Origin of the sequence: Rhodococcus sp. NPDC057529 (genome assembly GCF_042802055.1) — a bacterium.
Lineage (GTDB): Bacteria > Actinomycetota > Actinomycetes > Mycobacteriales > Mycobacteriaceae > Rhodococcus_F.
The window spans coordinates 1-44,304 of the sequence record NZ_JBHVEY010000038.1 but is presented as its reverse complement, the minus strand read 5'-3'; the positions used below and the strand labels follow the sequence as shown (position 1 = coordinate 44,304).

Annotated in this window: 40 protein-coding genes and 1 pseudogene; 22 read left to right on the top strand and 19 right to left on the bottom strand. The window is 65.2% G+C overall.

What is annotated here, in order from left to right:
- Window positions 1-634: 634 nt before the first annotated feature.
- From ACFU5V_RS40515 to ACFU5V_RS40500, 4 genes are all read right to left on the bottom strand, one after another.
- Window positions 635-1,687 carry a DUF932 domain-containing protein gene (locus tag ACFU5V_RS40515; RefSeq protein ID WP_378706728.1) on the bottom strand — a complete coding sequence of 351 codons (1,053 nt, stop codon included), beginning with the start codon at window positions 1,685-1,687 and terminating at the stop codon, window positions 635-637.
- Between the two features lie 329 nt (window positions 1,688-2,016).
- A complete protein-coding gene (locus ACFU5V_RS40510; protein ID WP_378706726.1) occupies window positions 2,017-2,238 on the bottom strand; it encodes a hypothetical protein in 222 nt (73 codons plus the stop codon).
- Window positions 2,239-2,371: 133 nt separating this feature from the next.
- Window positions 2,372-2,740 carry a DUF3846 domain-containing protein gene (locus tag ACFU5V_RS40505; protein WP_378706724.1) on the bottom strand — a complete coding sequence of 123 codons (369 nt, stop codon included), beginning with the start codon at window positions 2,738-2,740 and terminating at the stop codon, window positions 2,372-2,374.
- Window positions 2,741-2,744: 4 nt separating this feature from the next.
- Window positions 2,745-3,446, bottom strand: coding sequence for a hypothetical protein (locus ACFU5V_RS40500; RefSeq protein WP_378706722.1), 702 nt, complete (start codon window positions 3,444-3,446; stop codon window positions 2,745-2,747).
- Between the two features lie 402 nt (window positions 3,447-3,848).
- Between ACFU5V_RS40500 and ACFU5V_RS40495 the strand changes: the two genes are divergently transcribed.
- A complete protein-coding gene (locus tag ACFU5V_RS40495) occupies window positions 3,849-4,820 on the top strand; it encodes an IS481 family transposase (RefSeq protein ID WP_378706720.1) in 972 nt (323 codons plus the stop codon).
- Between the two features lie 569 nt (window positions 4,821-5,389).
- On the opposite strand, the gene ACFU5V_RS40490 is transcribed toward ACFU5V_RS40495, so the two are convergent.
- Window positions 5,390-5,581 (bottom strand): hypothetical protein, encoded by a 192-nt coding sequence (locus ACFU5V_RS40490; protein ID WP_378706718.1) that lies wholly within the window; start codon window positions 5,579-5,581, stop codon window positions 5,390-5,392.
- 152 nt (window positions 5,582-5,733) lie between these two features.
- Between ACFU5V_RS40490 and ACFU5V_RS40485 the strand changes: the two genes are divergently transcribed.
- Window positions 5,734-5,982, top strand: coding sequence for a transcriptional regulator (locus ACFU5V_RS40485; RefSeq protein ID WP_378706716.1), 249 nt, complete (start codon window positions 5,734-5,736; stop codon window positions 5,980-5,982).
- A 502-nt stretch (window positions 5,983-6,484) separates the two neighbouring features.
- Here the strand turns inward: ACFU5V_RS40485 and ACFU5V_RS40480 are convergent.
- The 8 genes from ACFU5V_RS40480 to ACFU5V_RS40445 all read right to left on the bottom strand — a co-directional run bounded on the left by ACFU5V_RS40480 (window position 6,485) and on the right by ACFU5V_RS40445 (window position 14,086).
- A complete protein-coding gene (locus tag ACFU5V_RS40480; protein WP_378706714.1) occupies window positions 6,485-6,781 on the bottom strand; it encodes a WhiB family transcriptional regulator in 297 nt (98 codons plus the stop codon).
- Between the two features lie 97 nt (window positions 6,782-6,878).
- Window positions 6,879-7,502 (bottom strand): hypothetical protein, encoded by a 624-nt coding sequence (locus ACFU5V_RS40475; protein WP_378706712.1) that lies wholly within the window; start codon window positions 7,500-7,502, stop codon window positions 6,879-6,881.
- 346 nt (window positions 7,503-7,848) lie between these two features.
- Window positions 7,849-8,562 (bottom strand): hypothetical protein, encoded by a 714-nt coding sequence (locus ACFU5V_RS40470; RefSeq protein WP_378706710.1) that lies wholly within the window; start codon window positions 8,560-8,562, stop codon window positions 7,849-7,851.
- Window positions 8,563-8,586: 24 nt separating this feature from the next.
- On the bottom strand, window positions 8,587-9,810 hold the full coding sequence (locus ACFU5V_RS40465) for an insoluble domain protein (RefSeq protein ID WP_378706708.1): 1,224 nt from the start codon (window positions 9,808-9,810) through the stop codon (window positions 8,587-8,589).
- A 59-nt stretch (window positions 9,811-9,869) separates the two neighbouring features.
- Window positions 9,870-11,261 carry a ParA family protein gene (locus tag ACFU5V_RS40460; RefSeq protein WP_378706706.1) on the bottom strand — a complete coding sequence of 464 codons (1,392 nt, stop codon included), beginning with the start codon at window positions 11,259-11,261 and terminating at the stop codon, window positions 9,870-9,872.
- Window positions 11,261-11,617, bottom strand: a complete 357-nt coding sequence (locus tag ACFU5V_RS40455) for a hypothetical protein (RefSeq protein WP_276142869.1) — start codon at window positions 11,615-11,617, stop codon at window positions 11,261-11,263. Before ACFU5V_RS40455 ends, ACFU5V_RS40460 begins: the two co-directional genes overlap by 1 nt.
- Before the next feature lie 58 nt (window positions 11,618-11,675).
- Window positions 11,676-13,421 (bottom strand): FtsK/SpoIIIE domain-containing protein, encoded by a 1,746-nt coding sequence (locus ACFU5V_RS40450; RefSeq protein ID WP_378706703.1) that lies wholly within the window; start codon window positions 13,419-13,421, stop codon window positions 11,676-11,678.
- Window positions 13,418-14,086 carry a hypothetical protein gene (locus ACFU5V_RS40445; protein ID WP_378706702.1) on the bottom strand — a complete coding sequence of 223 codons (669 nt, stop codon included), beginning with the start codon at window positions 14,084-14,086 and terminating at the stop codon, window positions 13,418-13,420. Before ACFU5V_RS40445 ends, ACFU5V_RS40450 begins: the two co-directional genes overlap by 4 nt.
- 547 nt (window positions 14,087-14,633) lie before the next feature.
- Between ACFU5V_RS40445 and ACFU5V_RS40440 the strand changes: the two genes are divergently transcribed.
- The 8 genes from ACFU5V_RS40440 (at window position 14,634) to ACFU5V_RS40405 (ending at window position 24,565) form a co-directional block, all read left to right on the top strand.
- Entirely contained in the window at window positions 14,634-14,978 is a 345-nt protein-coding gene (locus tag ACFU5V_RS40440; protein WP_378706700.1) for a hypothetical protein, read from the top strand.
- Between the two features lie 151 nt (window positions 14,979-15,129).
- Entirely contained in the window at window positions 15,130-15,555 is a 426-nt protein-coding gene (locus ACFU5V_RS40435) for a hypothetical protein (RefSeq protein ID WP_378706698.1), read from the top strand.
- Between the two features lie 3 nt (window positions 15,556-15,558).
- Window positions 15,559-18,669: a hypothetical protein gene (locus tag ACFU5V_RS40430; RefSeq protein WP_378706696.1), complete on the top strand. Its 3,111-nt coding sequence runs from the start codon at window positions 15,559-15,561 to the stop codon at window positions 18,667-18,669.
- A gap of 24 nt (window positions 18,670-18,693) precedes the next feature.
- Entirely contained in the window at window positions 18,694-20,868 is a 2,175-nt protein-coding gene (locus ACFU5V_RS40425) for a hypothetical protein (protein WP_378706694.1), read from the top strand.
- The gene (locus ACFU5V_RS40420; RefSeq protein ID WP_378706692.1) at window positions 20,865-21,677 is read left to right on the top strand and encodes a hypothetical protein; all 813 of its coding nucleotides are present in this window, start codon (window positions 20,865-20,867) and stop codon (window positions 21,675-21,677) included. The genes ACFU5V_RS40425 and ACFU5V_RS40420 overlap by 4 nt, the downstream gene beginning before the upstream one ends.
- Before the next feature lie 119 nt (window positions 21,678-21,796).
- On the top strand, window positions 21,797-23,335 hold the full coding sequence (locus ACFU5V_RS40415; protein ID WP_378706732.1) for a peptidoglycan DD-metalloendopeptidase family protein: 1,539 nt from the start codon (window positions 21,797-21,799) through the stop codon (window positions 23,333-23,335).
- A gap of 60 nt (window positions 23,336-23,395) precedes the next feature.
- Complete coding sequence (locus ACFU5V_RS40410; protein ID WP_378430840.1) at window positions 23,396-23,932, top strand: hypothetical protein; 537 nt, start codon at window positions 23,396-23,398, stop codon at window positions 23,930-23,932.
- A 27-nt stretch (window positions 23,933-23,959) separates the two neighbouring features.
- Window positions 23,960-24,565 carry a hypothetical protein gene (locus ACFU5V_RS40405; protein ID WP_378706690.1) on the top strand — a complete coding sequence of 202 codons (606 nt, stop codon included), beginning with the start codon at window positions 23,960-23,962 and terminating at the stop codon, window positions 24,563-24,565.
- On the opposite strand, the gene ACFU5V_RS40400 is transcribed toward ACFU5V_RS40405, so the two are convergent.
- Window positions 24,562-25,617 carry a DUF3068 domain-containing protein gene (locus ACFU5V_RS40400; RefSeq protein WP_378706688.1) on the bottom strand — a complete coding sequence of 352 codons (1,056 nt, stop codon included), beginning with the start codon at window positions 25,615-25,617 and terminating at the stop codon, window positions 24,562-24,564. The two genes, ACFU5V_RS40405 and ACFU5V_RS40400, sit on opposite strands and share 4 nt — an antisense overlap.
- A gap of 139 nt (window positions 25,618-25,756) precedes the next feature.
- Here ACFU5V_RS40400 and ACFU5V_RS40395 point away from each other — a divergent pair, with 139 nt between their 5' ends.
- The 3 genes from ACFU5V_RS40395 to ACFU5V_RS40385 are packed head-to-tail and all read left to right on the top strand — an operon-like array spanning window position 25,757 to window position 28,592.
- Window positions 25,757-26,875 carry a cytochrome P450 gene (locus tag ACFU5V_RS40395; RefSeq protein WP_378706686.1) on the top strand — a complete coding sequence of 373 codons (1,119 nt, stop codon included), beginning with the start codon at window positions 25,757-25,759 and terminating at the stop codon, window positions 26,873-26,875.
- Window positions 26,876-26,914: 39 nt separating this feature from the next.
- A complete protein-coding gene (locus tag ACFU5V_RS40390) occupies window positions 26,915-28,000 on the top strand; it encodes a GAF domain-containing protein (RefSeq protein WP_378706684.1) in 1,086 nt (361 codons plus the stop codon).
- 28 nt (window positions 28,001-28,028) lie between these two features.
- Window positions 28,029-28,592, top strand: coding sequence for an inner membrane-spanning protein YciB (locus ACFU5V_RS40385; RefSeq protein ID WP_378430847.1), 564 nt, complete (start codon window positions 28,029-28,031; stop codon window positions 28,590-28,592).
- A 271-nt stretch (window positions 28,593-28,863) separates the two neighbouring features.
- Here ACFU5V_RS40385 and ACFU5V_RS40380 read toward each other — a convergent pair whose 3' ends face one another.
- Complete coding sequence (locus ACFU5V_RS40380; protein ID WP_378430848.1) at window positions 28,864-29,310, bottom strand: helix-turn-helix domain-containing protein; 447 nt, start codon at window positions 29,308-29,310, stop codon at window positions 28,864-28,866.
- Window positions 29,311-30,124: 814 nt separating this feature from the next.
- On the opposite strand from ACFU5V_RS40380, the gene ACFU5V_RS40375 reads away from it, so the two are divergent.
- From ACFU5V_RS40375 to ACFU5V_RS40340, 8 genes are all read left to right on the top strand, one after another.
- Window positions 30,125-30,400 carry a hypothetical protein gene (locus tag ACFU5V_RS40375; protein WP_378430849.1) on the top strand — a complete coding sequence of 92 codons (276 nt, stop codon included), beginning with the start codon at window positions 30,125-30,127 and terminating at the stop codon, window positions 30,398-30,400.
- Window positions 30,401-30,766: 366 nt separating this feature from the next.
- Window positions 30,767-31,024, top strand: a complete 258-nt coding sequence (locus tag ACFU5V_RS40370; protein WP_378430850.1) for a hypothetical protein — start codon at window positions 30,767-30,769, stop codon at window positions 31,022-31,024.
- 2,043 nt (window positions 31,025-33,067) lie between these two features.
- Window positions 33,068-33,652 (top strand): hypothetical protein, encoded by a 585-nt coding sequence (locus ACFU5V_RS40365; protein WP_378706682.1) that lies wholly within the window; start codon window positions 33,068-33,070, stop codon window positions 33,650-33,652.
- A 408-nt stretch (window positions 33,653-34,060) separates the two neighbouring features.
- Window positions 34,061-35,296 carry a hypothetical protein gene (locus tag ACFU5V_RS40360; RefSeq protein ID WP_378706680.1) on the top strand — a complete coding sequence of 412 codons (1,236 nt, stop codon included), beginning with the start codon at window positions 34,061-34,063 and terminating at the stop codon, window positions 35,294-35,296.
- A gap of 1,277 nt (window positions 35,297-36,573) precedes the next feature.
- Complete coding sequence (locus ACFU5V_RS40355) at window positions 36,574-37,356, top strand: ParA family protein (RefSeq protein ID WP_011600537.1); 783 nt, start codon at window positions 36,574-36,576, stop codon at window positions 37,354-37,356.
- A complete protein-coding gene (locus ACFU5V_RS40350) occupies window positions 37,353-37,724 on the top strand; it encodes a hypothetical protein (protein ID WP_378706678.1) in 372 nt (123 codons plus the stop codon). The genes ACFU5V_RS40355 and ACFU5V_RS40350 overlap by 4 nt, the downstream gene beginning before the upstream one ends.
- A gap of 157 nt (window positions 37,725-37,881) precedes the next feature.
- Window positions 37,882-39,198, top strand: a complete 1,317-nt coding sequence (locus ACFU5V_RS40345; protein WP_378706676.1) for a DUF2637 domain-containing protein — start codon at window positions 37,882-37,884, stop codon at window positions 39,196-39,198.
- Between the two features lie 406 nt (window positions 39,199-39,604).
- A complete protein-coding gene (locus tag ACFU5V_RS40340) occupies window positions 39,605-39,964 on the top strand; it encodes a hypothetical protein (protein WP_378706674.1) in 360 nt (119 codons plus the stop codon).
- 453 nt (window positions 39,965-40,417) lie between these two features.
- Here ACFU5V_RS40340 and ACFU5V_RS40335 read toward each other — a convergent pair whose 3' ends face one another.
- Both ACFU5V_RS40335 and ACFU5V_RS40330 read right to left on the bottom strand, forming a co-directional pair.
- Entirely contained in the window at window positions 40,418-41,098 is a 681-nt protein-coding gene (locus tag ACFU5V_RS40335; protein ID WP_378706672.1) for a hypothetical protein, read from the bottom strand.
- Between the two features lie 245 nt (window positions 41,099-41,343).
- The gene (locus ACFU5V_RS40330) at window positions 41,344-41,868 is read right to left on the bottom strand and encodes a pyridoxamine 5'-phosphate oxidase family protein (protein ID WP_378706670.1); all 525 of its coding nucleotides are present in this window, start codon (window positions 41,866-41,868) and stop codon (window positions 41,344-41,346) included.
- 298 nt (window positions 41,869-42,166) lie between these two features.
- Here ACFU5V_RS40330 and ACFU5V_RS40325 point away from each other — a divergent pair, with 298 nt between their 5' ends.
- Complete coding sequence (locus ACFU5V_RS40325; RefSeq protein ID WP_378706730.1) at window positions 42,167-43,273, top strand: site-specific integrase; 1,107 nt, start codon at window positions 42,167-42,169, stop codon at window positions 43,271-43,273.
- A 245-nt stretch (window positions 43,274-43,518) separates the two neighbouring features.
- On the opposite strand, the gene ACFU5V_RS40320 is transcribed toward ACFU5V_RS40325, so the two are convergent.
- On the bottom strand, window positions 43,519-43,857 hold the full coding sequence (locus tag ACFU5V_RS40320) for a hypothetical protein (protein WP_378706668.1): 339 nt from the start codon (window positions 43,855-43,857) through the stop codon (window positions 43,519-43,521).
- Window positions 43,858-44,128: 271 nt separating this feature from the next.
- Window positions 44,129-44,304, bottom strand: a pseudogene (locus tag ACFU5V_RS40315) (IS30 family transposase); the annotation flags it as partial.

Genomic DNA, 44,304 nt, shown 5'->3' with positions numbered 1-44,304 from the left:
TCCCGGTGGTCCGCACCGGGGGGAGGGAGCGAGTCGCTTCGCTCCCCGCCAGGGAGCCGCTGCGCGGCTCTCAGTAGTCCATTCCCGTTGCCGTTCGATCGAGTCGCTTCGCTCCTCTGAGTTTCCGAGATTAGGTTCTCACCTGCATTTTTGATCGCCTCGTTTGATCCGGTCCCCCACACCCCAACGAAGCTGGGGAGGCCGGGGGTGCGCCCGACCAGCCGCCCACTCACCTTCCCATGCCGCTCCATGGTCATACCCGCAGCATATCACCGGATCTCAGCGCAACCCAAAACAGTCGAAAAACTCGAAACACCAAATATGTTTCTCTACAACAGATTACGAATCTAACAAGATCACACTTGTGCATAATTCACGTAAATACTTACTCATCAATTGATTACCCAAACATATTGACAATCAACAACTTTCACAACGCCTTCAAAACGGGCGAAACAGACACCCGCGCGCCCCGCCGACAACCCCACAACCCGATGCCGGCACTCCCCCACCAGATCGCCGGCACCCCCACATCACAAACCGGGAACATGCCATCACACCAGGTCACAGCCCCATCACGCACCACCGGCCCGCACCCCGGAAGTCGAGTGCGGGCCGGTAGAGGTGAGCAGGATCAGCTGGTGAGGACCTTCTCGAGGGTGCTCACGACGGAGGCGTCGAGCTTGTCGAAGCGGCCCGAGATCGCGCCTTCCTGGTTCCGCTCGGCACGCGAAGCACCCTTCACCGGCTGCTTGTGGTGCGCCCAGGTGTTCACCGCCTGGACCACCCCGAACGCGGTTCCCTGCCAGGTGCTCGCGCGCACGTCGTGCCGGTACATCTCCACCAACTCCTCCCGCACCCGGGTCGCGATCGTGCGCGCACGGCCCGCCTCCTCCGGCATCGGGTGCCAGGCGTCCAGGAACGCGAACCACTGCCGATCCGTCACCGTCGTCGACGACAGGTGCCGCAGCGTGTCGGTGAACTCGTCAGCGGTCTCCTCCACCAGGCTCAGCGCCTGCCGGGCCTGCTCGATCCGCAACCCCGAGTACCGGCTGTGCCGGATCTTCACCTGCTGACCCCGCGCCTGCCCGAGCGCGATCGCCATCGTGTTATCGCACACCGTCGCGGTAACGGTGCGCCCGTACGTCGTCGCCAGACTGCCGTCCAGCGACGTCGCCGCCAACAGATTGGGCCGGTAGCTGAACCCCGTGCACCCGTCGTGCAGGGTCTCGGGAACAGAGACCTCAACCCACGCCTGCCCACCATGCCGCAGCAAACCCGCCGAGGTCACCACCAAGGTGTCACCGAGGATGTTCGACACCGCCCCCAAAAGCCACTCACGGTACTGATGCGGCTCGTAACCGTCGGAGAACACCTTGAACACCTGCCGGGTGTCACTGCGCGCCACAGCGACCATTCCGGGCATCTGCTGCGCCATCACCGGGCGCCCCTCCGCGTCGAGCCCGGTCATCGACTCGACATCCGCAGGAAACTGCGCGAGCACCGGAACCTTGATCGCGTCCCAAAAGAACAACCGCTCCGCGACATCACCGACCGGAATCGCACCCGGGTAATGGTTGGACTGTGCACCCTGCTCCTGCGCGCGGTAATGCCACGCCCGACCCCGCTCCGAGGTCATCCCGATCAGGGTCTGCGTGTTGAGCCACGTAAGAGTTTCAGCCGACATAACGGCACCGATCCTTTTCTACTTTGGGCCCACGGGATGGTCAGTCCCGCGGGCCTCATCAACTAAGGCGGTTACGAACATAACCAACACCACCGACAAGATCAACATCCGAAATCAACTGAAATACAAGCATTTACGGGCAACTTCGATCCGCGAAGACGGGCCAAAGTCAAGGGCTCAGAGACAAAAAAAGTCACCTACCCATCCCGTGCCGGGGCACCGGATGGGTAGGTGTTCCGAATATGACCGTCCGGCCTCGGGTTCGATCACGCAAGACGGCGGCCCGCACTCTCGAGGAGACGTGCGGGCCGCCGTGTGAAGGGATGGAGTCAGCGCTTGGTGAGGGTGTACCCGAGCGAGTCCGCGAGCAGATGCATCAGATCCGTCGCAGTGGGCAGAGCGGCCCGGTCCATCCTGTCCCGGATCGCGTTGCACTCGGCCTGGTCCTCGCACATGCACTCGCGGTTGCGGGCACCGTCCTCGACGCCGGAATCCAACCCGTACCCGTCCACCGTCACCGGATCGAGCACGGTGCCGTCCCAGTCACGCATCAGATAGACCCAGACCGATTCCTCGATGTAGTGGCTGCCGCTGTCGAGCGCGCTCTGCCTGCGACATGTACACCTGCCGAACCGGAATGCTGATCGTGCTGGTCTCGTTCCTCATCGCGGGGTCCTTCCTCGTTCATCGGATCACCGTCGGCCGGTGGAACACGCCCGTCAGCAGGGAATCCTTCACGCCCTCAGAAAGCCCCACAGTCGTGCCATCCCCGTCGTGGGCCGTGAACACCGCCACCCCATAGAACGGCTGCCAGACCGCCCCGTAAGCGCGCGCAATCGTCGTCGCTATGACATTGACCTGCGCATCGGCCAGCGTGGCGCCCTCGTCGTCGACCCACATGTCCAGGGCCGGCCCCAGTCGCACCACGTCGAACCAGCGGCACCCGATCGCTGATCGGATCGCCGCACCCGTACTTGTCGCTGCCGACAGGTCGATTACCTCAGCGCGCCCGTCCAGATCGATCCGCACCGCCGCCACCATGTGCTTGCTCATCTGCTCAGTCCTCCGATGCGCTCTCGACAGTGAAGTCGTCGATGGTGAACTCCTCGCACGAGCCGAACCGGCTGCGCAACGCCTCCTCCACGTCGTACTTGTCGACCCGTTCCTCCGCATCGGACTCCCCCGTCGCCGAAATCGTCAGCGTCACCGACAGCGATAGGCTCACCGACACATCCACCGTGAAATCCCGGGAGCGGCCCGCCAGTCCGTGCTCCTCCATGAACCGGTCGAACTGCCCGCACAGGCTGTTGTCGTCCGCCCACTCCCGAGCATCCGAGGCCAGCGATTCGATCCACTTCATGTGCCCGGTCTGCGTCGTCGTCAACTCCTCGCGCAACGCCCGCGTCTGACGGCGCTCCGCCAACACCTGGACCAGCGGTCCTGCCACCCGGTCCCACCACACCGGCAGTGGACGCTGCAACGACGCCACCACCACCTGGTCCGGACGTACCCGCCCAAACCACGGCGGCGCATCCGGCGATACCGGCACCAACGCCACCGACACCCACCGCTCCACCGCAGCATCAGCGGCGCGCGTGACCGACAGCGCCGCGACCTCCGTAGGGTCCGCGACCAGCCACCCCGCCGTCCACGCCGCGCCCTCGCGCACCTCGACGAACACCCCATCCACCGGGAACACCCCACCGGTAGACGGCGCACCACTCGACATGTTTCCGGCAACCGCAACATCCATAGACATGCACCACTCCAAACCCCCGGAGAACACCCCCGGGAAACGGGCAGAACGGAAGTGGTCAGCTCCCGCCCCGCACTGACTAAGGCACCAAGAACATAACCCACTCCACCGACACCTAGCAACCCGAAAAATGCACTACAACAACACAATTCGATGCGGAATACACCCACAGAACCACCTCGAAAGCAAGCGTTTCAGAGCACCAAAACGCCACCCACCCATCCCGTGCCGGGGCACGGGATGGGTGGCTTGCGAGCCAACAAGGAGCGGGGCACATCACGGCTCGTGCGGCACGCGCTAGCTGTAGTTCCCAGGCAGGTTGTGAACGGCGTGGCGAACAGGAATAGGTGAGGACCTCCGGTATCGGTGTGGTTACCACACACACGCCGCTACCGAGAGGCCCTCATGACACACCGTAATGCCTTCCTGACTCCACGGGGACGTTCCACACTCGCGCGACTGGTCCTCGAAGACGGCTGGTCGCTACGCCGGGTAGCGGAGCGGTTCCAGTGCTCGCCGGCGACGGTCAAGAAATGGGTCGACCGCTACCGCGACGGCGGCGAGGCCGCAATGGACGATCACTCGAGTCGACCACGTCACTGCCCACACCAGACCCCGACCCACACCGAACGACGGATCATCAAGGTGCGATTCACCCGCCGCTGGGGACCACACCGCATCGCCCACCACCTGCGCGTGGCCCGCTCGACCGTCGAGGCGGTCCTGCGCCGATACCGGATGCCGAAGCTGGCTCACCTCGACCAGGCCACCGGTCTGCCGGTCCGCCGGCCGCCGGCGCACCGCTACGAGCACGACGCACCGGGCGACCTGGTCCACGTCGACATCAAGAAGCTCGGCCGCATCCCCGATGGCGGTGGCCACCGCAAACTCGGCCGCGCCGCCGGACGTCGCAACCGCTCCGGGGTGGGCTACTCGTATCTGCATCACGCCGTCGACGATCATTCGCGGCTCGTGTACTCGGAAATTCTGTGCGATGAGAGGAAGGAGACCGCTTCCGGGTTCTGGTCCCGAGCGAACGACTTCTTCGCGGCCCACCACATCACCGTCACACGGGTGTTGACCGACAATGGATCCTGTTACCGTTCAAACGCTTTCGCTGATGCACTCGGCCCGGACATTGCGCACAAGCGAACCCGGCCGTACCGACCCCAGACCAACGGCAAAGTCGAACGATTCAACCGGACCCTCGCCGCGGAGTGGGCGTACGCAGAGACCTACCTCAGCGACGAGGCCCGCTCATCGACCTACCAAGCCTGGCTGCATGACTACAATCACCACCGACCCCATACCGGGATCGGCGGCAACTCACCCATCGACCGCGTCGGCGTTCACAACGTCCCCAGGAATTACAGCTAGCGAGGGGCTGCGCTTAACGGACGGGGGATTGATCGTGCGTGGCGTCCAGAGGGTCCTCCAGTGTGCGACTTCCCGCGTGCTGCTGCGCCACGCCCGAGTCGGAATTCGTACGGTCGACATAAGCCACGGGGTCCGTTGCCTCAACCGCGAGGCAGTCGAGGAATACATCCAGAAACGCTCCGCCTGACCACGACGGAGGTATCGGACTTCTCCCGACGCTGCCGCAACTCAACGGGGCTTCTAATTGGAAGGGTCGGGTAGCGGGTACCGGCTTCCCACTCGTCGATGTGCGGTTCGACGGCCCCGCAGGCGAGGTCAACCTCGGGGCCGAACAGCTCCGCGACGTCGAGGGCTTCGGCAGTGCGGGCCGGCCACTAGCTCGCCTCGCATCCACAACAGCTGGGTTTGAGCACGGTCCGCCCGTGGTCGATCAGGACTCGAGTTGTTCGCGGAGGCTGTCAGCCAGCCACATCTGCGCGAAGGCCACCATGCCCCAGGCCTCGAGTGCCACGACTCCGATCCTCTTCACGATGTACCCCCCACTCAGGCTGCGACCACGGACTATCTCGTCATGCGGCATTGGAGACCAGCGGGATGGGCACGGTCAGTGTGATGTCCTGCGCGGCTGCCTCGACCCGGGCCCCGCTGGCGAGTTGAACGTGCGCGTAGACCGCACCGCCGGGGCCGGGAAAGTAGTCGAGAACCTCATCGATGGCGGCAAACGATGCGTTCGGATCGATCAGGTAAGCGTTGCGGTACATGGTTTCTCGTCCCTTCCGTTGACGAATGATTCTTCCCAAGAATTACAGCGTTACGCTGTAATATTAAGAGGGTTGCGACCAGCGTTTTCCAGCGACTACGCCCTGACGGCGCAGGACGATCTATTACAGCGGAGAGCTGTAAGATGCGGCGCATGGACACACGCGGGCTGCTGACGACCCAGCAGGTCCTCGACCTGGTCGAGGAGCACACCGGCCGGACGATCGCACCGGGCACGTTCCGGGCCTACGTCGCCCGCGGTCAGGCTCCCGCAGCTGCTGAGAGGATCGGGCGTGAACCGCTGTGGCGGCGCCGCGACATCACGACCTGGCTCAGCAAGCGTCCCGGCACGGCTGGCCGGCCATCCTCACGCCCGGATCAGAGCACCCGCGACGCCGAATAACACCAGTACAGGACTCAGCGCCTGGTTGCCTCTCGTCGTCGATGATTGTGGCCGATCGCTCCAGCTCGTGCACGACGTCACTGAGGACCGGCGCACAGATTCCTGACCGTGCAGGAGTGTTGAGTCCTACAAGCGTCGTCTCCAGCTCGCGCTGTTCGTCATTGGAGAGGGGCTGTGACGGGGTTCCGAGGAGCCTCGCCCACGGCCTCGCGTTGGTCGTGCAGCGCAGGCTGGAAATCGGAACACCGGATCGCCAGTGGATGCCCCGATTCCGAGTTGATGCATCTTCCCGTTGTCGCTGCCGGTGACCGCGCGGGGATTGGTCCAGGTGTCGACCCAGTAGGTGATGCCGTCCTCGTGCTGGCATGTGGACTTCTGGATGCCGCGGCGGCCACCACAGTGCGCGCAGCTGATGGAGATTCGACCTTGCGGGTGCACACCCGCGGGAGGCCGCTTCCCCATCCAGGTTCGGCGGTGCGGACGGTGACGGTAATGGTGTCGGTCATGCTGCCTGTGTCTCCTGCTGGAATCGGGTGCGGACAGCGGAGTCTTTGAAGTCGTGGCCTGCCCAGATTCCGAAATTTTCACCGCGGGCGATCGCCTGATCGAGGCACGTCCGCGCGACCGGGCACTGGTTGCAGTGGCGGCGGGCATGTTCGACACTCGCACGTCGCTGGGCGGTCGTACTCTCGTCCGGAAAGAAAAGATCCGGGTCGGCGTCTCGGCAGACTGCGTAGATGCGCCACTCGTCGGGTTCGGCGGCTGCGTAGCTGCCGCGCGGGATGGGCGTGACGGTCACTGGTGTACGTCCTTTCAGTTCACGGGCTGGAGGCAAAGAGGAGGTCGCTCCACCCGTTCGGGGGTGTGGATCTTCGGGTGGAGGGGGGCGCGGATGGTTAGCGCATCAGTTGCCACGCCCGGTATGCCGTGCGGCCGCCGGGGATGCGGCGGACAACGAAGCGAGTGGCGGCTGTTCCGGTGGTCCGGGATGCACTGCTGCGGGCCTTCTGCGAGCTCCTGCGGGACCTGGGCGCAGTGGCGACCCAGCGCGTGCGGTCTCCATCGACCGGGACTGCGTCGAGCGTGGGGAACTGTGCTTCCGGGGACGGCGCACACTCCAAGAACAGGACTCCTGGAATGGCTGTCATCGCGCGCGGAAAACCGTAGGGCTGGTTGGCGGGCACAGCGCACTCTTCGGCATGGCCTTTCCGTCGGGGGCGTCGGCCCTGCGCACGGTATTCGGGATCGAATCGGCGAAGCGCAGTCGCCGCAATGATCCGGTGCGCGAGCTGCGAGCGCCAATGCCCGTCGCGAATCGCGCCGACCAGGTGGCCGACGATCCAGAGCACGAATCCGACCATCGCGGTGATGAGCTGGTTGAGCAGACCGGCACCGAGGGCGATACCTGCGAATGCCGAGATGACGAGCAGGCCACCGACGATTCGCGCCAGCCAGGGACCGACCGCCCGCAAGATCAGGAACACCATCGCCGCAAACGCGGCACTCACAATGATCGACATTTCACACTCCCCTTCTGGCTTCGCAAACAAAATTACAGCGCTGCGCTGTAATTATCAAGGGGTTTCGCGGGCACCCTCTCCGCGTCTCTCGCAGCACCAGCATCGCGAACCACTTCCTGCGCAGCGAAAACCCGCATGAACACTGGACTAACCAGGCTCATGCGGGCTACCGGCGATGCTCCTAGGACAGCACTTCTTCGGCAGTGGTGTGACCGCCGCGGCCGCGCGACCGTCGTCATTGCCGCAGGCTGTCAGGGCGGCGAGAGCGACCCGGCCGGTGCTGCGATTGTGGCCGCGTGCAGGAGACGGGCATCATTTCGGTGAAAGTCCTTTCGGGCGCGGGGCTCTAGTTGAAAACGTCGACGTACCAGCGCCCGTCGACCTTTTGGGTGGTGACGGTCTGGGTGCCGCGTTTGACCGACTGGGCAGGCTGCATCACGGACAGATCGACGAGGTAGACCCCGTCGGACAGTTCGACGGTACGCTGGCAGTAGTTGGTGCCGATCGGGACCGCGTCGATGACCTTCTGCAGCTCGGGACCTGGCAGCACCGACGACGTGGAGGTGGCGAGGCCGCGGGCAACTTCCCCGTTGCGCAGGCTGTAGTACGCGTGGTTGAACGCTGCGATCACGCCCGCGCCGCTCTTCTGGTCACCGCGGTCAGCCCGGCACTCTCCATCCGACGCGGATGTCTGTTCGGCCTGTTCGGCCTGTTCGGATTCGGGCAGGTTGAGGATGGGCAGCCCGTTTTCGTCAGCCGCTGCGATGGCGCTGGTTGTGGCCGCAGTAGACGCGGTTTCACTGTCTCCGCTGCGCAGCTGGCTGACGGCTACCCCGGCGGCGACGGCGACCGCCGCGACGGCGGCCGCCGTCTTCTTTCCCGGCCCGCGGCGGCCGCGGGCCGGCGGTAGAGGCGACCGGGGTGGGGGCGGTGGTGTGGTCGGGCCGCCGAGCGCCATGGTGCGAGCGCCCGGCGGGTGGTCGGCGGTGGGTGTGCTGCCGAGAAGGTCGATCACGGCGGGATGCCGCGGCGTCGCTCGGCCGAGGGTCGGCTTCTTCATGGTGTGCACCCGCCTTCTTCGGTGTCAGTTCGCGGCCGGAATGCCGCCGCCGACGGCGCCCGCCAACAGGTTTCCGGCCAGGCCAGGCGTGGCGTCGGTGAAGAACGAGTTCAGGGTGGTGTCGACCTGCTCGATGATCTGCTCGCCGCCGGGCTGGGCAGCGACGAAATCGCGTGCCTGCTGGTCGATCGCGGGCGCAGCCTCGACCGTGTCCTGTACGGCGTCGGCGGCCGCCTGCCCCACCGGGCCGGAGTTCGCCCAGTCGGTGAGCACGGCCTCGGTCTGGACGGTCACAGCTTCGGAGTCGATGTCCGGGACCTCGATCTCGCGCGGTTCGCCCTTGTCGCCGGCAGCGATCGGGGTCACCGCCGCGACGGCGACCGCACCGCCGACGACCGCTCCGGCCGCAGCGACGGGGATACCCACCGCAGCACCGAGGCCGGCACCCGCCGCGGTACCGACGATCCCGGCGGGTACCCACCCGAGTCCGGGAAGGAAGACATTGCCTGCGGTCATTCCGGCGAGGCCGCCGATGGTGCCACCGACCAGTGCGCCCGCGGTGGCTGCCGCCCCGCCTGCGGCGGTGGCGCCGAGCGCTGCCCCGGCGGCACCGGCACCGACCTGTGCGGCGGCGATACGGTCGGCCCGAGACGTTTCCACACCGATCGACCGCCAGCCTGTCGAAACCCCGGCCTGGACCACGGAGAGTGTGTTGTTGGTGCGGTCCCGGTCGCCGTCGCTGATCCAGTTCGGCTGCTTGATGTGGATTTCGCCGATGCGCAGGGTGTCCCGCGGGGCGATGAAAGGTTTCGTCGGCTCCACCGGGGTCGGTAGGTGCAGCTGGTCGAACTGCACCGGCTCGATCGAGTAGTTCTCCGGCTCGACGTACACGCCTGTGTCGTAGTCGTAGTTCGGGAGCGGCTGGTACTCGATGTTCTGGTACTCGGCGGGCGGCTCGACCCAGTACACCGGTTCCGCCGGGGTCTCGGGCACGTAGGCGGTCTCGGGTGCTGGTGTGGGGGCAGTAGTTGCGCTGGGGGTGTCGCCGCCGGTGACGCCTTCTTGAGTGCTGTCGCCGGTGACCCCGCCCTGGATCGGATCGGCGACCGCGGACGGGGACAGCGCGATTCCGGACGCCAGGGCAGCGGTGATGACAGCCAACGCCGTGACGGCCTGAGTGGCGCTCTGACGGCGGTGCCGGCCTCGGGCGCGGCGGGCGGCGCGGTTGCCGCCGGTGACGTTGCTCATTGTGTGCCTTTCGTGAAGTTGCCAGATGCGAATCGAAGGTGGGGTGAGTGATGGCTGAGTCAGGGGCCGGTGATCGTCTTGACGACTTCTTCGGCCAGTCGGGTCAGCGCGGCTCGGGTGTCGGGTTGAAGCCGGGAGAGTGCAAGGCGTTCCCCGGAGGCGAACAGCGGCTCGAACGGCATGCGCGCCACGAGCGGTACTCCCAGATCCCGGAGGGCCTCGACGGTGTCCTGTTCGACCATCGGGGCGTCCCCGGGGCCGGCGGTGATGACAACGATCGTGCGCGCGAGAACATCCGCGGCGGTCGACGCCAATTCCGTGATCATTTCTTCTGCGGCGTCGGCGGCGTCCCAGCGCAAGGGAACAGGGACGACGACGGCATCCGCTGCCCTCACTGCCCACTGCCAGCTTCCCGCGAGGGGGTTGTTGCCGGTGTCGGCGACGAGGATGTCGCGGTGCTGGGCCACGATCGCGGCCAGATGCGCCGCATGGTCTTCGTCCAGAACGGACGTCGGGTCGCCGCGGCGGCCCGCGATGATGTCCTCACCCGACGGTTGACGGGTCAGGTGCTGCGAGAGCGCCGAGGGTCGGATGGCGACATCAGGGTTGGGATGTACTTCCAGTAGGGCGGGGATGTCGTTGCCTGGCAACGGGCGGACGGCGACCCGGTTGGCGAGACTGCCGCCGACCTCGCCGAGATCCGCGCACACCACGGTGCTGCCGCCGCGCAGGTCCGCCAAGGTCTGGGTGAGAGCCACGGCGAGCGGTGTCTTGCCGACCCCGCCTTTTGGGTTGGCGACGGTAATCACCGAGAAATCGGGCAGCGGCCGGGTGATCACCGACTCGGCGGCCCGCAGCCGCATCTCCGGCGACTGTGCTTTCGGGGCGAGACTCAACCCGAGCATGGCGTTGAGTCGACCTCGCACACCCAGGCGGGCAGGCTCACCGGTCCCGGGAACGATCTCGGGGGCGGCCAGCCCCGATACCGGCCTCCGCGGCCGGGCGGGTGGTGTGCGGTCGTGTCCGTCTTCGCGCTCGGCGGATACGGCTGCCCGTGCGGGTGGCGGCTCGGTCGCCGGCAGCCGCACGGGAACCGTGGGCTCATTGCCCTCGTCCTGGATCCGGACGACGGGAGTGCCGCCGGCCGCGCGGCGCTGGGGCCGTTCCCGGGTGGCGGGTTCCTGTGCTGGCGCCTGCTCCTGGGCGGGGCGGATGGTCTGGTCGGGGTCGACCTCGAGCCGCATCGGCGCGGTGTCGGCGCCGCCGCTGACCGCGACGGTGATCGTCTGGCCGCTGCTTCGTGCTTCGGCGTGGGCCTGGGCGAACACCGCGGTCATCAGGTCTTGCTCGGTGTCGCCTCGCAGGTCGAGCGTCGCGGCCTGCGACGGCACATACGCCGTGGCATGGCGTCCTCCGTCGTCGATGGCGACGGTCATCTGCGGGGCGGACATCACAGACTCCCGGCGCCCGAGGTGGTGCCGTCGAGCTGGGCGAGCATTTCGGTGATCAGCTCATCGAGGCTGGTGAGCTGATCGAGTGCCTCGGTCTTGACCTCGCCGTCGGGGAGCGCCCCCACCAGGCCGCGCCGATGACCGATCGCGGTGAGGAGCTCGTCGAGACGGCTGCGGGAGACGGTCTTGCTTTCGGTGTCCAGGGCGGCCAGCCATCCGGGTGTGGAGGCCCGCAACGCTTCTCGGAACGCGCGAACGACGGGGTCGGAGTTGCCCTTGTTGACGAATGGGCGGTGCATGGCCTCGATGTCCTCGGGCTCAAGGATCACTGCGCGTTCGATCTGCCGGACTGCCATCGGTGGCCTCTCTCTCGTGTTTTCGGTGGTGGAGCGGATAGAGCCGGGGCATCAGGGGTCAGGCGGCGGAAGCGAGGTCGACCGCGGCGAGGAAGACGGTGTCGAGTCCGGTGTATTCGAGGATCAGGACCTCGGGCCTCAGGCCGGTGGATTCCACCGACACCTCCACCCGCACCAGTCCCTCCTCGGTGACCGTGCCGTCGCTGTCGCGGGCGATCTTGCGGATGGTCTCGACGGTCAGGACGGTGCCGGTGCGGTCCGGTTCGTCGTCGAGGCCGAGGACGATGTTCATGCCTTCCTCAAGGGCACCAGCCGGGATCGCATCGGAGATGTTCTCGAGCAGGAATGTCACCGACGACGCGGAGACTGCGACGGGCTCGCGGACGTCATCGGCCATCGTCGTGATCAGGTGCTGTTCGTCGGCGATGAACTGCGCCAGCTCGGCCGAGAAGCAGTACACCGGGGTATCCCTTGTCGGACGCAGGCTGTCGACGGCGTGTGCTTCCTCGACGGACAGGTCGCTGCGGGCGGCGGGGTGGTCGTCGATGGTGGGGGTGAACCACACCTGTGCGAGGGCGGGGTCGCCGGAGGGGTCACTGACCGTGGCGCGGCCGCGGATCTTGGCGTCGATGTCGCGGCCGACGGTGGTCTCACCCCACATCATGTAGGCGCCGTCACTGCTCAACCGTGCAAGCGCTGCTCGGGTCTGGAAGTTGTCGCGGACACTGCCGGAATCCCGCCCGAACAGGTGCGCATCGGGGCGTTGAACTCCCACGGCGAGGCGGATACCTGCCGAGCGGGCCAAGGCGACGAGTTCGCCGATTCGCCCGAGTGGGTTGCAGCGTTTGATGACTTCCTTCTCCTCATCGGTGCCGGACTTGGCCAGCTGTGTCCAGGCCGCGGAGAGGATGAAGAACTCGTCGAGCACCGCCACCAGGAGCGGCATGTTGCGCGCCTTCAGACGCTGGGTCTGCATGTACTTGGTCCGCGCGTGCATTTCGCGCCACAGCGCGTAGATGAACTCTGCGGCCCGCAAGGGTTCGAAAACAATCGCGGGGACCCCGGGATAGCCGAGAAATTGGTGCAGCTCGATGCGTTTGGGGTCGACACCGATCACCGGGACTCCGCGGAGTGTGAGTTCGGTGATCACGGTGGTCAGCAGAACCGTCTTGCCGCCGCCGGTCGGTCCGACCACCAGCATGTGAGGTGCCGACGAATCGTCGGAGATGTTCCAGTAGGCGTCGACGACACCGGCATCGGTTTCGCAGGACGCGTACGGGACATGCAGGCGTTGCCCGGGCATGCTGGGGTCACTTCCCGGCCAGGGCATCTGCTGGCGTCGCGCGATTCCACGCTCGTCGAGTTGTGGAACGGGAAGGTCGGCGGCCGGGATTTTCAGCGAATGCATCACCATTGTCGCGAGCGGCTTTCGGAGCGAGAGGGTGATGATGGGCTTCTCCGGGGCCCAGTCCACTCGCCACAGCTGCCCTGATTCGTGGGTGCCGAGGGCGGCGAGCAGAGCCTCGGAGAGCTTTTCCCGGTTGGCATCCATGCCGGTGGCCAGCGTGGGTTTGTAGTGGATGCGGTAGGAAGCTTCGGTTCCGTCGTAGGCGTAGGAGTCGACCGACACCGTCACGTCCTGCAGGGCCTTGCCGTCGGAGAACAGCTCGGCGAGCATGCGGTGCCGTGCGCTGCGGGTGTCCGGGAGCACCGGTTGGCGGGTGATCGTGATTGTGCTCTTGTCGGCCCGGAAGTCGGTGACGTACTTCCACTCGGTGACTGTGGGTCCGAGGAATCGGCTCATCGCTCCGCCTTCGGCGTCGAGGGTGCAAGGCTGTCGGGATCCGGCTCGCCCGCCGGGCCGCTGTGGATCTGCGCCGACGTCTTCCGCGGCAGAAATCGCCGGGGGCGGGTGGCAGCGAAGGCAGGTAACGCGGCGCGCACGCGGTGCCACAGCGGCGATCCGATGATCAACGCATTGACGGCTGAATTCAGACGCTCCTGCCGGTTCGCATCGATAACCGCTCCCTGCGGCAGGCGGATTGCCGCCCACGCGGTGCTGTGCCACCCCGTACGCACACTGAGCCTGATCCGCACGGGGATGTGGCCGGTGGTCTGCCGCACCACCGCGGCGAGGATTCGCCGCTGCCGGTGCCGCAGGAACCGGCTCAAGTCCAGGAAACCGACAAGTGCCACGGCGACGACGAGCCTGGGCCGAAAGTCGATGAACCACTGCGCCCAGAGCGGCGAGCGCGGCCACAGCTCCGTGACCTGAGCGGACGCCAACAGGGTCGGCACCCACCACACGGCGATGGTGACGGCCAGGACGACGAGCACCCACGGGGTGAACCGCGCTGCACCGTCGTCCCCCGACTGCTCGGGCCTCCTGCGTCCGCCGGCGGCCGACGACGTACCGGAAGGACCGAACACATCCCGGAAGAACTCGCCCACAGGGTCATTCGACGGCATCGCGGAAACCCCTACTCGGTCGGACATCTGCGTGGTGCTGATGCGCACACAGTGAATCCGCTCGCCGGAGGATTCACCAAGGACCCCCGCACGCGCTCGGGCGTGTCGCCCCGCCGCCGCCCCTACGAGTGTGTCCCAGGCCGACGTGAGGCGAACCCCGCCGAGATCGCCAAAACCGCTCTGCCAAGTGGTGTTTGGACCACTTTTCGCCGAAACTGGTCCGGGGCGCTATTTTCAACTTCGCCTCCCCCCGTAGGGGGGAGGCGTCTCCCGAAGGGAGTGGGGGCGCAGGCATCACGGATCCCCCAATCGTCGACACGCGTCCTGCATGGGGCCAATCACGTTCTTCGCGAGGGCTGTCCGAAAAGAGCGTGCCCAGAGGGTGCAACACCCGTCCCCGCAGTGGCCAGCCCCGCCCTCAGTGCCCCGCCGCGATACGCCCCTTCGTCGTGTACGTGTACCCACCGCCAACCGGCCCTACTCTCAGTGGACCCCGCAGCGACACGCCCGAGCGCGTGCGGGGGTCTTCGTGTGACGAAGCCGCCCTGTGCCAATGTTCTGGCGTCACCGTTCGGTGTTGCCCGTGAATCTTTTGGGAGAGAGCATGCTTCATGAGTCTTTCGAGGTTGCGTCGCAGCTGACGTTCCTGGCACAGGAGGGGATCGACACCGGCGGGGTGGGAGATTTCCTCCGCGAGCAGGTAGTCCCTCCGATCCTCGGCGTCGGAGCGATTGTGCTTCTGGCGAAAGCGATTCGCTCGTCCTGGTCTGCCGTCATCACTATCGCCGGCCTGTCCGTGATCGGGTTGGGGTGGTTCGGATTGTCGGCGAACCCCGACGCGGCGATGGGGGTCGGCACCGGAATCATCCGGCTGATTGTCCCCGGTGTGTGACCGGCAGCAGACACCGCCATTCGAACTCCCCCGTCTTCGAGAGGACCTCACCCCATGTCTGTCATGACGATCATCTTCGGCGTGGTCATCGCCGCCGCCATCCTGTTCGCAATCGTCCGCGCCATCAGCGAGCGTCGGTGAGGGGCTTGCAGTGATCGAGACCGATGACGACCTGTACCGGGTGGATCAGCACTGGCTAGGCCCTCCGGGGCGGGCGTTCCCGAGACCAGTCAGATGGCAGGCTGTGGGTATCGGTGCGGTGTTGCTGCTGCTGTCGTACATCCTCGTCATGGGAGTGCTGTCGGTGCCGTGGAGCGGCTGGTCCGTCACCGTAATGCTGGGGCTGACCTATCTCGGGACGAAACGGATCGTCGACGGGCTCGGCCACGAACGCACCATCCGGTCGCTGGCCCGGTCCGCGATCAACGACCTCACCTCCCCACGCCCTGCGGCCGGCTGCAACACGAAAGCCCGGAACACGCCGCAGACGGTGTCGATCCCCGACCAGATCGCGCGCGTTCGCCTCACCCCAGCCGCCGCAGGCGATCACACGACTTCTTCGACCACGAGCAGGTAGGTCATGAGCTATCCCGGTAACCGGTTCGACCCGGTTGACCTCGTCCCACCCCCCGGGGCCCTGCCGCCGGTGCTGCCCGAGTCGTGGCTGCGCGCGGCGCGCCAAGCCGGGCTGCAGACCGCCGACGCGCACACCGCCGCACCCCACGCGAGCTTGGGTGATGCACTGCTCACCGCCCCCTCCCCGGTCACCAACCCCGACTATGACGAGGGCGCACCCGCAGAACCCACTCCCCACAAAGGCAGCACGCGGGGCGGGAAGAAGTCCCGGCCAGCCCGGCAGGGGCATTCGACCAGTGCGGCCGCTGAACGCGGGAGCAGGGCGCGGATGCGGAAGCAGTCCAAGTGGCGGCTGCGGGCGGTGCTGGGCAACGTCACCATCACCGACGACACCGCCACGTTGTGGTTCGTGCAATCCCCCGGCACGTGGAGCATGCGGGCGATTGCCGATCAGTCGCGGTTCATCCGGGACGAAGCGCTGGTGCTGGCGGAACTGCGCGGCAAAGGGGTCTCCGGTATCCATCGGCGCACTGTGCGCGAGCCCTGGCCGGTCAAGGAATGGGGCCACGCACACGCGCAGCTCGCCGAGGACCGCCTCCCCGACGTTCCCGGTGCCCTCGCGTGGGACGACTATCTGGTCGGTCAGCAAGTCGCGCTGCTGGACTCGGCCCCTACCCGCAAGCGCCGTTACTGGGGCATCGAACTGCCCCGGCGGTCGATGACCGCGCAGGCGATCGTCGCGGTGGCCGACATGTGCTCCGGGGTGAAGAGTGTGGGGCCGCGGTTATCGAAGTGGTCCGAGCAGGTCCTGATCGCCGAGCGGGATGCGGCGGCCGAACACATCGCCGAGATCGAGCGCGTGATGCTCTCCCCCGGTGTCGAAGCCCTGCCGGCCGACAGCGGTCAGGTGGACTATCTGCTGCGGCGCTCGGCCGCGGTGGGGATGCCGTTGACCGAACCGGCGGCCGCGAACGCACCGTCGGGGTGGGGTCTGTCCGATCTGTTGTCGCTGAGCAACCTGACGGAAATGCATTACACGCCCGGCGCCGGACACACCGTCGTCGAGGGCACCATCGCCGGGCGGACTTACCGGTCGTACGTGACGGTGCTGACGGTGGGGCGGATGGCACCACTGGCCATCCCCGAGCAGAAGATGCCGTGGCAGCTGCTTGGGGACCAGCTCGGGCTGCCTTTGGAGTGGTCCGAGCGGATCACCTTGCACACCCAGGAAGAAACCCTCGGTGAAATCCAGAAGCAGCGCAACGCGATCGAGTCGCAGTACCGGCACTACACGGTAGAGCACGACGAGACCCCGCCCGATGAGTTGGCGGCGCAGCACGGATTGTCCCGGCGGCTGCGGACGGAGATGTCGAACGGTGGGGCACTAGCCACCCGGGGATCGGGGTGGTGGCGGATCGCCGTGTCCGGTTCCTCCCCACAGCAGGTGCGGGACCGCGTCTCGAAGCTGCAGCAGCAGTACGCACCGGATGTCGAACTCGAAGTTGAGAACGGCCAGTACCACCTGCTCAAAGAATTCATGCCCGGTGAAAAGCTGGCCAACACCGCCCACAAGCGCAGGATGAGCGTCCTCGCCATGTCGGCGGGGATGGGGGCGGCGGCCGACCGGATCGGTGACGAGGAAGGCATCATCCTCGGGGAGACCGCGTCGATCTCGGTGCGCCCGGTCGCCTGGAACCTGTTCGCCGCCCACGACTTCTTCGACAAGGGTGGCCTGACCCCGCTGGTCGGCGTTCAGGGTGCCGGCAAGACCCATCTGGCGGGGATGGTCACCTATCAGGCACTGCGGCTGGGCGCGCACGGAGTGATCCTGGATCCGTCCGGGCCGCTGCGCGCACTCGCCGATCTGCCCGAACTGAGGCCGTTCACCCGCGTCTACGAGCTGACCGGCCGCGGCGCCAAGCCCGGCATCCTCAACGTCTACCGGGTCGTGTCCGAGCCCTACCCGGCCGACGAGATCTACCGCCCCGCCCATCCCGAGTACGCGCACGAATCCGACCCCGCAGGCGCCGCAGCAGCGGCCTACGAGGACGATCGCGGTGCCGCCCATGCCGAACGAGTCCAGCTCGCGTCCTGGGTGCTGATCTCGATGCTCGACACCGACGACCGCAGCGACCGAGACGCCAAGAGCGTGGTCCGGATGGCGGCGGCGATGGTCGGGGGCCAGCCGACCAACCATCTGGGCAAGGTCCTCGACGCGATCGACCACATCGCCGCCGGCGTGGTCTACACCAACGGCCACGGGGCCGTCCACGGCACGACCAACGGGCAGACCAACAGCTCCGAGACCACCCCCGCCATCGGCGAAGGACTGCGCACCGCCGCGGGCCGGATCGGGCCGATGCTGCGCACGATGTCGCAGCTGCGCGACGCCCGGGTGCTGTTCCCGTCGGCCACGTCCGGCGACGACGCCGCCGCCGAACTGTTCGACTCGGTCCTCGACGAACGACTGACGATCCTGACCATGCCCGGCCTGCAGATCGACGACAAGGCCGAGGGCAGTGCGGCCACCGACAGCCAACGCCTGGCCGGGCCGCTGATCCACCTAGCGGCATGGTTGGCGACCCGGTTGGTCTACGACAAGCCGCGCGCGCTGCCGAAACTGCTGTTCCTGGACGAGAACAAGTACCTCAAGCAGTCCGGGGCCGGCCGCACCCTCTACGTCCGGCTCGGCCGCGACACCCGCAAGTTCCGCACCCGAGCACTGGTATGCAGCCAGCTCGCGGGCGATTTCCTCGGATTGGCGGACGGCGCCGATGACCAGGACCAGTCGCAGTTGACCGACGAGATCATCATCGGCCGTCTCGGCTCCTCCGAACGGGCGATTTCCGACGCACTCACACTCCTCGGCCTCGAAGAGGGTGAGGGGTACGAGACGATCCTGGCCAACCAGCTCGACGGGGGCCGCAACGACACCTACGACCCGCGCGCGAACAAGGCCCGCAAGCAGCGCGCGGCGAAGACCGGAGCCGACGAAGCCCGCACCTACGTCGTCCGCCTCGGCGGCGACATCGAACTGGTGCGCGCGAACTGGACGAACTTCACCCACATCGCCCACGTTGCGCAAGCACTGAATTCCCGGGCCACCGCCGCCTGACCCCCTTTGGGAAGGACATTCTCGATGCTCGCCACCGCCCGCACCACCAGCTCGCCCGCACACCTGCTGCAGCGGATCACCCAACTGTGCGCGGTCATGATGCTGGTCGGGCTCAGTGCCCTGTGCGGGCAGAGCACCGCCCACGCCGCGGGCTTCAACTGCAAGGACGTGCCGGCACCGCAGTCCCCGAACTCGGCGGCGCCGGCGTTCTTCGACTCCGGGTCGGTGGACAAGCCCGCACAATCACAGCTCTCCGGCACCGGGTACGGCGGGCACGGCTGGGCCGGTCTGACGTGGCACATCTACGACCTCGGCTGCGGTGAGGACATCACCGGGGTGTCGCTGGTGCGCAACAAGACCGACGTCGGAAACACCTTCCTCACGATCGGGCAATCGTTCGCGGCCGCGGCGTTCTGGCTCGACGAGCAGGCCAACACCCCCGCCGAGGGCCGTGAGACCGGCCGTCAGGGGGCGATCGCGCAGTTCGACGAGATCGTGCTCGCGGTCTCGGACTCGTTGCGGCCGACCGTCTACGGGCCGTGGCTCGGGCTGGGGGTGGCCGCGGCCGGGTTGATCATCCTCTACCGCGGTCTGCGATCAGATGCCCCGGCGGTGTTCCGGCAGCTCGGGATCGGTGCCGGCGCGCTGGCGATCGGTGGGTTGATGGTCGGTGCCCCGGCCAAGGCGATCCAGATCTCCGACGACACGTTCAGCGCGCTGATCACGAAGACTCAGGGCGAGATCTTCAACTCTGCGGGCATGACCGATGACCCGCGGTTGGTGATCACCGACCGAATCATCATCCCGGACGTGCAGCGAGGGTATTTCGGAACCAACGCCTCTGCTCAGACGCTCGACGATTTGTGGCCGAAGTTGCGGGAGTCGATCGCGTACACCTACGACGAGCAGGCCCTGATCCAGGCCGACAACTCCGCGCAGAAGGAGATCGACGATGCCAAGGCCGAGAAGTTCCGGCGGGAGGTCGTCGAGCCGTTAGAGAGCAAGGGGCTCTCGTTCTACACCTTTCAGGGCAAAGACTCTAGCCGGGTCACGACCGGGTTCCTGTCGATGGTCAAGACCTCGATGCCCTCCATCTTGTGGAGCGGGTCCTCGGTGCTGAAACTCTCGGCACTGCTGGCGATCCGGGTGGCGATCATCACCGCCCCCGTATGGGTTCCGCTCGCCATCGTCTCCGGATCAATCCTGCTCCGCGTCGGCCGCATCCTCGGCGGGATCTACCTGTGGGCGGTCGGTGCCGCGGTGCTGATGTCGGTCTACCTGCTGATCCTGATCAAGCTGTATCGCAATGATGCGGTCGACGGGACCTGGCGGCTGTGGTTCCTGGTCATCCTCACAGTCGTCTTCTGGATGTTGTTGCGCCCGTTCAAGAGGCTCTCGCAAACCATCACCCAGTCGCATCGCGGCATGATCGGCGGCGCGATGGACCGGCACAAGCACGGTTCCTGGAAGCAGAAACTGCTCACCGCCAGCTCGATGGTCACCAACCCCGCCATGGGGCTAGCAGAGAAGAGCCTCGAACTCGTCCGCGCCGGCGGCAGTGGCGCCGCAAACGGCATCGCAAACGCGGGAGGGCGACAGTGGTCCGACATGATCCGCGGCAACAAACCCCTGATCATCCGGCAGGAAGGTCGCGCACTGACGGCCGCACGCACCGACGACTACCGCGACCGCGCCCGCCGAGCGCAGCTGGCCGCCCTGCGCAGCGGCGGCGCGGGCGGAGCGTTGGCGGACCTGCGCAAAGCGCCGCCGGAGGGGCACGAGTCCGGCATCCGACTCCCCGGTGTCACCCTCACCGCCGGCCCGGCCGACGGCAATGGGCGCACCGGGCTCGCGGACCTGCGTGAACACACCCCCGCAACGGGTTTCACCGACGGTTTCGAGTCCCTCGACACCGGTGACAGCGAGGTCTTCGTTCCTCAGCCGGACGCGGGCCGGTGGGACGGCGGGCCGGACGCGGTCATCGCACCGATCACCATCTACAGGCCGAGTGAGGAACCCGGCGCGTCCGGAAATCCGCAGCGCCCGTGGGTGTCGATCACCCGCCCCGCACCGGTCTCGTCGTCGGCGAGGCCCGTCAGCAGTGATCTGTCCCGGGCGGGATTGCGTGAGGACACCGCGTCGGCGCAGTCGACGGGAGCGCTCGACCGGCCGAATCGGGACCTGGGAGTGAACTGGTGAGAACAGGTGTCAACCCGATCACCACCACGGTCCGTAGCTGGGTCCTGCACAGTCCCGGCCGGCTCGCGAGCGGGATCGCGATCATGGTCGCGGTCCTCTACGTCGCCCGCCTGATGGTCACCGCGGTCACGGGGGCAGAGACCAGCGGAAGCGACGTGCGCGCCCACGACGCAGAAACCAGTAACACGTCAGTGACCTCGACGACTGCGGCAGCCGAAGAAGTCACCGAAACCGCGGTGGCGACAATGTCGGCGAGGTCGATTGGTCGTAGCCCCGCGACAGCGGCAATGTATTACGCGCACGCGTTCGTCGACACCACCGCCTCGCCAACTCAGTGGGCGGTCGCGCTCAGCCGTGTCACCCGCCCCGAGCGTGTCAACGACGCCTTCGCGGCGGCCCGGCCCACCGCACCGGTGTCGCTTCTCGGGCCGACCCGCACCCTGCCAGGCACCGGCACCACCGGAACGACTGTGGAGATCGATACCAGCGCTGGGACCATGACCGTCGCGGTCACCGACACCGACGACGGCTGGCAGGTCGCCTCTCCCCTCCCCACTCTCAACCTGGACGACGTGGCCGCGGCCGCTCCCACCACCTGGCGCACCACAGCGCCGACCACGACAACGGCCACCACGACGCCGTCCCCCGGCACAGCACCGCACCTACAGCGCCTCCCCGCGGCCCAGTCATCTTCGGAGCCTGCTCCTCCTGCCCAGAAGGCCACCAACCCCGCCCCTGTGCCGGTCCCTGTTCCCGGCCCGATTCCTATCCCCGAACTTGACACACCGCTGCCGGGGCCGATCGCATGAACGACGACGACTACCCCACTCCCGAGGGAAAGCCCTCCAGGGGACGCGTCGTCGTACCTGTAAAGCGCACAGGATTGCGTGTGACTGGCGCCATCCTGGCGGCCACCTTCGCAGTCGGGATGGCATGCGCCTGCACTGGCGGGGCCATTATCGACCTGCCCAAACCTTGCCGGCCTGTCCCCTCCGATTCTGGGGACCCGCGCGGAGAGAGCACGCAGGATGATCGGCCGGCGGCGGCGCTGAGGCCGTCCGGGCCGATCCAGCAACCCACCGCACCGGGAACCACCACATTCACCTCCGGTTTCGGACCCCGCTGGGGAGCGATGCACAACGGTGTCGACTTCGCCGCCCCGGTCGGCACCCCGATCTACGCCGCCCTCGACGGCCTCGTCGCCGCCGCCGGCTCCAGCGGTGAAAGCCCGGGTGTCGGTTTCGAGAACTGGATCATCATCGACTCCGTCGTCGGCGGCCGCCCGGTCTCCACCGTCTACGGGCACATGTACGCCAACGGCATCCACGTCACACGCGGGCAGACCGTCAAGGCCGGCGACCACATCGCCGACATCGGCAACGCCGGCGGATCCACCGGTCCGCACCTGCACTTCGAGTACTGGGACGGTGGCCGACTGCAGGGCGGTACCGCGATCGACCCGACGACCAAACTCGGCGGCGCCCCTGCACCCTCCGGACATGACGTGAGTGCACCGGGATCGAATATCGATCTCATGGCCGTATCCACCCCCGTCGACTGCGGCAAGGGCTTCGGCACCGCCGGCGGCGGTGATCTTAAGCCCGGCAGTGTGCCACCGGCATTCGAAGAATGGTTCCGTAAAGCAGGGTCGCTGTGCCCGCAGATCAGCCCAGCACTGCTGGCCGCGGACACCAAAGCCGAAAGCGGGTTCCGCGCTGTCACCAGCCCCGCAGGCGCAAGAGGCTATACCCAGTTCATGGATGGGACCTGGGCCATCTACGGCCGCGACGACGACGGCAACGGCCGGATCTCCCAAGGCGATGTCGGAGACGCCGTGATGGCTCAGGGCAGATACTTCTGCGAGATCGCGCGATCGGTCGACAGCTGGATTGCCAACGGCTCGGTGAAGGGTGATCCGCTCTCGCTCTACATCGCCAGCTACAACGCCGGTGAGGGTGCCATCAAGCAAGCCGGTGGGATGCCCTCCGGTGGTGACTATTCCAGCGAAACCCGACCCTACGTGCAGAAAGTCCTCTCCTACATTTCCGAGCTCGAGCAGCCCGGCGGCCGCGGCGAGTTCGTTCCCTCCCCCACCGCCGGCGGCAGCAATGTCGTCGAGGCGGCCAGCCAGTACCTCGGCACTCCCTATGTGTGGGGCGGCGGCGGCTCAGGTGGCCCGTCCGGGGGCGGGTTCGACTGCTCGGGACTGACCCAGTACGCCTACGCCCGGGCCACCGGCGGCAAGACCGTCCTCCCCCGCACCTCCGAACAGCAGTGGACGGTCGGCACCGAAATTTCCCTGTCAGAGACCAAACCCGGCGACCTTGTTTTCGGATCCTGGGAGGCCGACGGTCCCGGCCACGTCGGAATCTACGCAGGCAATGGACAAATGGTCCACGCACCCACCACGGGTGAGGTCGTCAAGCTCGCTCCCGTCCAAAATGGGATGCGTGCACGTCGTATATGACCGAGGATGAGAGGGACTGGAGAAGCGAAATCCATGCGAATAGCCCTGATTGTGCTCGCAGTGATCATAGCCGTAGTCGCGGTACTGCTCTACTCCTTGCAGGACAATGCCAACCCCTCAGGCACCGCAACACCGCAGAGCACCACAACCGCACCGACACCTGCACCGGAAACGGGCAACAGCGCACCTCAGCGACCGGAACCGACGTCGCCGGAAGAAGTGGCCCGCCAAGCCATGGCCGTCGCATTCACCTGGGCCCCGCCCACCGACGAGAGCCCCACCAACGGATTCCGGCGCGCAACACAATGGTTCACACCCGCCCTGGCTGCACGCCTGACCGCCGATGTGCGAAACGAGCGCGGACCCAGCCTGCAATGGCAGCAATGGATCAACGACAACGCCCGGGTCATCGCGAACGTCGCCATCGGTTGCTCCGGCTGTCCACCCGATACCGACACCACCGCGCACCGGGTCGCCACAATTACCCAAACCGCGGTCACCGGCGACACCACCCGCCCCGTCGAACCCGACATCACCGTCTGGCTCACCCTCACCGAAGCCGACGACGGATGGTTGATCGATAACCTCACCTACTGAACACAACCGAACTATCGAGGGGAAACCTTGAATTTCCGCGCCACCTCAGCTCTGACGGTTATGGTGCTCGCCGCCGCGGTGATCGCGGGGTGCGGCAGCAACTCCGGCGACGACACCGCATCGCAGCCGTCACCCGCGATCGACGCCACTAGCCAGGTTCTCGATCCCTTTGTCGACGACACCGCCGACGGGCAGCAGAAGGAAACCGTCACCCGCATCATCGATCTGGGCAATGAGCGGAAGTCGCCTGACAACGCCATCATCGCGGCGCTGGTCGCCTCACGAGCTGAAGGATTATGGCGGGTCCACCATTCCGGATCGGGAGGGCGGAATCTCTTCGGTTGGAGCCAGATGTGGGACAACCGACCTGCCCTCGACGACGGAGCCGTCGCTGACGCAATCGAGAACTTTTATGCCGGTGCGGAAAGCCCGGAGAATGCTGCAAAGAGGGACGACCCGGTCGACTATGCCGTGGCGATCCAACTGTCCGACCACTTGGGCGGCCGTGTGTACTTCGAAGACCGCGAAGCCTACGACGACAACATGTCCTACCTGGGCACCGAAGACAAGGTTCGCAACGAATACGCCGGGGCACTCCCCTACGCACGTGCGGCTTTCGACCAGTTCGGCTAGCGGCGTGACCAGCGGCGCGCGAGCATGAGCGCGGTCCCCACCAACACGATGCCGGCCACAGCACTGAGGGCGGGCCCGTAGCGAGTTCCCCACAGGATCGCGGTACGGGCGTCTTTCGCTTGTTGGGCAAGGCCATTGATCGTTTCGTCGTCGAAATGGGTGTGCGCTTCCAGCGTGGTCACCGCATTCGGGTCGTTGATCGACCGCGCCAGCCATCGCCTCGGCTGCTCCTCCACAGCAACGATCGCACCAGAGGCAGGCTCGACCCACACATCGCGCGTGGTGGAGTAGTGCAGATCCATCGTTATCGGCTCCGTGCCAGGTAGCCCCCACTTTTCAGCGGGTAAGGTCGTCGTCGCGACACTGCCGATCGATTTCCCAAGGTTCAGAGGGCCGATCGTCTGCTGAAAGTGATACAGCCGCATGCCGTCGACCACGCGATCGTCGTCGACGTACTCGATCGAATGCGTCTCACGTGCGGTTCCGTCGTAGTACGGGTAGCTGACTTTCTCGACGTCGAACGGAAACTTGTACTGAATTCCGGCGCGAGGCGTCTCCGTCGGGGGCTTGCCGAGTTCGGCTTGAGTCGTTGGGACGGGCTCGGCGAGCGGCATGCCTGATCGTCGGTCGATCGTGACGCGATCGACCATTGCCGAGACCAGGCCCAACCCGTCGCCCCAGTCGGTCCGGACCGTCTTTTGTGCCGCTTGCAGAGTTGTGGAATCGGCTGAAACTGGATTCTCTGTCGTCACGTACACCTGAATCCGCAGCGGGACGCCCCGGTCAGTCTTCACCGGACCCTTCATGGCCACCGAGGTGGCCTTGAGCACCGCCGCGTCCTCCGCAACCGACACTGTCGCCGACTGCACATCGAGCGGGATGACCTTCAACCGGGCGGCACCGTAGGTAGGGACCAAGACAGCGACGGCGAGCAGGCACGAGCCGATCGCGACGAGAGTGCAGACTACTGCGGATCTCCTCCAACCCCGACGGTCGGCGGCATCCGCCTTGTGCACGTTTTCATCCAGTACGGTGTCGACCTGAGCACTCACGTAGCGCACCCTAGCCGCCGGAGCCATGCAGAATCCCGGTCAGCCGGTATCTTCGTCCTGAGGTATTTGCCACATCACAGAAGGGAACCTGGTGCTCGATCCGTTTGCGCCCGGCCTGAGTGTCGCGGAGGCCGATCGCTTGCATGAGCACCTTCGCGCCGCCAGCCCCGTTGTCGAGGCCACCGACGCCGATGGACTGCGCGTCTGGATCATCACCCGGTACGATGACGTATCTCGACTGCTCGCTGACCCCGGAATCGTCAATGTCCGGCCCGGCGGCCCGTCAGGCAGCCCGGGCCTTCCCCTGCCACCGGCACTGGCCCGCAACCTGCTCAATATGGTCCCCGCCGATCACCGCCGCGTCCGCGCTCTGGCAGCACCCGCGTTCTCACGGCGCCGAATCGGAGCGGTGAGGCAGATGGTGACCTCCCGTGTCGACGGACTCCTGGACGACCTAGACCCGAACGATACCGGTGTTGTCGACCTCTTCCCCGCCTACGCCTCTCCCCTGCCTGCCGACATCATCGCCGAGATCCTCGGCGTGACCGATGCAGACGCCGACGAGTTCCGTACCGCCGCGGCGACCGTGATGGCATTGAATCCTGGCGAACCCACCGCGGACGACCCCCGTATCCCGGCCATGACCACGATCGTTCTCGTGCTCATGCGCGTGATCGCGGCCAAACGGAAATCGCCCGGTGACGACGTCATCACCGATTGGATCACCGCCCGCGACGCCGAAGACCGGCTGACCGAAGAGGAACTCATCTCCCTCGCGTTCCTGACGTTTCTCGCCGGATTCGAGAACTCCGTCTACCAGATCGCCAATGCCATCGGCATTCTCGCCGGGCTCGATCGAGACCAGGTACTCGTCGAAATCGCCGACGACCAGCTCTGGCGCGCCCGGGTGACGCAGCTCGTCCTCGACGCCGCGCCCGGGTCCTATGCGATACGGCGATTCCCGATTGAAGACATCACAGTCGGCGGCACCCGCATCCCCGCCGGCAGTCCTCTGTATCTCTCCCTGCGCGCGGCGACCAACGACCCCGCGCGCGGCGATCGCCCAGACCTGGCCTTCGGCCGCGGACCTCATTACTGTCTCGGCGCCGATCTCGCCGTAATGCAGCTCGACATCGCTACTCGCCGCCTGTTCCAACGTCACCCGGCCCTGTCCCTGGTGAAGCCATCGGAAACACTCGACCGGCGACATACCTGGCGCACTCACGGCCCCACCGAGATGCCTGTCCACCTGACCTGACGTGACCCGCAAGCCAGTACGGGAGAAACGGATAAACCAATGACAACTGATGCCCTCGTGCGCGCGCACGCCGAACCCACCCACCCGATCCGCGAATGGACGACGGTCTTCGTCGGTGCCGGCGACGACCACCAAGTCGTCGCCGAAGGCGCCAAGGTCCGCGAATGGCGCAATATCAACAACGTCGTTCGCGGACCTGCCCGCACCGCTGTCCTGGGGTTGATCCGTAAGTGCATCGCCGATCGCGAGCTCAAGATCGAGCCGTTCGAGGGCAAGGTCGCCGACGCCCTGGGCCCGGTCGGGGCAGCCCACCCCATCCTGACTCCCGACAAGAGCGTGGTAGTAGCAGTTCAGATCTGGAGCGGTGACCCGAAGAAGAACCCGCCGGACCGCCCCAATGTCGGGGCCTGGGAGTGGGTTCTGAGCTCGGACGACAATCCGCCCCCGCCGCAGCTGCAGTTGGACCCCGGAGCTATCGAGCTCATCGGGATGTCCGTCCGGCATCAGGATCGATCGGTTTTCGGTCCTGCGGATCTCTACACCCGTTCGGCCCGCCTGTCCGACACGTTGCGGCATGTGCGTCAAATCCGAGACTCCCAGGTAAAGGACAGGTTTGACGGCACGTTCACCATCCGGGCGGAAACCGACGTCACCCGCGAGCTGCGCTACGCCGAGCGGTGTGTGGAGGGCCCGGCGGGTAGACGTGTGCGCGGGATCTGCTGGGATGCGGGCACAGACGAAGCCCTTGTCCACGAATCGATGCTCGACGCGTGGTTGTCGACGATGTTGGCATCGACATCTGGGATGTACATTGCGGTCGGGGATCTGTCGTACCAGTACCCGTACTGGCTGAAGTGGGTGACCGAACACGTTCCCGGCCTCGGACACGGCGTGAGCACCGGTCAGACCTTCGCGCTCCATGAGGAAGACTGGCCGAAGATCATCGAGTGGGTCCAGCAGGTGCGCAAGGGGCCAGTCTCCGGTACGGTGCGGGCACGACGGGGCGGTGGCGGCTGGCTGAAGGCCGAATTCCGGGGCTTCCTTCTCGATCCTCTCGTCAGCGACTCGATCGGTGTCGCGGTGATCTCCCCCGAGATCGAAACCATCCCTGACGAAACCTCCTGACGGAGAATATTTTTCGGAGGACAAGCTCGTGTGGAGAGTGTTCTACAACGCCGCGTTGGTTGTTGCGTTCATGGCGACCTACAAGGCCGCCGGAATTTTCGCGGCGACGGTCGTGGTCATGGCCGGCGTCGTCGGCGAGATCATCGTCACGCTGGCCCGACGCCAACGGGTCGACAAACTGCAGTGGATCGGTCTATGCCTTGTGCTCGTCCTCGGCGGATCGACTTTGTTGTTCCACAACGAGACCTTCATAAAGTGGCGTCCCACAGGTGTGTACTGGCTCATCGCCGGCGCTTTCCTGACGTCGTTGATGGTCGCGAAGCGTGACCCGGTGCGTCTCGTCATCGGACGATGGGTGAGCGCACCGGACGCCGTCTGGCGCTTCCTGAGTTGGAGTTGGTTCGTGGCACTGGTCGCGGTCGGCGCCGTCAATATCGTGGTCGCCTACACGATGTCCACGGACACGTGGGTCAACTGGCGTGTCTTCGTCGCACCCGGAAGCCTCTTGGCTCTCGCTCTCGCCCAAGCCACCTGGCATCGCAACTACATCCTTACGGCGTGGCGCGCCCACCAATCCGAGGAAGCTGTGTAATATCCCCTCCGACGTTGGTTCGACATAGAGTTCGCTACGCGGACTGACTGTGCGATGCCCCCTCTGGCACGTGCCCGGTCGGCCGACGTCAGCGCACCTCACCCGAGGTTGCGGCGCGACCTTTTCGCGTTGCCCGCGCAGCACGCAGAAAGCCCCTCTTCGAAGGGGCTTTTCGTCATGCTCGCGAGAAGGTCGAATGATTACTCACTTTGCTTACTGCACCGCCACGGTCACCGAGACCCTGCCCCCGAGGCTTAGCTCTTCGATGAGTTCACGCCGGGGTGCCGGGCGGGCGACTTCGCGCGCGCTCGTAGGCCGCGCGGTACACACTTTCGGAGATCCCCAAGGCTGCGGAAACCTTTCGCGCCGTCTCGTCGGTCAGAGCTGCCTGCCCGCGCTCGACTTGCGCCACAGTCGTGGTACTGAGTTTGGCCAGCTTCCCAAGTTGCGGCTGCAGCAAACCCGCGAGGACACGCCAGTCCCCCGGAAGGCGCTCATCCTCGGGGACTACGACAACATCGCTGATCGGCACGCCGAGGGTGTCGGTGACCCGCTTAAGGAGATCTACCTGCGGCGAAGTTGCGCCCGTTTCCCACTGGTAGAGGGTCGCGTGTCCGATGCCGGCCGCGCGAGCAAGCTCGGGCCGACTCAGCTTGGAGTCTTCACGCAGCTTCCCGAGCCGAGCAGGGTTGAACCCGCGCATCACCCGTCGACTCACCGAAACACTCCGTCCATCACTTGTGGACACCTTGCACCATGTCCCTTACGATCACTCCAGGTCAAAGTTTTAGATCAAATACGCCCTGGTCGTGACCGGCACTCAATGAAAGGAGTCGGTGATCTGACAGAAGAACCCCCGCCCGGTTGCCGCCGGACAGGGGCCTGAACCGAACAGGGTTGCCGCCCTGGTCAGCGTGATTCTTCAGCTAGCAGAACGGAGATCTGCCAATGGAAACGATAGGCGTCGTCGGCGGTAGTGTCGACGAGACGGACGTGTTGAGTTGGACAAACTCTCAACTGCGACATTTCATCCATGCCCACGACTCGGTGTGCGCATGCTCTGCAGGTCCAGAGCGATGCGCCGTGTACCGAGCAGCGCATGAAGAGACATTCTTCCGCCGGATCAGCTCGAACCTTCCCGATCGCATCGACGGGCCTCCGGCCACCGATGATCGACTCCCGTGCACACGCAATCCGCAGGGATGGGACACCGACCTTGCCAGCACCGGTCAGCTCCTGGCCGCAATCGATGCGTGCAAGGGGTGCCTGTTCTTTGCGACCTGCGCGGAACAAGCCCGAGAAGGGGAGACACCCTCCATGGTGTGGGCCGCAGTGGCCTATGACCAGGACGGGGATCCCATTCGGATCTCTGCACTGGCAGCATGGGTTCGGACGCGGGACGGCATCCGTCTCCGAGACCGAACGCGGTCTTCAGCAGTAGTTGTGCCAGGCGAGGCTGTCGGCGGCGAGGCCGTCGCGGTTGCGGACCAGTTCCAGTCCGGACGGTGCCACCCGTCCGACCGCACCACCGCGTGCGCGCCGCACCCGCGCGCGACCTCTTCCCCGGCACCGCACCCAAGGCCGATGCCTGTTCGACGGGCATCCTGATGGCGCCACGGACGTACTCGGTCGATCTCGACGAGCTGACGCGTGAACAGCTACTCGCGTTGTCGGACGATGCCGCCACCTACCCCGAGACCGTCACAACCGACGCGGTTCGCGATCTTGCCGTCTTCATCCAATCTCTACTTGGGACGACCGGGACCAGTCAGACCCACAACGTTCAGGCGCCGACCATCAGACTCTGATGTGTCGGATGTTGCGCGCCCGATTGAAGGGGTCGCTTCGCTTGCGCGACGGCCGCGCGGCTCCTGCTCGGCAACGCCTTTTCGGCGTTCAACCGCGAAGCCAGGTCAACTCAGCAGTTTCGGGTGCGGCGAACTCCCGCCCGAATGCGACCGCTGACTCGCCTCATTTGTCCTGATCGATCCGAATCAGCCCGCCTCCGACCTTCCCGACCCCCCTGCACCAGATCTGGCTATGAGGTCTAAGTACCTCCAGCCAGATCGCAGACACGAAAGGCAGCCCTCTCCGATGGACACTTCAGTCACATGCGACACACCGAACAGTCCCGGTTACCCGTATCTGTTACAGGTTCGATCTAGGGTTTCCTCATGGCACAGCACAACAAGGGGCCCCGCGGGCAAATCGCTACCCGCGCACCCCTCAGACACCACGAGGTTTACGAGAGTCGGGCAGCCGAACTCGGCATCCCTGCTGGCGACTACTCCGTGCTTATCCTCGCCATCACGCACGGACTGGACATCCCGGACTACATCAGCGAGAAACTTCGACCGGAACAGCTCCGGCTACTCGAAGTCGAAGCTGCGGGGTCGCTGCATCGCGTCGAGCAATTGGCGATGGGCGCATGAACGACACCTAGATACGGAACAACCCCCAGGGCTTGGCGGCGTCGGGGGTTGTCCGTGTATGAAATTTCGGGACCTTACCAGCTCCCTGACCACCACTACCTCGGAAGGAAGAGGCGGTGCTTACTCGATGATAACGCACGGCCGCAACTCTGGCCTGCCTGCGAACCTCCCGTCAGTCACGGGTCTGTCTCAACGAGACCACATGCCGGCTACGGCGCTCCCACGCAATCGAGTCCCTTTCGCTGGTGCCACCCCTGTGTTGGCTTACCAAGGCGCCTATTACGCGACGGAATCTGCGGGTTCTGAGCTGCGACTTCCGGTGCCGCTTATGCGCGTACCGGCCCTTCTGACCGAGGAGGGCGGTGGGCCTGGCGAATAGCGCATCGGAACTACCTCGATAGCTAATTCAAGAGCAGCGGTACCACCCAACGGGATCCCCGGGCGGGGGTGGGTTTAGTCAATGAATCCTGCTGGGAGGACTGGCAGGTCCTCCCGTCTAGGGCGATCGTCTGGCAGGACGGTCATTCCCCGAGGTGAGTAGAAGAAGTGAGCAGCCTCTTCGACTCGGTACTGCAATCCCCGAAAGGACTACCTGTGCTAGGTAAGTCTGATAGTAACGCATGCCTTGACACCCTTTCCATGGTTCAACATTGCGAGCTCGGCGTGTCGTGGGCTAAATCACACAACTCGCCGATTTCCCAAACCCCGCAACCAGCAACGCAACCACTTCAGACCCCGTGGATCGACGAGCTGCGACGACTCAACGCGGATACCGATCAGCGTGGAAAGTCCTGGACGCTGCCTGTCAACCCCGGCCAAGAGTCACGCATCCCGATCTGGACTAGCCGCGACGGATGGATGCGACAGGTCCGGTACGCAGTCACCAAGACCGCAGCCGGCCGCGCCGCAGCCGCCCGACACAGGATTGGCGTCGAAAGTATGGTCGCCATCGCCGCCGCGCACGCGTCGTCAGCCGACTCGAAAACTGGGCGCCGCGTTACTGCAACAGTCCAGAATCTCGCCGCCCGCGCCGGGGTGTCCGAGTCAGTGGTCAAACGAGGTCGCCGCGTGCTGAAAGCCCTACACCTCGGCTTCGAGCTGGTACGGGGCCGCACCCTGACTACGCGTGAATTCCAAGCCGCAGAAGTCCACCACGGTGGACGTCAGCACCGCGCTGCCAGCGTGTGGGCTCTATCTTCCCCACCTGACCTCGTCGCAGCCACCCCCGCTCCCCCACAACCAAAAAAGCGCGGCAGCTCCCCCCGCAGGACACACCGCGCGGCGAAGCACGCTCGCCACACCACCCCGACGGGTTCGAATCCCAATCCCCAAGCCCCCGACCGTGACCCCCTATCTTTGAGTGGTTTTTCCCCGAAGGGGATCTCTTGGAGAGAAGTAATCACCAAACGCGCGTACGCGCGCGAGAACCAACCCTCATCCTCGAATCAGACGAACCCGCGCCCGATAAATCTCCAACGAGCCGCCTCCACCCTGGTCGCCGCAGCTCCAGTCATCGCACCCAGCGGCCACATCGGAGCCGTGTGCGACGTCATCGATCGCGCAGGAATCGACACCAACCGCTGGACAGGACGGGATATCGCCCAAGCTTTGACCGCTGACACCGTCTCGCGAGGTGAGCTCTGGCCGAACACGGTTCGCACACCGATCGGATATCTGACCTGGCGTTTGTCCAGAATCGACTGGTCGGGCCCCTCCCCCAGCGAGCAACGCGCCGCAGAGGCTGCGCACAGCGCACAGCGCCGGGCTGAGCGTGACGCCGAACGCCAGCGAGCCCGTCGTGCAGCGGCGTCGCCTGAGCACCGCAAAGCGTTCATGGAACAGATCCGCGCCACCCTGGCACCCCAAAGGCAGGCGGCGTAACCATGCCCATCGATCCTCAGCGCACCATGCACATACGGCAACGCTGGCCGGACCGGCCGCGGACGATCACCACCGCGCCGAGCGAGGTACCACTCGCCACCGAGTCTCGGCCATATACTGCGAGAATCATCGTGGCCGACTCGCACAGAACGGAGTGCGTTCGTGGGTAAGAAGAACACCATGTCCCGATCGACCCAACGCCACCCACGGGTCTACGTCAGCCGAGTCCAAGCGCCTCCCCGCATCAGCCGCAACGCAGACTCGATCCGCGAGCGCCTCCGTAACGGCGCCAAAACAGTCGTGGTCGACACTGCAGGTCAGCTAATCGAACTCGACGACAGAACTTTCGCATCGGCCGGCGACGAGTGGACCTTGCGTTTTACCGCTGGATCGCAGGCACGGATTCATCTCGACTCACCACTACCCGCGACCGCTCACATCGTCGCCACTGACGCAACGACCGTGGAAGTCACCGGGCAAGTTCATGTCTGGGCCTACACCCACGCGACGGTTACTGCCTTCGACCAGTGCCGGGTTGTAGCTCACAACCACGCATTCATCAGAGCGTGCGACCACTCTGCTGTGTGGGCCGACGACAATGTCGTTGTCCACGCCTACGACGAGGCCACGGTCCAGGCTAGAGATCACGCGATTCTCGCCCTTTCCGACGAGGCACGCGCAGTCGTGGAAACCGCAGTCGTGGTTCGCGGTCCAGCTCGCAAGAACGTCACCATGAGGGACACATGATGCCTAAGCGTGGGCAGACGCAACTCTGACACCGCACCACCTGCCCAGCAACAGTTCCGAGATGGCCTCGTACGCCTGGCAATCGAAGTCGACCCTCTCGCACAGCAGGCGGTTCACCCCATCTTCGTGGATGAAGACTTTGCAACGGCTCACGACCCCATAGGCCCCGCTCAACGGGCACGGCGTACTTCCAGGCTGTTCAGCAGCCAAGCACGCTGACCTAGCATGACTAGCAATGCGAGCTAGCACCGCTAGGCAGTTCTGGTTATTGCGAATAGTTAGGCGAGCGTTGATACCCGGGCTACCTACGGCTTCCGTCACGTGACGGCAGATACGGACGTCGCCCGAATCTCACCGGACGGCGCGTCGTGATGGCGCCTTGGTCGGTGTCTGTGGTGGACTGCGGATATGCCCAAGAGCCGTGGCCGCCGCAAGGGCGGCAAAAGCCGACCTGTCCGACGTGCTCCCCGGCAACTCCATGCCGCCGATCTTCTGCTGCGCGACGCCCGGCAACTCCTCGAAATCGACGACGTACTCGCAGCCGAGACATGGGCCAGCAGCTGGCTCGGCGAGGCCTGGTCGACGGCGGCAGTGACCGAACGCGAGCCCGAGCATCAACTGTGCATGCAGGTCACCGGCCGAGCATGCACCACACCGTCACCGCACTCACTTGCCGCGGTCGACGCGCTCGCACAGGTCGCACCTGCGGCCGACCTTTCCATGCTGACAGAAACCCTCGACATCTTGGCCGAAACCCAACCACTGCCGGCCTGGCACACCGTCGAAGCGTGGACTCCGACCGCGGCGTGGCGCGCGGTTGACGTGTACAACAGCGAACGGGTCCTGTTCATTGACTACGACGGACCGCACCCACACACATTGATGGCAAATATCTTTCAGGTCGGCGGGCTGATGATCGACAAGCTCGCTCTCCTGAATCCCGGTGCTGCCACTACGTGGGACCAGCTGCGCGAGCCCAATGAGGCACCGATGCCCCTCCAGTCGGTCCCGGTCGCCGAGGTGCTCGCCGATCTCGGGAACGCGTTGCGCACGACCGACATGACCTGGCCCCGCACTGACGACGAGGACTTTTGCGATCACCGGGCGCTGGCATGGTCTCGCTGCCGGGGCTACCTGCCTGAATGGCCCGAACATGTCGGACTTTCCGAGCAAAGGCGCCGCCAACTGGTGGAGGACTTCCTCACCGAGATCGGAAGCGACGACGAGGTGAGCCGATCGCTGGCCGAGCTGTTCCTGGACTACGGCGACGGCTACATCGGCGCCGGACCGCTGTGCTGGAGTCCGGGCGAGGTGATGCTGCTGCTTACGGATTGGCTTCCCCGCAAAGCAGTCCTCGACGCCGACCAACGCAACGCACTGCCGTTTGTGTTGCGCCGATGGCTGACCTTCGCACTGACCCATCAAGGGATCGACCGCCAGTGGATCAGTCTCGTCGTTGACGCTGTCGACACTTTCCTACCTGAGTTCCATGACGCGTTCGACGATGAAACTGCCTGGGGCCCCGCCAAACAGGTGGCGGCAGCGCTTTCCGAGCGAGGCGTCGACCTCACCGACCGCCACGCCGTCGACGACGCCATTCGGGAACTCAACGCCGAACAACTCGCCCACCGATTACGGCCTTGAACAGGTAGCTGTGAGCACACCCGATTCACACGTCTTGCCGACCTCCTGAACCTGGGGAATGCTTTCCTGCGACGTGCTGACTAACGAGTATGCGCTCGTTGGGAAAGCGACGTAGTCCCACGGCGCGATGCTAGCTAGGCTACCTAGCGATGCTAGTGACACTAGATAGCAGCGTAACGCTATTCGAGCTATCTCGATTAGCTGTGCGAGCGTTTATTGCTCGCCCGCCTACGTCTGCTTGGAGTGACGTAGTAGCTAGCGGTGAAGCGACTGTTGCTACTTATGCCGCTGGCGGAAGTAGCAGTTCTCGCTCACAGAGATAGGGACACTAGCCGAGCTAGCAGAGCGTCGCTAGCACGAAGATCGTGCTTGGTTAATCCGGGCGAGATCCGCTCGGGCAGCATGTCGAGGTGTGAAGACTTGAAGCCGGCCTGCTCTATTTCGCCGGGTTCCGCCGTGCCTAGACAGATACGATCTGGTGGAGGGATGCGTTTCGCGTGACGCTGCCTCGTGCATAGGTGTGGCGCGACCCCATGACCTGCTGAAATATCAATGCTAGCTCTGATAGCATTGATGGGATCTGCGTTCGTAGCATGGCAAGGAAGCGCAACTATCCGAGCTATCGTCCCTAGCCTCAATATCGCGGATAGTTTTGCTACGGGCACGATCACAGCTACTCCTTGTAGTGCAGCAATTCTCGCATTCGTCGCTATCGGAGGGATGTCAGCAACGATATCTACCGAAGCTAGACGCCGTATGAGCGCTACAGTAGCGCTGCTTTCTATGGAAGCTCGTATGTCTAGGCGGACTTGCTTTTCTAGCCGCACTAGGAAGGCTACGCAGGCTAGGGGTCGTAGGGTTGCTTACAAAGCTATGTGTGCGCACAAAACTACGAGTGCGATGCTTGCTAGAGAAGTTTGATTATCGATCGTTGCTGTCATAGCTACACGCGCGATCGTATCTAACGGCTCTATGAAAATTAGAGCAGTAAGCGTTGCGAGCAAAGCAATTACAGACACCGTAGATATGGACGCAATCGTAGAGGCGATCGCTATGTCTGCATCCGCAGCGCAGATCGCTACGAAAGCCAAACTAGAGACACTAGTTACGCTATGCACGCTAGCTCACCTAGCAAAGAACGCTAGCGTTGCTCGGCGTGTCGAGCTAGTTCAGCAGCCAAGCCTGGCTATGCTCCCTACGCGAGCGTGCGGAGTTGCACTAACGCTCATCGCGCGCATCTGGAAGTCTCCTGGCCTCGACGGAACGGAAACCAAGTCATGACACGCAAATGCGCGATCTGCAATCAGAAGGGGGGAGTGGGCAAGACCGCCACGACCCTCGGTCTCGCGAGCGCAATAAGCAACGCCGGCGGACACGTCCTCATTGTCGATGTCGACCCCCAGGGCAACGCCACCAACGGCGTAGGCGTCACCATCACCGACGAGATGCTGACAACCTACGACCTGATGAGCCGAACCGAGTCGGGCACGGCGATCGACGCCGTCATTGCCACTCCATGGGACGGCGTCGATCTGATCCCGGCCGACCAGACGCTCGCGAACATCGAATCGGATGGGGCCAACGACCTCATCTTCCGCCTCGACATCGCCTTCGAGGGCCTCGACCTCTCCGCCTACGACGCAGTCCTCTTCGACTGCCCACCGTCACTCGGCAAACTCCTCTTCGCCGTCTTCTGTGCAGTGGACGGGGTCATCGCAGTAACCGAGCCCACCATCGACAGCGTTCAAGGCGTCACCAAGCTCTTCGAAACCGTCGAGAACGTCCAGCGACGCCCCAACCCGAACCTGGCTATCGACAAGATCGTCCTCAGCCGACAGCGAGGGACAGGCGAACACCGATTCCGGGAGAGCGAACTGCGCGAGGTCTACGGCGACCTCGTCGCGCGCACCACCATCCCGGAATACGCCACGCGGCAGGACGCACACAGCGCGCGCACCCCGATCCACAAGTTCACAGGCGGGAAATCGCTGTCATTGCAGCTCGCCTACACCGACCTTCTCAACGAACTACCCATCAAGACCGCAGGAGCGACCGTATGAGTGTCCAACGTGAACCCGCTATCCGCAGGCCGGCGCACCCTGCCGCTGATCTTCCTGAGCGCCCCCGGGTCGTCAAAGACCCCACCCCCGCCGCCGGCGAGGAGCATCCGACACAACTTCCGACCGAATCGACAATCAGGTCTGTCGCCGATGTGCCCGTCACGCAGGTCCTGTCTCCTGCACCCGAGGCGGCATCGCCTGTCGAGAAACTCAGCGAACAACACAACGTACGGCTGCGGCCCTCGACCAAGGCCCGCCTGACGCGCGGCGTGGACAAGCTGCGCTACGAGACCGGGGACCGGAGCATCACCATCTCGTCGGTCACCGACGCCGCGCTCATCGAATACCTGGCCAAGAACGGCTGCTAGCGCTGATAGCGCCACTAGCTATCGGTGCTAGGTGAGCCCTCGTGGTTCGAGATATGCCCACCGCAACGCACTGGCCAAACCAAACACAAGGAAGCCCCCGCCGATTGCGCCGGCGGGGGCCTCGTGGACCGGGACCCCGTGAAAGGACACCCCGATCATGAACGACCTTAGTATCCGAGCAGCACGAATCCAGCTCCGCGCCCTCATTGCCGCCCTAATCGTTGCGATCGCCATCGCGGTCGGCATCACCACCGGAGCCTTCGTGCTCTCGTTCGCCGTGCAACGCGACCTCGCATTGCAGGCCGAAATCCCGCACGACCTCACCTGGATCTTCCCCGCCATCGTCGACGGCGCAATCCTCGGCGCAACGATCGCCATCGTTGCGCTCAGCAAAATCAACGGCAGCGCAACGGGGAAGCATTTCTTCCTCTGGCTCGCGGTGGTCGTCGTCTTCATCAGCGTCTTCGGCAACGCATACCACGCCTACCGCGGCGGGGAAGCCGCCGCGCGGAGTGTTGCAGCGGGCATCGACCTGGGATACACCCCATTGACTCCAATCGGCGCATCGCTCATTGCAGTCATTCCGCCGCTCTTGGTCTTGGCGTTCACTCACGGTGTCGGAATCCTCATCAAGGCCATCGGCACCGCCCATACCGAGTACACCGCGGTCGTCCGAGACACCTGCGACCGCGAACAGCCAGACGACGAAAACATCACGACCGACTACCGGACGTCGGTGGCGGGGTCGATGCCAGCATCCGAACGCAACGGCGGCGAAATTGCGGGTCTCGTTGCTCCGAGCGTTGCAGACGTCCCCAACGTTGCGCCGAACCCCGACGTTGCACCTGTCTCTAACGTTGCGCAGGGCCTCGGTGTTGCATCGGACTCCGACGTTGCGTCGTGCATTGCTCAGCCCGTTGCGCGGGTCGCCGACACCGCAACAGCAGATGACTCCGCGGCACTCGACGACAGCCGTGAGGCCGCCGCGGCCGGGCCTGAGGGTGCCACTGACGTTGCGGATGCCGCGCAGCCGACCGAAGCGAACCCAGATGACGTCATCGACATTGCATCCGTCACCGAGGAGCACGGTGCACGCAATGCGCTGGACGGACGCAACGCCGATGCGCTGACGCTCGGCAATGCGCCGGAGGACTCGCAAGAGCCATTCGTGTTGCCGGACGAGGCCCAGACCATCGAGAACCTCCTCGACTTCATCGACACGTGCGCCGACTTCGAGCCTGTAGTGAAAGAGACGGCCCGACTGCGAATCATCGAACAGCACAGCTACGCGGAAATCGCCACGCTCACGCGGGCGAAGGCCGCCAGCACCGCAATGCGCCGATTCGACAAGGTGGCGCAACGCGCGGTCGACGCCGGGTTCCGGACGCCCCCGTTGCCGGAGCTCGAGGAGATGGTGGACGGACGCAATGCGGCAACGCTCGATCCGCAGTACACGTTGGTCGGGGCACCCTGACCACCCGCCCCCGGCAACGCGGCGACGGCCAACTCGTACCTTCCGCAGCTCGACCAGGGAGACGACCCGACCAACGGAACGAGGCGCGCCCCCACCCAGCAAATTCCGAACCTCCGCAACATCCAGCGCCTCTGACCGCAACACGGCCCGACGTTGCGTTGCAACCAGATGAGGTTGGCGACGCAACGCCTGGTTGCGGAAACGCAACGCCGACCAGTACGAGCTTTGCAATGCCGGCGCCGATTCGGATGAAAACGACGACCGCGCGTGTGGACCGCAATGCAGATGCAACACCATCACAACGTCGGCGATCATCTGCGCATTGCAGGTGGGCGGGCGCCGCGTTGCATACCGGACATCGGTGACTCATACAGTTCACTCGAGAAAAGTGGACGAGGGAGCGGTTGTGGAGTGGTTCGTGTCGTTTTGGGATCTGGAGACGCAGCGGACATCGGTGCGCGCAGGGGAGGCGTCCGATCGCGCCGACGCCATGGCTCAGGTCGTCGCCGCTGGGCGCGAGCTGGCGTGCCGCGACGACGGATCGGTGGTCAACAAGACTGCCCACATCCGCATCGGAACCGAGCTGGCGGTGGTGACCGGGTTCGACAATCCACGCCTGGACGACGAAAACCTGCGCTGCCGTATCGAGGCCGCCATCACCGCGAAGCAACACCACGCCCGCACGATGCAGCACCGCGTATCCGTCGAGCTGCCGCCCGCCAAAGGCGCACCTACCCCGCCACTCGATCCCAAAGCGGGCGAGTAGCGGGCGAGTAGATGGGTGGTGATCGATCCCGACGGGCAACCGCGATCGATCACCGCCACGACAGTCGAGTGCGGGTCTCGTCAAATGCCATCGCATCCGCTCGAGTCGTTCGACGGTGCCGCGGGCATATCAGTGTGCGTATCGACGCGGGTACGTTCCGTTGCTGAACGGTCGGTGAACCCATCTCGCGCGGCTCTTCTGGCAGGGGAGAGCAGGCACGATTTCATCACGATGACGTAAGTGACCTAGCCTGGGTCGGCTGTCCATTTTCGCCGGCGACCCGATGGTCGGCCGCGGATCGCCATCACGTGCGGCGGCAGCTGGGCGCAACGCTCAGATCGATTGGGCTGCAACACTCAGCCCGGTATTCGGCGCCATCGATCGTGCGCCGACAAGCTCCGCGACCGCAGCCGCAGCCGCAACCGCACGGAGAGGATAGCTAGCCTCGCTACGCTAGCTAGCATCGCGGTTGGCTGCTCGTTCGACGTTTCGCTTGAGTACGGCCAACATCCGTGCCTGCATGATCCAGACAACCGGGGGAAAGAGCCAGTCGAAGACGAAACGTCCAAGCCAGCGCGGGCGGAGCACCTGATAACCGCCGATCACCAGACGTGTGCGCCCGCCGGGCAACTCATTCAACAGGAAGCCCCAGAGTCCTTCCGTGTAGGCCGACGGCCGTGGCTGCTTGGGATCGAGACTGCGGCCTCGAAGATCGCTCAACCCGCGCAGTCCCAGGAACCGATTCGGTTCCAGCGCTGCAACCTCCCACGCGTCCACCGGGCCGTGGCGGCGTGTCCAGTACTTCACGTAGTCGCCGAGGGCGAGGTCCTGCCACTCGGGGTGGACCCTGTGAGCACTCGGGCGACCGGCGTTGTCCAGGTGGTCCCAGGAGTACCATCCCCCACGATCCCCGCCCAGCTGGACCAGCCACGGCCAGACCTGATCCGGTGGGGCGTCGATCGTGACGGCCATCGCCCCGCCCCTTTCACCGCCGGGAACCAGGTCGGCACCGGGATACGGCCCCGCGACTTCCGCATCCGTCGCGCCCCAGCGCACGAGCCGAGGGCGTACCAAGGCTGCGTAGACGACAGCTGCCGTCCCGGCGACACCGACGATCGTACGTCCGAATGTCATACGACAAGCATCGGAGGCCCGGCACCGCCCCGCAAGGGACCAACGTCACGGGCGCTGTGCGCCCCCTCGGCGGCCCGGCCGCAACCTGACAGGAGGTCGGGCACGAGCAGCGTAGATCGGTGCTGCTGGGGCGGGCGAGCGACGGGCATCGGCGTGTCCGTGCATGCGGCACGCAGCGTTCCCTCGACGCCGGCGGTGTCCGGTCAGGGATTGTCTCGCGCGGCAATCGTCTCGTTCGGACAGCGTCAGAAGCGGAAGCGGGTCAGGCCGCCCGGCTCAGTCGTCGAGGTCACGGTCGCCGAGCGTGGTTCGATGCGATACACGTTCCACGGCGGCGGCCCTTGCGCCGGCGCGTTGAACGGGGCCGTGATGCCCGACCCGCTCTCGTCGGGCTCCGCCGGCCAACCCTGGTCCGCCCACACCTTCGCAATGCGCGCCACCACACCTGGCTCGCTCACCCGCACCGCGTCACCCTCGAACACGACATCCGCGCCGCGGATCGACACGGCGACCGAACATCGCCGATCACGCGCGACGTTGCGCCCCTTGCGCGTACCCGCGCCGGTCTGGAACCAGAACGTGCCCTCCACCCAGAGGGCACCGACCGCGGTCACATGCGGGCTGCCGTCCTCGTTGACGGTGCACAGCCACGTCGTGCGGGAGTTCACCGCGTCCGGAGCCGGCGCCGCCCCCGCATCGAGCTTCTCGACAACGGCCGCCCACTCGACCGGCGGCAGCCCATCGGCCTTACCCAGATTGATGGTCTCCATTTCGTGAACGTACCTGCCCGTTCTTCTCCGGCAAGCGCAATCCGCGACGAGACCGGCGGCCGTGTCGGCGTTGGTCGCCGGACCGACAACGCGATGACGGTGCGCGCCGGTCCCATCATCGGCAGACACCCACACGGGCGGCACCCAGTCTCAACGCCGAGCGTCTCAGTAATGACCGATATCTTTAGCCCTCCCGATGCTGTCTTTCACGTAGGGCATGCGATGTTTCGCCCGTCCACGCCACGTCATGGACGGGTTACCGTCGCTGCCGTCCATGACGAAGACGGTGGGAGATTTGATGCAAGTGACGCGGGTGTTGGATCCGGCGAGTGATGCGGTGTCATTCACGCTGCTCGACGAGAACGGCGTCGTGGCGCCGGCCGAACGCTATTTGCGGTACCTGGCCGATATCGAGCGGTCGCCGAACACGATCAAGGCGCACGCCCACGACCTCAAGGACTGGTTCACATTCCTGGGCGAAATCGAATGTGATTGGCAAACCGTAAAACTCGAGGACATTGGAGCGTTCATCCGCTGGCTGCGGCGACCCCCGGGCGTCCGGGAGCAGTCGGTATCGGTACTGCCCTCGGTGGGGCATCACTGCAGCGAGGCGACCGTGAACCGCAAGCTGTCCACGGTCTCGGTGTTCTATCAGCACGCCACTCGGCATGGGCTCGACCGTGGTGAGTTGGTGACGCTCTGGGACCGTGGCGCGGCCCGCGGTGGGTGGAGGCCGTTCCTGCATCACATCAGCAAGAGCGCACCGCATGCGCGGCGGGTCGTGAGGCTTCCGATGACGTCCAAGATTCCTCGGCTTCTGGCGCCGGACGAGGTCCAGACCATTCTGGATGCGTGCAGGCATCTGCGCGATCGCCGGCTGTTCGCGGCGCTCTACGACTCCGGAATCCGGATCGGGGAAGCGTTGGGTCTACGGCATGAAGACGTCGCCGCGGCGGAGCGCGAGATCACCGTGCGCCGCCGCAGCAACACCAACGGTGCCCGTGCCAAGTCGCCGCATTCACGGACGATCCCGGTCAGTGCCGAACTGGTTCGCCTCTACGCTGATTACCTCCATACCGAGTACGGCGACCTGGATTCGGATTATGTGTTCGTCAATCTCTGGGGCCGCCCCTACGGTCGGGCGCTGACCTATTCCGCGGTGCACGCGCTCGTGCGTCGCCTGCGCAGAGACACCGGGATCGACTTCGATCCGCACTGGTATCGGCACACCTACGCCACCCGGATGCTGCGCGACAAAGTCCCAGTCGAAGTGGTCTCCAAGCTCCTCGGGCACGCTTCGCTGACCACCACCACCATGACGTACGGGCACCTGAGCAGCGACGACGCACGACAAGCCCTTGCCGAAGCCGGCTGGTTCACCACCGCGGCGGCGGTGACGCTGTGAGCCGCCTGCATTCCCTGCCGTTCCCCGATGAAGATCGCCCGCCGACGCCGCGACGGCAGGACATGACCGCACAGCCGCGGATCCGCCACGATGCCCGGGACCCATGGGAAACCGAATACCCGAAGGACATCTGGAACGCCAGACACCTCGGCATCGCCACAAGCAGCAAAGTCACCATCCACTTCGATCAGATCACCCGCCCTTGGCTGAAGGTCCTCGCCAAGAAGTGGGCCCGCTGGCGCCTCTCAACCGGACTGACCATCGAAGCCGCCGGAATGGGCACCAAGGCCATCGAAACCTTCAATGCCTTCCTCGACACCACCCACACCCGCGTGAACGGCACCGCTGACATCGACCGCGCCCTGATCGAACAATTCCTGGCCTACCTCCACACCCACAGCCCAGGCCAGGTCACTCACCGCCAACGCGTGGGCCAGTTCAACCTGTTCTTGCTGACCACCCGGCGGCACGAATGGGTCACCGATCTGCCGAACACCGCCTCGATCTACTCCGAGGACTATCCGAAAGAAACCATCCGCGAGCCGCGAGAATTGAGTGAGCACGTCATGGCCCAAGTCGAACACCCTGAGAACCTCGCCAAATGGACGAGTCCGAATCACCGGCTGATCACCGTCATCTTGATTCGGTGCGGGCTACGGATCAGTGACACCGTCGCCCTGACCCAGGACTGCATTGTCCGCGACAAGGACGGCGCCCCCTACCTGCGATATCTCAACCACAAGATGAAACGAGAAGCTCTCGTCCCCATCGACGAGGAACTCGAGCACGCCATCACCGAGCACATCGCCCACGTGAACCGAACCCATCACACCGACACACGCATGCTGGGCGGATTCAATCGGTCGTCGCAACACCTGGCTGTTGCAGTGAGCATAGCTGCTCGGCGAAGACCTCGGCCGGGGTTCGCCAGTCGTGGGATCTTGCGGGGCCGGTTGTTGACCGCCAGGGCGACGGCCTCGAGGTCCTCGGCGGACCACCTGGACAGATCGGTGCCCTTCGGGAAGTACTGG

Excerpts from the sequence above, each read along its gene's own strand:
- ACFU5V_RS40470 (WP_378706710.1), bottom strand. The coding sequence starts at position 8,562 with ATGAAGAAGCCGACCCTCGGCCGAGCGACGCCGCGGCATCCCGCCGTG.
- ACFU5V_RS40370 (WP_378430850.1), top strand. The coding sequence starts at position 30,767 with ATGGCACAGCACAACAAGGGGCCCCGCGGGCAAATCGCTACCCGCGCA.
- ACFU5V_RS40485 (WP_378706716.1), top strand. The coding sequence starts at position 5,734 with ATGGACACACGCGGGCTGCTGACGACCCAGCAGGTCCTCGACCTGGTC.
- ACFU5V_RS40325 (WP_378706730.1), top strand. The coding sequence starts at position 42,167 with ATGCAAGTGACGCGGGTGTTGGATCCGGCGAGTGATGCGGTGTCATTC.
- ACFU5V_RS40390 (WP_378706684.1), top strand. The coding sequence starts at position 26,915 with ATGACAACTGATGCCCTCGTGCGCGCGCACGCCGAACCCACCCACCCG.
- ACFU5V_RS40345 (WP_378706676.1), top strand. The coding sequence starts at position 37,882 with ATGAACGACCTTAGTATCCGAGCAGCACGAATCCAGCTCCGCGCCCTC.
- ACFU5V_RS40335 (WP_378706672.1), bottom strand. The coding sequence starts at position 41,098 with ATGACATTCGGACGTACGATCGTCGGTGTCGCCGGGACGGCAGCTGTC.
- ACFU5V_RS40460 (WP_378706706.1), bottom strand. The coding sequence starts at position 11,261 with ATGTCCGCCCCGCAGATGACCGTCGCCATCGACGACGGAGGACGCCAT.
- ACFU5V_RS40465 (WP_378706708.1), bottom strand. The coding sequence starts at position 9,810 with ATGAGCAACGTCACCGGCGGCAACCGCGCCGCCCGCCGCGCCCGAGGC.
- ACFU5V_RS40510 (WP_378706726.1), bottom strand. The coding sequence starts at position 2,238 with ATGCGTGACTGGGACGGCACCGTGCTCGATCCGGTGACGGTGGACGGG.
- ACFU5V_RS40475 (WP_378706712.1), bottom strand. The coding sequence starts at position 7,502 with ATGTCGATCATTGTGAGTGCCGCGTTTGCGGCGATGGTGTTCCTGATC.
- ACFU5V_RS40330 (WP_378706670.1), bottom strand. The coding sequence starts at position 41,868 with ATGGAGACCATCAATCTGGGTAAGGCCGATGGGCTGCCGCCGGTCGAG.
- ACFU5V_RS40515 (WP_378706728.1), bottom strand. The coding sequence starts at position 1,687 with ATGTCGGCTGAAACTCTTACGTGGCTCAACACGCAGACCCTGATCGGG.
- ACFU5V_RS40415 (WP_378706732.1), top strand. The coding sequence starts at position 21,797 with ATGGCATGCGCCTGCACTGGCGGGGCCATTATCGACCTGCCCAAACCT.
- ACFU5V_RS40350 (WP_378706678.1), top strand. The coding sequence starts at position 37,353 with ATGAGTGTCCAACGTGAACCCGCTATCCGCAGGCCGGCGCACCCTGCC.
- ACFU5V_RS40495 (WP_378706720.1), top strand. The coding sequence starts at position 3,849 with ATGACACACCGTAATGCCTTCCTGACTCCACGGGGACGTTCCACACTC.
- ACFU5V_RS40355 (WP_011600537.1), top strand. The coding sequence starts at position 36,574 with ATGACACGCAAATGCGCGATCTGCAATCAGAAGGGGGGAGTGGGCAAG.
- ACFU5V_RS40430 (WP_378706696.1), top strand. The coding sequence starts at position 15,559 with ATGAGCTATCCCGGTAACCGGTTCGACCCGGTTGACCTCGTCCCACCC.
- ACFU5V_RS40490 (WP_378706718.1), bottom strand. The coding sequence starts at position 5,581 with ATGTACCGCAACGCTTACCTGATCGATCCGAACGCATCGTTTGCCGCC.
- ACFU5V_RS40455 (WP_276142869.1), bottom strand. The coding sequence starts at position 11,617 with ATGGCAGTCCGGCAGATCGAACGCGCAGTGATCCTTGAGCCCGAGGAC.
- ACFU5V_RS40360 (WP_378706680.1), top strand. The coding sequence starts at position 34,061 with ATGCCCAAGAGCCGTGGCCGCCGCAAGGGCGGCAAAAGCCGACCTGTC.
- ACFU5V_RS40500 (WP_378706722.1), bottom strand. The coding sequence starts at position 3,446 with ATGTCTATGGATGTTGCGGTTGCCGGAAACATGTCGAGTGGTGCGCCG.
- ACFU5V_RS40445 (WP_378706702.1), bottom strand. The coding sequence starts at position 14,086 with ATGCCGTCGAATGACCCTGTGGGCGAGTTCTTCCGGGATGTGTTCGGT.
- ACFU5V_RS40505 (WP_378706724.1), bottom strand. The coding sequence starts at position 2,740 with ATGAGCAAGCACATGGTGGCGGCGGTGCGGATCGATCTGGACGGGCGC.
- ACFU5V_RS40425 (WP_378706694.1), top strand. The coding sequence starts at position 18,694 with ATGCTCGCCACCGCCCGCACCACCAGCTCGCCCGCACACCTGCTGCAG.
- ACFU5V_RS40450 (WP_378706703.1), bottom strand. The coding sequence starts at position 13,421 with ATGAGCCGATTCCTCGGACCCACAGTCACCGAGTGGAAGTACGTCACC.